The 54,675-nt window shown below is 66.2% G+C and carries 57 protein-coding genes (2 of these 57 only partly in view); 27 read left to right on the top strand and 30 right to left on the bottom strand.

Translation table 11 applies throughout. The annotated features are described in order from the left end of the window. From IB273_RS20095 to IB273_RS20080, 4 genes are all read right to left on the bottom strand, one after another. Positions 1 to 786, bottom strand: partial view of a monovalent cation/H+ antiporter subunit D gene (locus IB273_RS20095; RefSeq protein WP_192224857.1) — the 5' portion only. Its footprint begins 711 nt before the window's first position; 786 of the gene's 1,497 nt are visible here — the first part of the coding sequence; the start codon lies at positions 784 to 786; its stop codon lies beyond the left edge, outside the window. Beyond that, positions 783 to 1,115 carry a Na+/H+ antiporter subunit C gene (locus IB273_RS20090; protein WP_151186199.1) on the bottom strand — a complete coding sequence of 111 codons (333 nt, stop codon included), beginning with the start codon at positions 1,113 to 1,115 and terminating at the stop codon, positions 783 to 785. Before IB273_RS20090 ends, IB273_RS20095 begins: the two co-directional genes overlap by 4 nt. Next, positions 1,115 to 3,913, bottom strand: coding sequence for a monovalent cation/H+ antiporter subunit A (locus IB273_RS20085; protein ID WP_192224856.1), 2,799 nt, complete (start codon positions 3,911 to 3,913; stop codon positions 1,115 to 1,117). The genes IB273_RS20090 and IB273_RS20085 overlap by 1 nt, the downstream gene beginning before the upstream one ends. A 257-nt stretch (positions 3,914 to 4,170) precedes the next feature. Beyond that, positions 4,171 to 4,635: a glycine zipper 2TM domain-containing protein gene (locus IB273_RS20080; RefSeq protein ID WP_045209875.1), complete on the bottom strand. Its 465-nt coding sequence runs from the start codon at positions 4,633 to 4,635 to the stop codon at positions 4,171 to 4,173. A 195-nt stretch (positions 4,636 to 4,830) separates the two neighbouring features. Here IB273_RS20080 and IB273_RS20075 point away from each other — a divergent pair, with 195 nt between their 5' ends. Further along, complete coding sequence (locus tag IB273_RS20075) at positions 4,831 to 5,067, top strand: hypothetical protein (RefSeq protein WP_138212550.1); 237 nt, start codon at positions 4,831 to 4,833, stop codon at positions 5,065 to 5,067. On the opposite strand, the gene IB273_RS20070 is transcribed toward IB273_RS20075, so the two are convergent. From IB273_RS20070 to dinG, 6 genes are all read right to left on the bottom strand, one after another. Continuing rightward, on the bottom strand, positions 5,052 to 6,191 hold the full coding sequence (locus IB273_RS20070) for a glycerate kinase (RefSeq protein ID WP_192224855.1): 1,140 nt from the start codon (positions 6,189 to 6,191) through the stop codon (positions 5,052 to 5,054). The two genes, IB273_RS20075 and IB273_RS20070, sit on opposite strands and share 16 nt — an antisense overlap. Positions 6,192 to 6,364: 173 nt before the next feature. After that, entirely contained in the window at positions 6,365 to 7,012 is a 648-nt protein-coding gene (gene pdxH / locus IB273_RS20065) for a pyridoxamine 5'-phosphate oxidase (RefSeq protein ID WP_081517743.1), read from the bottom strand. Between the two features lie 108 nt (positions 7,013 to 7,120). Further along, the gene (locus tag IB273_RS20060; protein WP_081517742.1) at positions 7,121 to 7,933 is read right to left on the bottom strand and encodes an OmpA family protein; all 813 of its coding nucleotides are present in this window, start codon (positions 7,931 to 7,933) and stop codon (positions 7,121 to 7,123) included. A 244-nt stretch (positions 7,934 to 8,177) separates the two neighbouring features. Then, positions 8,178 to 9,323 carry a serine hydrolase domain-containing protein gene (locus IB273_RS20055; protein WP_192224854.1) on the bottom strand — a complete coding sequence of 382 codons (1,146 nt, stop codon included), beginning with the start codon at positions 9,321 to 9,323 and terminating at the stop codon, positions 8,178 to 8,180. A gap of 118 nt (positions 9,324 to 9,441) precedes the next feature. Beyond that, positions 9,442 to 11,724, bottom strand: coding sequence for a beta-galactosidase (locus tag IB273_RS20050; protein ID WP_192224853.1), 2,283 nt, complete (start codon positions 11,722 to 11,724; stop codon positions 9,442 to 9,444). A gap of 79 nt (positions 11,725 to 11,803) precedes the next feature. Further along, positions 11,804 to 13,948, bottom strand: coding sequence for an ATP-dependent DNA helicase DinG (gene dinG / locus IB273_RS20045; RefSeq protein WP_081517739.1), 2,145 nt, complete (start codon positions 13,946 to 13,948; stop codon positions 11,804 to 11,806). Between the two features lie 122 nt (positions 13,949 to 14,070). On the opposite strand from dinG, the gene IB273_RS20040 reads away from it, so the two are divergent. Continuing rightward, positions 14,071 to 14,535: a CopD family protein gene (locus IB273_RS20040; RefSeq protein ID WP_192210064.1), complete on the top strand. Its 465-nt coding sequence runs from the start codon at positions 14,071 to 14,073 to the stop codon at positions 14,533 to 14,535. A 64-nt stretch (positions 14,536 to 14,599) separates the two neighbouring features. On the opposite strand, the gene IB273_RS20035 is transcribed toward IB273_RS20040, so the two are convergent. The 3 genes from IB273_RS20035 to IB273_RS20025 form a co-directional block, all read right to left on the bottom strand. Further along, positions 14,600 to 15,364: a collagen pro alpha-chain precursor gene (locus tag IB273_RS20035; RefSeq protein WP_081517737.1), complete on the bottom strand. Its 765-nt coding sequence runs from the start codon at positions 15,362 to 15,364 to the stop codon at positions 14,600 to 14,602. Continuing rightward, complete coding sequence (locus IB273_RS20030) at positions 15,357 to 15,644, bottom strand: DUF1145 domain-containing protein (RefSeq protein WP_081517736.1); 288 nt, start codon at positions 15,642 to 15,644, stop codon at positions 15,357 to 15,359. Before IB273_RS20030 ends, IB273_RS20035 begins: the two co-directional genes overlap by 8 nt. Positions 15,645 to 15,764: 120 nt before the next feature. After that, positions 15,765 to 16,397 (bottom strand): OmpA family protein, encoded by a 633-nt coding sequence (locus IB273_RS20025; protein WP_081517735.1) that lies wholly within the window; start codon positions 16,395 to 16,397, stop codon positions 15,765 to 15,767. 140 nt (positions 16,398 to 16,537) lie between these two features. Here IB273_RS20025 and IB273_RS20020 point away from each other — a divergent pair, with 140 nt between their 5' ends. The 3 genes from IB273_RS20020 (at position 16,538) to IB273_RS20010 (ending at position 18,252) form a co-directional block, all read left to right on the top strand. Then, positions 16,538 to 17,026, top strand: a complete 489-nt coding sequence (locus IB273_RS20020; protein WP_081517734.1) for a DUF6231 family protein — start codon at positions 16,538 to 16,540, stop codon at positions 17,024 to 17,026. Between the two features lie 2 nt (positions 17,027 to 17,028). Then, positions 17,029 to 17,502 (top strand): YchJ family protein, encoded by a 474-nt coding sequence (locus tag IB273_RS20015; protein WP_081517733.1) that lies wholly within the window; start codon positions 17,029 to 17,031, stop codon positions 17,500 to 17,502. Positions 17,503 to 17,625: 123 nt separating this feature from the next. Continuing rightward, entirely contained in the window at positions 17,626 to 18,252 is a 627-nt protein-coding gene (locus IB273_RS20010; RefSeq protein ID WP_138212538.1) for a trimeric intracellular cation channel family protein, read from the top strand. Here IB273_RS20010 and IB273_RS20005 read toward each other — a convergent pair whose 3' ends face one another. Then, positions 18,253 to 18,813 (bottom strand): hypothetical protein, encoded by a 561-nt coding sequence (locus IB273_RS20005; RefSeq protein ID WP_192224852.1) that lies wholly within the window; start codon positions 18,811 to 18,813, stop codon positions 18,253 to 18,255. Positions 18,814 to 18,935: 122 nt separating this feature from the next. Here IB273_RS20005 and IB273_RS20000 point away from each other — a divergent pair, with 122 nt between their 5' ends. From IB273_RS20000 to IB273_RS19985, 4 genes are all read left to right on the top strand, one after another. After that, entirely contained in the window at positions 18,936 to 19,421 is a 486-nt protein-coding gene (locus tag IB273_RS20000; protein ID WP_081517731.1) for an LEA type 2 family protein, read from the top strand. Positions 19,422 to 19,429: 8 nt separating this feature from the next. After that, positions 19,430 to 19,630: an SEC-C metal-binding domain-containing protein gene (locus IB273_RS19995; protein WP_045209858.1), complete on the top strand. Its 201-nt coding sequence runs from the start codon at positions 19,430 to 19,432 to the stop codon at positions 19,628 to 19,630. A 183-nt stretch (positions 19,631 to 19,813) separates the two neighbouring features. After that, the gene (locus tag IB273_RS19990; protein WP_192224851.1) at positions 19,814 to 22,354 is read left to right on the top strand and encodes a penicillin acylase family protein; all 2,541 of its coding nucleotides are present in this window, start codon (positions 19,814 to 19,816) and stop codon (positions 22,352 to 22,354) included. Positions 22,355 to 22,552: 198 nt separating this feature from the next. Further along, positions 22,553 to 23,110 (top strand): AAA family ATPase, encoded by a 558-nt coding sequence (locus tag IB273_RS19985; protein WP_192224850.1) that lies wholly within the window; start codon positions 22,553 to 22,555, stop codon positions 23,108 to 23,110. On the opposite strand, the gene IB273_RS19980 is transcribed toward IB273_RS19985, so the two are convergent. Both IB273_RS19980 and dcd read right to left on the bottom strand, forming a co-directional pair. Continuing rightward, on the bottom strand, positions 23,084 to 23,674 hold the full coding sequence (locus tag IB273_RS19980) for a hypothetical protein (RefSeq protein ID WP_081517728.1): 591 nt from the start codon (positions 23,672 to 23,674) through the stop codon (positions 23,084 to 23,086). The genes IB273_RS19985 and IB273_RS19980 overlap by 27 nt on opposite strands. Before the next feature lie 25 nt (positions 23,675 to 23,699). Further along, a complete protein-coding gene (gene dcd, locus IB273_RS19975) occupies positions 23,700 to 24,266 on the bottom strand; it encodes a dCTP deaminase (protein ID WP_017521037.1) in 567 nt (188 codons plus the stop codon). Between the two features lie 145 nt (positions 24,267 to 24,411). On the opposite strand from dcd, the gene IB273_RS19970 reads away from it, so the two are divergent. Next, complete coding sequence (locus tag IB273_RS19970) at positions 24,412 to 24,906, top strand: rod shape-determining protein (protein WP_081517727.1); 495 nt, start codon at positions 24,412 to 24,414, stop codon at positions 24,904 to 24,906. 4 nt (positions 24,907 to 24,910) lie between these two features. Here the strand turns inward: IB273_RS19970 and IB273_RS19965 are convergent, their stop codons facing one another. Together IB273_RS19965 and apbC are read right to left on the bottom strand one after the other, a co-directional pair. Continuing rightward, positions 24,911 to 25,531, bottom strand: coding sequence for a hypothetical protein (locus IB273_RS19965; protein WP_192224849.1), 621 nt, complete (start codon positions 25,529 to 25,531; stop codon positions 24,911 to 24,913). Positions 25,532 to 25,546: 15 nt separating this feature from the next. Next, a complete protein-coding gene (apbC, locus tag IB273_RS19960; RefSeq protein ID WP_192224848.1) occupies positions 25,547 to 26,641 on the bottom strand; it encodes an iron-sulfur cluster carrier protein ApbC in 1,095 nt (364 codons plus the stop codon). A 210-nt stretch (positions 26,642 to 26,851) separates the two neighbouring features. Between apbC and metG the strand changes: the two genes are divergently transcribed. After that, a complete protein-coding gene (gene metG / locus IB273_RS19955; RefSeq protein ID WP_192224847.1) occupies positions 26,852 to 28,885 on the top strand; it encodes a methionine--tRNA ligase in 2,034 nt (677 codons plus the stop codon). A gap of 35 nt (positions 28,886 to 28,920) precedes the next feature. Further along, positions 28,921 to 29,721 carry a DUF4349 domain-containing protein gene (locus IB273_RS19950; protein ID WP_412548089.1) on the top strand — a complete coding sequence of 267 codons (801 nt, stop codon included), beginning with the start codon at positions 28,921 to 28,923 and terminating at the stop codon, positions 29,719 to 29,721. A 39-nt stretch (positions 29,722 to 29,760) separates the two neighbouring features. Here IB273_RS19950 and IB273_RS19945 read toward each other — a convergent pair whose 3' ends face one another. Next, a complete protein-coding gene (locus IB273_RS19945; protein WP_192224845.1) occupies positions 29,761 to 30,291 on the bottom strand; it encodes a hypothetical protein in 531 nt (176 codons plus the stop codon). Between the two features lie 208 nt (positions 30,292 to 30,499). Between IB273_RS19945 and rsxA the strand changes: the two genes are divergently transcribed. From rsxA to IB273_RS19905, 8 genes are all read left to right on the top strand, one after another. After that, entirely contained in the window at positions 30,500 to 31,084 is a 585-nt protein-coding gene (gene rsxA / locus IB273_RS19940; RefSeq protein WP_192224844.1) for an electron transport complex subunit RsxA, read from the top strand. Next, positions 31,081 to 31,635 carry an electron transport complex subunit RsxB gene (rsxB, locus tag IB273_RS19935; protein WP_192224843.1) on the top strand — a complete coding sequence of 185 codons (555 nt, stop codon included), beginning with the start codon at positions 31,081 to 31,083 and terminating at the stop codon, positions 31,633 to 31,635. Before rsxA ends, rsxB begins: the two co-directional genes overlap by 4 nt. Then, positions 31,632 to 33,953 (top strand): electron transport complex subunit RsxC, encoded by a 2,322-nt coding sequence (gene rsxC / locus IB273_RS19930; RefSeq protein ID WP_192224842.1) that lies wholly within the window; start codon positions 31,632 to 31,634, stop codon positions 33,951 to 33,953. Before rsxB ends, rsxC begins: the two co-directional genes overlap by 4 nt. After that, positions 33,953 to 34,993 (top strand): RnfABCDGE type electron transport complex subunit D, encoded by a 1,041-nt coding sequence (locus IB273_RS19925; protein WP_192224841.1) that lies wholly within the window; start codon positions 33,953 to 33,955, stop codon positions 34,991 to 34,993. Before rsxC ends, IB273_RS19925 begins: the two co-directional genes overlap by 1 nt. Beyond that, a complete protein-coding gene (gene rsxG, locus IB273_RS19920) occupies positions 34,990 to 35,625 on the top strand; it encodes an electron transport complex subunit RsxG (RefSeq protein WP_192224840.1) in 636 nt (211 codons plus the stop codon). The genes IB273_RS19925 and rsxG overlap by 4 nt, the downstream gene beginning before the upstream one ends. Continuing rightward, entirely contained in the window at positions 35,618 to 36,331 is a 714-nt protein-coding gene (locus tag IB273_RS19915) for an electron transport complex subunit E (protein WP_192224839.1), read from the top strand. The genes rsxG and IB273_RS19915 overlap by 8 nt, the downstream gene beginning before the upstream one ends. After that, the gene (gene nth / locus IB273_RS19910) at positions 36,328 to 36,966 is read left to right on the top strand and encodes an endonuclease III (RefSeq protein ID WP_081517715.1); all 639 of its coding nucleotides are present in this window, start codon (positions 36,328 to 36,330) and stop codon (positions 36,964 to 36,966) included. Before IB273_RS19915 ends, nth begins: the two co-directional genes overlap by 4 nt. A 107-nt stretch (positions 36,967 to 37,073) precedes the next feature. Beyond that, a complete protein-coding gene (locus IB273_RS19905) occupies positions 37,074 to 37,256 on the top strand; it encodes a PA3496 family putative envelope integrity protein (RefSeq protein ID WP_081517714.1) in 183 nt (60 codons plus the stop codon). 122 nt (positions 37,257 to 37,378) lie between these two features. Here IB273_RS19905 and ppnN read toward each other — a convergent pair whose 3' ends face one another. The 4 genes from ppnN to IB273_RS19885 all read right to left on the bottom strand — a co-directional run bounded on the left by ppnN (position 37,379) and on the right by IB273_RS19885 (position 41,894). Beyond that, the gene (gene ppnN / locus IB273_RS19900) at positions 37,379 to 38,770 is read right to left on the bottom strand and encodes a nucleotide 5'-monophosphate nucleosidase PpnN (protein WP_081517713.1); all 1,392 of its coding nucleotides are present in this window, start codon (positions 38,768 to 38,770) and stop codon (positions 37,379 to 37,381) included. A 287-nt stretch (positions 38,771 to 39,057) separates the two neighbouring features. Further along, a complete protein-coding gene (gloA, locus tag IB273_RS19895) occupies positions 39,058 to 39,450 on the bottom strand; it encodes a lactoylglutathione lyase (protein ID WP_045209838.1) in 393 nt (130 codons plus the stop codon). Between the two features lie 95 nt (positions 39,451 to 39,545). Further along, positions 39,546 to 40,763, bottom strand: a complete 1,218-nt coding sequence (locus IB273_RS19890; protein WP_081517712.1) for an argininosuccinate synthase — start codon at positions 40,761 to 40,763, stop codon at positions 39,546 to 39,548. A gap of 132 nt (positions 40,764 to 40,895) precedes the next feature. After that, positions 40,896 to 41,894 carry a flagellar protein MotY gene (locus IB273_RS19885; RefSeq protein ID WP_318652490.1) on the bottom strand — a complete coding sequence of 333 codons (999 nt, stop codon included), beginning with the start codon at positions 41,892 to 41,894 and terminating at the stop codon, positions 40,896 to 40,898. A 138-nt stretch (positions 41,895 to 42,032) separates the two neighbouring features. On the opposite strand from IB273_RS19885, the gene pyrC reads away from it, so the two are divergent. Continuing rightward, the gene (gene pyrC, locus IB273_RS19880) at positions 42,033 to 43,079 is read left to right on the top strand and encodes a dihydroorotase (protein WP_151186176.1); all 1,047 of its coding nucleotides are present in this window, start codon (positions 42,033 to 42,035) and stop codon (positions 43,077 to 43,079) included. After that, on the top strand, positions 43,076 to 43,756 hold the full coding sequence (rnt, locus tag IB273_RS19875; RefSeq protein ID WP_037011317.1) for a ribonuclease T: 681 nt from the start codon (positions 43,076 to 43,078) through the stop codon (positions 43,754 to 43,756). The genes pyrC and rnt overlap by 4 nt, the downstream gene beginning before the upstream one ends. A 60-nt stretch (positions 43,757 to 43,816) precedes the next feature. Here the strand turns inward: rnt and IB273_RS19870 are convergent, their stop codons facing one another. Then, complete coding sequence (locus tag IB273_RS19870) at positions 43,817 to 44,419, bottom strand: peroxiredoxin (protein ID WP_081517709.1); 603 nt, start codon at positions 44,417 to 44,419, stop codon at positions 43,817 to 43,819. Positions 44,420 to 44,687: 268 nt separating this feature from the next. On the opposite strand from IB273_RS19870, the gene IB273_RS19865 reads away from it, so the two are divergent. Then, positions 44,688 to 44,903: a bacterioferritin-associated ferredoxin gene (locus IB273_RS19865; RefSeq protein ID WP_081517708.1), complete on the top strand. Its 216-nt coding sequence runs from the start codon at positions 44,688 to 44,690 to the stop codon at positions 44,901 to 44,903. 220 nt (positions 44,904 to 45,123) lie between these two features. Then, on the top strand, positions 45,124 to 45,600 hold the full coding sequence (bfrB, locus tag IB273_RS19860; RefSeq protein ID WP_017521012.1) for a bacterioferritin BfrB: 477 nt from the start codon (positions 45,124 to 45,126) through the stop codon (positions 45,598 to 45,600). Between the two features lie 46 nt (positions 45,601 to 45,646). On the opposite strand, the gene IB273_RS19855 is transcribed toward bfrB, so the two are convergent. The 3 genes from IB273_RS19855 to IB273_RS19845 form a co-directional block, all read right to left on the bottom strand. After that, entirely contained in the window at positions 45,647 to 46,810 is a 1,164-nt protein-coding gene (locus tag IB273_RS19855) for an MFS transporter (RefSeq protein ID WP_192224837.1), read from the bottom strand. 64 nt (positions 46,811 to 46,874) lie between these two features. Then, positions 46,875 to 47,201: a Grx4 family monothiol glutaredoxin gene (gene grxD / locus IB273_RS19850; protein WP_017521010.1), complete on the bottom strand. Its 327-nt coding sequence runs from the start codon at positions 47,199 to 47,201 to the stop codon at positions 46,875 to 46,877. A gap of 132 nt (positions 47,202 to 47,333) precedes the next feature. After that, positions 47,334 to 49,427, bottom strand: a complete 2,094-nt coding sequence (locus IB273_RS19845) for a molybdopterin oxidoreductase family protein (protein ID WP_192224836.1) — start codon at positions 49,425 to 49,427, stop codon at positions 47,334 to 47,336. A 314-nt stretch (positions 49,428 to 49,741) separates the two neighbouring features. Here IB273_RS19845 and argF point away from each other — a divergent pair, with 314 nt between their 5' ends. Continuing rightward, positions 49,742 to 50,659: an ornithine carbamoyltransferase gene (gene argF / locus IB273_RS19840; RefSeq protein ID WP_081517705.1), complete on the top strand. Its 918-nt coding sequence runs from the start codon at positions 49,742 to 49,744 to the stop codon at positions 50,657 to 50,659. Between the two features lie 149 nt (positions 50,660 to 50,808). Further along, positions 50,809 to 51,870 (top strand): ABC transporter ATP-binding protein, encoded by a 1,062-nt coding sequence (locus IB273_RS19835; protein WP_192224835.1) that lies wholly within the window; start codon positions 50,809 to 50,811, stop codon positions 51,868 to 51,870. Here the strand turns inward: IB273_RS19835 and IB273_RS19830 are convergent. The 3 genes from IB273_RS19830 to ybaK form a co-directional block, all read right to left on the bottom strand. After that, a complete protein-coding gene (locus IB273_RS19830; RefSeq protein WP_192224834.1) occupies positions 51,867 to 52,823 on the bottom strand; it encodes an FAD-binding protein in 957 nt (318 codons plus the stop codon). The genes IB273_RS19835 and IB273_RS19830 overlap by 4 nt on opposite strands. A 95-nt stretch (positions 52,824 to 52,918) precedes the next feature. Beyond that, the gene (locus IB273_RS19825) at positions 52,919 to 53,704 is read right to left on the bottom strand and encodes a PhzF family phenazine biosynthesis protein (protein WP_151186172.1); all 786 of its coding nucleotides are present in this window, start codon (positions 53,702 to 53,704) and stop codon (positions 52,919 to 52,921) included. 93 nt (positions 53,705 to 53,797) lie between these two features. Next, complete coding sequence (gene ybaK / locus IB273_RS19820; RefSeq protein ID WP_081517701.1) at positions 53,798 to 54,268, bottom strand: Cys-tRNA(Pro) deacylase; 471 nt, start codon at positions 54,266 to 54,268, stop codon at positions 53,798 to 53,800. Positions 54,269 to 54,439: 171 nt separating this feature from the next. Here ybaK and glpK point away from each other — a divergent pair, with 171 nt between their 5' ends. Continuing rightward, on the top strand, positions 54,440 to 54,675 hold the start of the coding sequence (gene glpK, locus IB273_RS19815; RefSeq protein WP_192224833.1) for a glycerol kinase GlpK. It continues 1,279 nt past the right edge of the window; the window shows 236 of its 1,515 coding nt (coding positions 1-236); it begins with the start codon at positions 54,440 to 54,442; its stop codon lies beyond the right edge, outside the window.

Below are 54,675 nucleotides of genomic sequence, written 5' to 3'. Positions count from 1 at the left end.
ACCGAAGATCAGCGTGTAGACCCGCAGGATCGAGTAGATGCCGACCTTGGTCATGATCGAGAACAACGCCGCCACCGGCGCGCTGGCCTCGGCATAGGCTTTGGGCAGCCAGAAGTACAGCGGCAGCAGCGCCGCCTTCAGGCCGAACACCACCAGCAGCAGCAACGCCGCCGCCCGCACCAGCGGCGCCTGCTCGGCGCTCAGCTGGGCCACGCGCTCGGCCATGTGCGCCATGTTCAGGGTGCCGGTGATGCCGTAGAGCGTGCCCACCGCGAGGAGGAAGAACGCCGAGCCGACGAGATTGAGCACCACGTAATGCACACCCGCACGCACCCGCCCTGCCCCGCCGCCATGCAGCAGCAGCGCGTAGGAGGCGATCAGCAGGATCTCGAAGAACACGAACAGGTTGAACAGGTCTCCGGTGAGGAACGCCCCGTTCAGACCGAGCAACTGGAACTGGAACAGCGCATGGAAGCGCTTGCCGCGCCGGTCATCCCCACGCACCGCGTAGATCAGCGACAGGCTGGCGAGCAGTGCGGTGGCAGCGATCATCAGCGCGCTGAGGCGGTCCAGTACCAGGATGATGCCGAACGGAGGCTGCCAGTTGCCCAGCGCGTAGAACTGCACCACGCCGCTGTCGGCCTGTTGCAGCAGCACGGCGGAAAGCGGCAGCAGGGCCAGGGTGGCGAGCAGCGACAGGCCGCGCTGCAGGCGCTCGCCCACGAGCAGCAGTGCGCAACCGGCGAACAGCGGCAGCAGGACCGGCAGGATCAGCCAGTGATTCATCGGCCTTCCTCCCCTTCGCCGCCATCCACATGGTCGCCGCCGGTGTCAGCCAATCCACGCAGGGCCAGCACGATGACGAAGGCGGTCATGGCAAAGCCGATGACGATGGCCGTCAGCACCAGCGCCTGGGGGATCGGGTCGCCGGCGTTGGCGACCTGACCGATCACCGCCGGGTCGCCAGCCAGCCGGCCCATGGCGAAGAGGAACAGGTTGACCGCGTAGGACAGCAGGGTCAGCCCCAGCACCACCGGGAAAGTGCGCGCGCGCAGCAGCAGGTAGACGCCGCTGGCGGTCAGCAGGCCGAGGGCGATGGCGAACAGCGCTTCCATCAGGGCGCCTCCTTGGACAACAGCGGCTCCGGCGGCGCGGTGACCGAACCCAGCCCGGAAAGAATCAGCAGCGTCGCGCCAACCACGGTGAAGTACACGCCCAGGTCGAAGAGCATGGCCGTGGCCAGTTCGATGTCGCCCACCAGCGGAATGTGGAAGTGGCCGAACGCCGAAGTCAGGAACGGGAAGCCGAAGAACCAGGCGCCCAGCCCGGTCAGCCCGGCGATCAGCACCCCGAGGCCGGCGAGACGGCTGTAGTCCAGCGGCAGGCGCGTGCTCACCCAGCGGCTGCCGCAGGCGATGTACTGGAGGATCAGCGCCACCGAAGTGATCAGGCCGGCGATGAAGCCTCCACCCGGCAGGTTGTGGCCGCGCAGGAAGATGAACACCGAGACCAGCAGCGCCAGCGGCAGCAGCAGTCGCGACAGCGTGGCGAGGATCGGCGGGAAGCGGTCTTGCGCCCAGGCGCGGCCTTCGTCGTCACCCTCGCGGCGCAGCAGGCGCAGGCCGTCGAGCAGTGCGAAGATGCCGACGGCGGCAATCGCCAGCACGGTGATCTCGCCGAGGGTATCGAAGCCGCGGAAGTCCACCAGGATCACATTCACCACGTTGTGCCCGCCACCACCGGAGACGCTGTTTTCCAGGTAGTAGCCGGCAATGCTGTCGTAGGGGCGCGTGAGCACGGCATAGGTCAGCAGCGTGACCATCACGCCGGCGCCAATGGCGATCACGAAATCGCGCAGGCGGCGCAGGCTGCTGGAGGTCTTCGGCGTGCGCGCCGGCAGGTAGTACAGCGCCAGCATCAGCAGGACCATGGTCACCACTTCCACCGACAGCTGGGTCAGCGCCAGGTCCGGTGCGGCGAAGCGGGCGAAGGCCAGCGCCACCAGCAACCCGGCGATGCTGAGGATCACCAGCGCGGTCAGGCGCTGGCGATGGAACCAGACGGTGAGCGGCCCGGCGAAGGCCAGCAGGACCAGGCCCAGCGCGGTGATACCATCCAGCGGCGTCTGCGCCCGATCACCGGCAATGCCCGGCAGCGGCGCGAGGCCGGCGAACACCACCACCACGGCGGCCAGCACCAGCAGCATGGCGTAGCGCTGCAGCGAGCCGTTCTCCAGGTAATCGGTCACGCACTTCGCGAAGTGCACCACACGCTGCACCTGCTGCTCGAACACCAGCTTGGCGTCCACCGCCGGCAGCCCGGCGTACCAGTCGAACAGCGGCTTGCGCAGCACGTAGAGCAGCACGCCGCCGGCGGTGGCGACGAAGCTCATCGCCAGCGGCGCGTTGAAGCCGTGCCAGATCGCCAGGCTGTATTCGGGCAGCACGCCGTTCAGGCTCGACGCGGCGGCGCCGGCCAGCAGCGGACCGACGATAACCCCCGGCATGACGCCCACCAGCAGGCAGATCAGCACAAGGATTTCCACCGGCACCTTCATGTAGCGCGGCGGCTCGTGGGGGTGCGGATTGGGCAGGTTGATCGGCTCGCCGTTGAAGAACACGTCGTGGATGAAGCGCACCGAGTAGCTCACCGAGAACAGCGCGCCCACGGTCGCCAGCGCCGGGATCACCCAGTTGAAGCTGCCCATCATGTTCTGCGCCAGGGTCTCGCCGAAGAACATCTCCTTGCTGAGGAAGCCGTTGAGCAACGGCACGCCCGCCATGGACGCCGACGCCACCATCGCCAGCACGGCGGTGTGCGGCATGTATTTCCACATGCCGTTGATACGCCGCATGTCGCGGCTGCCGGTCTCGTGGTCGATGATCCCGGCAGCCATGAACAGCGAGGCCTTGAAGGTGGCGTGGTTGATGATGTGGAAGATCGCCGCGACGTTGGCCATGGGCGAATCCAGGCCGAACAGCAGGGTGATCAGGCCCAGGTGGCTGATGGTCGAGTAGGCCAGCAGGCCTTTGAGGTCGTTCTGGAACAGCGCCATGAAGGCGCCCATCAGCAGGGTCGCAAGACCCGTCAGGCTAACCAGGTAGAACCACAGGTCGTTGCCCGACAGCAGCGGGTACAGGCGCGCCAGCAGGAATACGCCGGCCTTCACCATGGTCGCCGAGTGCAGGTAGGCCGACACCGGCGTCGGCGCCGCCATCGCATGGGGCAGCCAGAAGTGGAACGGGAACTGCGCGGACTTGGTGAACACGCCCAGCAGTACCAGGCACAGCGCCAGCGGGAACAGCGGGCTGGCCTGCAGCACCTCACGGGCACCGAGCACGGTGGAGAGTTCGAAGCTGCCGACCACATGGCCGATCAGCAGGATGCCGGCGAGTAGCGCCAGGCCGCCACCACCGGTGACCGCCAGGGACATGCGCGCGCCCTTGCGCGCATCCGAGCGATGGCCCCAGAAGCCGATCAGCAGGAACGACGACAGGCTGGTCAGCTCCCAGAACACCAACATCAGCAGCAGGTTTTCGCTCAGCACCACGCCGAGCATGGCGCCCATGAACAGCAACAGGAAGGCGAAGAAACGCCCGGCGGGCTCCCTCTCGGACAGGTAATAGCGGGCGTAGAGGATCACCAGCAGACCGATGCCGAGGATCAGCAGGGCGAACAGGAAGCCCAGGCCGTCCAGGCGCAGGCTGAGGTTCAGGCCCAGCTCCGGCAGCCACTCCAGGCGCTGCACCTGCGGATCGGCGCCGAGCACCGAGCGCTGGCCCAGCAGCAGGATCAAGCCCAGCAGCGGCACCAATCCGGTGGCGGCGGCGCAGGCGGTTCGGCCGAAACGCTCGGCCAGCAGCGGCAGCAATACCCCGAAGAAAGGCAGCGCGATGATCAGCGCCAACGTCATGACCCACTCCTTTTCACCGCCGGACGGCGTTCAGACAGGCAACACCGCGCAAAGGCGGCCGGCTTGCAAAGGCGACGATTATCCATATCTATCGATTACGCGTCATGGATTGAATTATTACGAAATTGCAAGCTTGAGCCGCGCCCGCAGTGGGCTGTGACAGATTTTCCTAACCCCCAAACGATAGCGCGCGACAGCCGGGTCGACTGTCGCGCGCTGGGTTTCGCTGGCTGCCCCGGGCGGGCAGCCGTTGCCGGTCAGTGAGCGACGCGGCTGGTACCGTTGACGGTCAGGATGCGCACGCGCTCGCCGACGCGGAACACGGCGCCTTCGTCAACCTGCTGGACGTAGGCGCGGGTGCTGCCGTCGTCTTCGCGGACGGTGATTTCCACACCCTGGGTGCGGGTCAGGCCTTCTTCGGTGGCCGCACCGAGCAGGCCGCCGGCTACGGCACCGATGATGGCAGTGACATAGCTGCCCTTGCCGCCACCGATGGCGCTGCCGCCGATACCGCCAACGGCGGCGCCGGCAACGGAGCCGATGGGAGTCTTGGTGCCTTCGATCTTCACCGGGCGCAGGGCCTGGATGGTACCCATGCGAACGTTCTGCACGGTGCGTGCTTCTTCACGGGTGTAGGTGTCGCCGGTCAGGCTGGACTGGCAACCACCGAGGGTCATGGCCAGGGCCGCGAAAGTCACGGCGATCAGGGCAGTTTTACGCATTAGGGAACCTCCGAGTAGGGCTACGGCTATTAGACTCCGACGGCAGCCCGCCTGTCACGCCAGGTCATGAAACATGCTGATCTCGATTCAGCTTTCGTACAGTTTGTGCCAGATCGTCGGAAAACGCCTGCCCTGGCTCAGTTTTTCGTGCAGCACGATGGGTTAGCCTTGCAGCCGCAGAAGGAGCAGCCGTTCATGGACTATTTCATCATCGTCGTCACCACCGCCGCCGGCCTGTATTTCCACTGGTGGATCTACTGGCGCATCCGCCGCTGGATGGACCGCGACCTGGCGCTGTCGCTGGCGGGCGATGACCCGCAGAAACGTATCTATCTGTTGCAGCGCCTGGCCGACGCCAAGCGCGAGAAAGTGAAGCGGCGCGACCTGCCCGACTGGCTGCAGCGCGCCGCCGACGCCTACCGCGCGGCCTGAGCCAGCGACCAGAAGCGCGCCAGCGCCTCGGCGCGGTTTTCCAGTTCCTGCGCCGCCCGAGCGCAGGCATCGGCCAGGGTGATGGGCCCCGGCGCCAGGCTGAACGCCGCTTCGATCCCCGCTTCACGCAATTCGGCCAGCCCTTCGCCGACGCTGCCCGCCAGCGCGATCACCGGCACACCCGTGCGCCGGGCGACATGAGCCACGCCCACCGGCGTCTTGCCGTGCAGGCTCTGGCCATCCAGCCGCCCTTCCCCGGTGATGACCAGCGACGCGCCGGCCAGCGACGCCTCCAACTCCGATAGCTCGGCAATCAGCTCGATGCCCGGACGGAAGCGCGCCTTGAGGAAAGCCCGGCAGGCGAAGCCCAGGCCACCCGCGGCACCGACGCCGGGGAACAGGCTGTGATCCTGCCCGAGTGCGAGCGCAGCGACTTCAGCGAAGCGTTTGAGTGCGGCATCCAGCTGCTGCACCTGCGCCGGATTCGCACCTTTCTGGGGGCCGAAGACGGCCGAGGCGCCGTGGGGGCCGCAAAGGGGATTGTTCACGTCGGCGGCCACTTCGACCTCGACTGAGGCCAGTCGCGGATCGAGGCTCGACAGCTCGATGCGCTCCAGTTCCGCGAGCCGCGCGCCGCCGGCGCCCAGCTCCTGGCCCTGGCCATCGAGGAAACTCACGCCCAGCGCCTGCAGCAGGCCCAGGCCGCCGTCGTTGGTAGCACTGCCGCCCAGGCCGATGATGATCTTCTTCGCACCTGCATCCAGCGCTTCACGGATCAGCTCGCCGGTGCCACGACTGGTGGTGCGGGTGGCGTCGCGCTGCCCTTCCGGGACCCAGTGCAGGCCACTGGCGGCGGCCATCTCGATCACAGCGGTGGCGTCCTCCAGCCAACCCCAGTGGGCTTTCACCGGCTGCTCCAGCGGGCCGCAGACATCCAGCTCGCGGCGCTCGCCCGGCCGCGCCGCCAGCACCGCGTCCACCGTGCCTTCGCCGCCGTCGGCCATGGGCCGCAGCAGGGTTTCGTCGCCAGGCCGCGCGCGCAGCCAGCCACGGGAAATGGCCTCGGCGACCTCGGGGGCGGAGAGGCTTTCCTTGAAGGAGTCGGGAGCGATGACGACTTTCATGGGGGACAGGTCCGTTGTGCGGGAGGATGAAGGGCATCCTACACCGCGCGACAGACAGACATGGTTCGGTAGGAGCGAGCTTGCTCGCGAACCGCCTCAGCGAGACCTGGTTCGCGAGCAAGGACTGGGCAGCCCCTCGGTCCTACAAAAAGCGCATCGGCACAACCAGCGAATCAGGGCGCCAGGCGCTCGCGCACCCAGGCTCCATTTTCGTGGCGGTAGTTGAGGCGATCGTGCAGGCGGCTCGGGCGGCCCTGCCAGAACTCGATGCGGCTCGGCAGCAGGCGGAAGCCACCCCAGAAGTCCGGGCAGGACGGTGCCGTGTCGGCAAAGCGTTGCTCGGTCTCGGCCAGCAGTTGCTCCAGCTCGCCACGGCCGTCGATCACCCGGCTCTGCGGCGAAGCCCAGGCACCCAGGCGACTGCCCAGCGGGCGCACACGGTAGTAGGCAGCGGATTCTTCGCTGGAGACCTTCTCGACCCGTCCCTCGATGCGCACCTGGCGTTCCAGGGCCGGCCAGAAGAAGGTCATGGCCGCGCGCGGGTTTTCCCCGAGCTGCTGGCCCTTGGCGCTTTCGTAGTTGCTGAAGAAGGTGAAGCCGCGCTCGTCCAGGCCCTTGAGCAGGAGCACGCGGCAGTGCGGCTGGCCGTCGGCGTCCGCGGTGGCGAGCATCATCGCGTTGGGCTCGACCGGCAGTTGCTCGGTCTTCACCGCGTCCTCGAACCACTGGTTGAACAGGCTGAACGGTTCGGCGGGCGCCTGGGTCTCGGTCAGTCCGTCACGGGTGTATTCGCGGCGCATATCGGCCAGGGTCTGGGCCATCGGAAATCTCCTGCAGAAGAAGTCCCTAAGCTTATCCAGAGTTGCGCCTTCGCGCTTGATCCACGACAAGCGTCATTCCAGCGGGAATGACGCTTGTCGCACAAGGGATCAGTTGGCCTGGGCGAGTGCCAGCAGGCTGGTGCGCTGGGTCACCAGCACTTCGACGCGGCGGTTCAACGCGCGGCCTTCGGCGCTGGCATTGTCGGCGCGCGGCAGGCTGGAGCCGACGCCCTTCAGACGCAGGCGATCGGCGCCCAGGCCGCTCAGGCGGAAGATCGAGGACACCGCCTGGGCACGCTGCAGGCTGACCTTGTCGTTGAGCGCCTTGTCGCCCGAGCTGTCGCTGTGGCCGAGCACCAGCACGCCGCTTTCCGGATCGTTCTGCAGCATCTTCGCCACGTTGCCCAGCGGCGCCAGGGTGATCGGCAGCAGCAGTTCAGGACGCTTGGGGTTGAAGGAGCCTTCCACCGGCGCGATCAGCACCAGGGCGTTCTCGCGGCGCTCGACGGTGAACTTGCTGCCTGCAACGGCGGCACGCAGGGACTGCTCATGCTGGTCCAGCCATTCCTTGCTGACCTTGGTGTCCTGCGGCTTGGCCGCCTTCTCGGCGCCCGGCTTGCTGTCGCTCACGCCGAACGGCCACCACCAGTGGCCACCGGGCTGCTGGCTGCCAGCGGCGGCGATCTTGGTCGCTTCGACGGGCTTTTTCTCCGGCGCGGGGGCCGCAGCGCTCACTTCCTCGTCGCCACCGAAGGGCCACCACCAGTGGCCGGTGCCGGGCTTGGCGGCAGCTGCAGCGCTTTCCGTGGTTTTCGCCGGGTCCTTGGCCTGATCCTGAGACTGGAACTGGCTGCAGGCGGAAAGACCGACGCACAGCGCAAGGGTGGAGACTTTCAGCGAATTCGAGAACAGCAGGTTCATGGGAGCGATTCCATAAAGTCGGAACATGAAGAGAGGCCGGGTGCAGCTGGCAGGCAGCGGCACCCTGACTTCAGCAATCAGCTTAAGAGTTGTACATAACTTACTCAGTTGGAACGAGATTTTAATCCCGAACTGACGAGCGGCGCATAGCTGTGCGCAGGGGAAGACCGTCGCGACCAGCGCGACGGCAATTGCGGACGACCTTAAGAAGGCGCAGCGGGAGGAAGGTTCCTCCCGCTCGTCGTTACAGGCAGTCGCCGGCGAGGCGGGCCAGGCGCTGGGCGCGCGGGTCCATCAGCACATAGGGGCCGAGGGTGTTGACGACGAAACCCAGCGCCAGCTCGCGCTCGGGATCGGCGAAACCGATGGAGCCACCGGCCCCCGGATGCCCGAAGGCCTGCGGGCCAAGGCCGTAGGTGGCGTTCGCCACGCTCGGTTGGTCAAGCATGCAACCCAGCCCGAAACGCGTACAGGTCAATAGAGTTCGATCCTCGCCAACGGCATGCTCGCGGGTGAGTTCGGCCAGCAGCGCTTCGTCCAGCAATTTGCCCTGCAGCAGGCCCGTGTAGAAACCGGCCAGCGAGCGCGCATTGCCATGGCCGTTGGCCGCCGGCTGCGACATGCGCCGCCATTCGGGCTTGTTGGTGCTGGTGAGCACCGAAGGCGGATTGGTGAAGGCGCGGGTGGAGAGCGCGGCGGCGTCGGTCATCATGGTCCGCAACAGGCGTTGCGCGGCAGCGTCCCCCAGGTTGCCCTTGCCCCGCGCGATGTGCGCGACGCGGTGGAATTCGCTGTCATCCAGGCCGATATGGAAATCCAGCCCCAGCGGCTCGGCGGTGCGCGCGATGATGGCGGAGCCCGGCTCGCGACCGTCGACACGACGGATCACTTCGCCGATCAGCCAGCCGTAGGTAATGGGGGCGTAGCCGTGTTCGGCGCCCGGCGTCCACCAGGGCGTCTCGGCAGCCAGTGCGGCGGTCATGCTCGACCAGTCATACAGCGCCTCGGGCGCCAGCGGCTCGCGGATCGCCGGCAGGCCCGCGCGATGGCAGAGGAGCTGACGCACGGTGATTCCCTGCTTGCCGGCCTGCTCGAACTCCGGCCAGTAGCGCGCCACCGGGGCGTCCAGTTCCAGCCGGCCCTCGCCCACCAGTTGCAGCGCGGCAACGGCGGCGAAGGTCTTGGTGCAGGAGAACAGGTTGAGAAGCGTGTCGGCCTGCCAGTCCTGGCCCGGCTCCTTGCCCGCGCTGCCGGCCCAGAGATCGACCACGGTTTCGCCGCCGACCTGGATGCACAGCGCTGCGCCGCGCTCCTGTGGGTCTTCGAACAGCGCACTGAAGGCGTCGGCAACGGGGGTGAAGCGCGGATCACAGTGGCCGTTCAGGGTCATTTCAGGCTCCGGAAATGCACATACTCAGGGACGGAAAGTGCGGAAGACGCCATTCTTTCAGCGCGTTCCGCCCCTGGGAACCCTGCCGAAGGCGGGGTGTGGCTTCACGAATGATGGATCATTGCTCCGAGGCCTGTTCCTCGTCGTCGCTGTCGTCCCCGGCGGGCGCGGCTTTGGGCTGCGGTTCCGGCGCCACCTTGGCGGCGGCGCGGGCCTGTTCGTCGATGCCTTTGAGCGTCTGCTGGTTGGCCTTGCGCACGGCGTCGACGAAGCCGGTGAACGGCAGGTCGGTGATGCCGACCAGGCCGATGTGACCATTCTCGCCGTCGAGCAGGCGGCCGGTCACCGGCTGGTCGAGGTACTGGAACCAGTGCGCGCCGACGATGTTCGGCTCCTTCGCGGCCTCGGCGAGGAAGCGCTGGTACGCCTCGCCACGCTGCTGCTCGTTGTACACCTCGGCGACACCGCCCCAGAACGGCCCGCGATCGCGGGAGCCGAAGTGGAATTCGGTGATCAGCACCGGCTTGTCCAGGCTGCGCACGTAGTTGGCGTCGAACCCCTGCTGCGGCAGCGGCACGTAGAGGTTGAAGCTGAGGATGTCGCAATACTGCGCACAGGAGGCCAGTGCTTCCGGCGTGCTGACGGCGAAACGCGGGCCGAGCAGCAGGTGGTTCGGCGCGTGCCACTTCAGCGAGTCCTTCAGGGTCTTGAAGTACTGGTCGGCGTACAGCCGCAGGAAGGCGCTGTAGTCCTGGGCGATGGCCGGGTGCGCCTCGCTCGGCACCGGTGCCTGGTAGCCCGGCGCGTCCAGGTCCTCCCAGGAGCCCAGCTGCACGCCCCAGGCCTCGGCGAGCTGCTCGTGATCCTCGTACTTGTCCTTGAGCTGCTTGATGAAGGCACGCTTGGCCGGGCTGTCGGTGGACAGCTTGAGCGTGCCGAAAGCCAGGGCGAAGTGCGCCTGGTCATCGTCGCCACGGCCGGCCCAGGCCAGTTCGTTGTCGGCGTAGTAACCCAGCAGCCAGGCATCCTCGCGGTGATCGCGGGCGGCGATGGCGATGGCGCGCTCGGCGGCCATGGCGAAGCGCGGGTCGAACGGATCGGGCATGGCGCCCCACCAGTCGTAGCCGGTGCTGACAGTGGCGTAGTCGCCGCTGATGGACAGCGGCACGCTGTACGGCATGCGCGGATCGTCGGCGAAGGCCGGATCGCTCCAGTCGCCCAGGGTGTTGAAGCCCCAGGAACCGAGGCGCTGCACGGTGCGTTCGCGCCAGGCGACCGCGGCGGCGTCAGCGCTCAGGCCACCGTCGGCACGGAAGCGGTTGGCGGCGTAGAAGTCGAACCAGCGGCCGTTGCCGAACGCGCGGCCCTGCTGGGCGCCGACGCCACTGCGGTCATCGCGCTGGCCATAGAAGGCGGCCAATGGCTCGTCCTCCTTGGGCAGGCTGGCGAACATGTACTCGCGGCCTTCCACGTAGGTCTGGCTGCTGTCGGCGTTCACCGCGTTGACGCCCATGGACCAGAACGAATGCCCTTCCGGCGTCACCAGCCACCAGCGGCCGTTGCGCTTTTCGGTGCGGAAGAAGCCGGTGCCTTCGAAGGCCGGGCCGTCCAGCAGGCCACCAAAGGCGTCGCGACCGGGCGCCGGCTGCCACTTCTTCAGTTGCTCGCCTTCGGCTTTCCAGGCGCTGGCCAGTTGCTCGGGGCTCTTCACCTTCTCCTGCCAGTCGCTGCGGGTGGACTGGCCGAAAGCGTCGACAATGCCGGAGTAGGCCTTGTGGTACTCGTCATTGCCGGCGCGGGTGCCGAAGCGGCCGACGAGGATGTCCTGCGCCGCCTTGGGCGCGGTGAGGAACAGCTTCACCGCGCCGACCTGGCTGCGGTTCAGCTCGCCGGTAACCTTGCTCGCCAGCAGCAGGCGCTGGCCGTCCTGGGTGACGGGCATGGGCACGCCGGCACGCATGCCGAAGTCTTCCGGGGCGATGGCGTGCAGCGGGATCACCAGCGTCTGCGCCGGGCCCGGCGGCAGGGCGATGCTTGCGCGCAGGCCGGGAGCGCCGGCGACGCCTTCGATTTCCACTTCCAGGGTGATGGCCCAGTCCATGGCGTTCTGCAGGCGCAGGCTGACACTGTCGGCCTGGGACCAGTCCCAGCTGCCGCTGGAAGGCGCGAGACGCAGGGTCGGTTGCGGCGCGGGGTTGAAGTTCACCCGACGCAGGATTTCGCCCTCAGGCGTGGCCTCGGCGGTGGAGCTGGGCAGGTCGGCGTTCTGCGTGGTGACGCTGACCACGGCCATCGGCTTGACGAAGTTGAAGAGGGTTTCATTGCCGCCAGCCGACCAGGCCGGGGCGCTGGCGATGGCCAGGCTGAGCAGCAGAGGCAGATGCCAACGCATCGATGTCATGGATTCGAGTCCTTGCAACACGCCCGCCGGGCGGCGGGCGTTCGTTTGACAGCAAGCGCGGGAGCTCGCTCCCGCACACTCAAGCGATTTCTCGGCGGAATGGGGGTAACGCGTTCAGGATGGCCTTGCCGTAGCGCTGCGTCACCACGCGGCGGTCCAGCAGGGTGATGGTGCCGCGGTCCTGCTCGGTCCGCAGCAGGCGGCCGCAGGCCTGCACCAGGCGCAGCGAGGCGTCGGGCACGGCGATCTCCATGAAGGGATTGCCGCCGCGCGCCTCGATCCATTCCGACAGCGCCGCTTCCACCGGGTCATCCGGCACGGCGAAGGGAATTTTGGCGATCACCACGTGCTCGCAATAGGCACCAGGCAGGTCCACGCCTTCGGAGAAGCTGGCCAGGCCGAACAGCACGCTCGGTTCGCCATCGTCGACCCGCGAACGGTGCTTGTTCAGGGTTTCCTGCTTGGACAGGTTGCCCTGGATCAGCACGCGCTTGCGCCAGTCGCGGTCCAGGCCGTCGAAGACTTCCTGCATCTGCTTGCGCGAGGAGAACAGGATCAGCGAGCCGCGCGAGCCTTCGACGATCTCCGGTAGCTCGCGGATGATCGCCGCGGTATGGGCGGCCGCATCGCGCGGGTCGGCCTTGAGGTCGGGCACGCGCAGCACGCCGGCGTCGGCATGGTGGAACGGGCTCGGCACCACGGCGGTAACGGCGGCGCGCGGCAGGCCGGCGCGCATGCGGTAGCGGTCGAAGGTGCCCAGCGCCGTGAGGGTTGCGGAGGTCACCAGCACGCCGTAGGCCACGTTCCACAGGTTGCGGCGCAAGGTCTCGGCGGCGAGGATCGGGCTGGCGTTGGCCTCGATGTCATAGAAGGTGCCGCTCTCGGCGAGGGTCAGCCAGCGCGCCATGGGCGGGCTGTCTTCCGGGTCCTCGCAGGTGAAGGCGGTCCACAGCTCCCAGTTGCCCTGGGCGCGGGACAGCAGGCTGCCGAACAGCGGGTACCACTCCTCGGCCTGGTGGCTGGCGATACCGACGCTGCCCTCCCCGTCCATGGCTTCCTTGAGCAGTTCGGTGAGGCGGGTGAAGAGGTCGGTGAGCTTGGAGAAGCCCTTCTTCAGCTCGATGCCCATCTCGCGGATGTGCTCGGGAATCACCCCGCCCTCGAAGCGATGGCGCGGCCGCTCGCGGCCTTCCATGTCCTCGCCGGCGCGGAAATCGCCGACCTCCTCGCAGGCGGTGAACATGAATTGCTGGTGCGTGCGCAGCTCGCGGGCCAGCTCCGGCACCTGCTCGATCAGGCGGCCGAGGTCACCCGGCAGCGGGTTCTGCGCCAGCAGCTTGGTCAGGTTCTTCTCCACCTGACCCAGCCAGTCGGCGGTGGCGCGCAGGCGGGTGAAGTGGGCGAAATGGCCGATGGCCTTGTCCGGCAGGTGGTGGCCTTCGTCGAACACGTAGAGGGTGTCGCGCGGGTCCGGCAGGATCGCGCCGCCACCCAGGGCGAGGTCGGCCAGCACCAGGTCATGGTTGGTGACGATCACGTCGACCTTGGTCATGCCTTCGCGCGCCTTGTAGAAGGCGCACTGCTGGAAGTTCGGGCAATGGCGGTTGGTGCACTGGCTGTGGTCGGTGGTGACCTGCGCCCACTGCGCGTCCTCGATGGCCTCGGGCCAGGAGTCGCGGTCGCCGTCCCAGCGGTTGCCCGCCAGGCGCTCGATCATCTGGTTGAACAGCTTGGTGGAAGTCTCGTCCACGTCGATGCGGAAACCTTCCTCCTCGAACAGCTGGGCGGTGGCGCTCTGCGCCTGGCCTTCCTGCAGCAGGTGGTCGAGCTTGGACAGGCACATGTAGCGCCCGCGCCCCTTGGCCAGGGCGAAGCTGAACGACAGGCCGGAGTTGCGCAGCAGGTCGGGCAGGTCCTTGTGGACGATCTGCTCCTGCAGGGCGACGGTGGCGGTGGCGACGACCAGGCGCTTGCCGGCGGCCTTGGCGCAGGCGATGGCGGCGAGGCTGTAGGCGACGGTCTTGCCGGTGCCGGTGCCGGCTTCCACGGCGACCACGGCGGCATCGCCCAGGCGATGGCCTTCCTCGTCGCTGGCGATGGTCCCCAGGACCTTGGCGACTTCGGCGATCATCAGGCGCTGGCCGTAGCGCGGCTTGAGTTCCTTGGCCTCGAGGAAACGCGAGTAGGCGCCCTGGATCGTGGCCTTGAGTTCGGTGCTGAGCATGGACTTCCCGGGCCCCGGAGCGTGCCTTGAGGACACATCCGGATGCTGGATAAATTTTCAGTGGTTCGAATCGGCGGCTATGATAGCGCGCTTGACTTCAATCGCCAGCGGAGATCGTCCGAATGACACCCTTTGCCTTCATCTACGCCCTGCACGTCCTGGCCGCCCTGGTCTGGGTGGGCGGCATGTTCTTCGCCTGGATGATCCTGCGCCCGGCCGCCGTCGCCGCGCTGGAGGCGCCGCCCCGGCTGAAGCTGTGGCTGGAGGTGTTCCCGCGCTTCTTCCGCTGGGTGTGGGCCGCGGTGATCCTGCTGCCGGTGACCGGCGTGGGCATGCTGCACCTGAGCTTCAACGGCATGGCCGGCGCGCCGCGTTATGTGCAGGTGATGATGGGCCTCTACGTGGCGATGCTCGCGCTGTTCCTGCGCATCCAGGCGCTGCAACTGCCGGAGCTGCGCCGCGCGGTGGGCGCCGAGGACTGGCCGGCCGGCGGCGCCGCGCTGGGCAAGATCCGCAAGACCGTGGGCCTGAACCTGCTGATCGGCATGGCGCTGGTGGCTTTCGTCGCCGCGCGTCCGCACTGGTAAGACCCGCACGGCCAAGAAAAAAGCCCGCTGGTTGCCGGCGGGCTTTTTTTTCAGGCACGTCGTTTCAGAAGCGTTTTACGTCCAGGCGGCCTTCGCTACCTTTCGCCCCTTCCGCACCGCCGCTGCCTTCCGCGCCGGGCTTCTCACCCGCCACCGAATAGAACCAGCAGCCCTTCTCGCTGCTGCGCGGGCCGGCCTTGCCGGGCTTGCCGCCAGCTCCGCCTGCGCCGCCTTCCAGGCGAACCCTGACCTTCGCGACATCGAACTGCTCGGGTACTTCCAGACGCACCACGCCGCCGGACGCGCCGGTCTGGCCGTCGGCGCCGTTCTGGCCATTGCCGGCGGACTTCCCGCTGCCCCACAGGCAACCGGACGTCTGCGCGCTGCCGCCATCCAGGCCGTCATAGCCCGGCGCGCCGACACCACCACGGACGTCGATCAGCAGGTTTTCCACCGCCACATCCTGTAGCCGCAGTACCAGGTTGCGGCCGCCGCTGGCAGGCTTCTCGAAGCTGCCGGAACTGCCTTGCGCGGCGATCACGCTGCCGTCGGCGAGGCTGCCGTGCTGCACTTCGATCTGCAGCGCATCGTTGCCGGGGAACACGCCGATCCGCGCATTCTTCGCCAGATCCAGCTCGCCGATCTTCAGCTCCTTGACCCGCGAAGGGATCAGCAGCGCGCCTTCCGGGCCGACGCTGATACGGTCCAGGCTCAGGCTCTCGCCCTTCACCGGCAGGCGCAGCACGGTATTGGCCTCCACCGAGACAGTGCCGGCGGCCGAACACGCCAGCGGGGCGAACAGCGCCAGGCCCAGCAACGACTTACGCATGGGTATCTCCTTCTACTTTTGCGGATGCCGGCTGCGGCAGGGTAGCGAAATGGAAGACGCCGAACAGCAGGATCTGCAGGCGGTCCATGCCCGGATGCGGGCGGCCCTGCAAACGCTTGCGCAGCGCCACGACTTCGAGAATGTGGATCAGCAGGATCAGCGCGCCCGCCGCATTGAGCAGCAGCGCGAAGGGATGTGCGAAGGGTTGGATCAGGTTGGCCAGCACCGCCAGCCAGAACAACAGGGCAATCAGTTTGCCCAGCCCCAACAACGCTTTCATGAAGTGCCCCCGTGTTTTTCTTTGCCGGGGAACATACGCCTCTGCTCCGCCCTGTGCCAGTGGCAACCGGGAATGACAAAGGGGGCCACAAGGGCCCCCTTTGCACAGATCACGCCGGACTTACTGACGGGTGATCTTGATTTCCACGCGACGGTTCTCGGCGCGGCCTTCCTTGGTCTTGTTGTCCGCAACCGGCTGGCTCTCGCCATAGCCGACGACCGACTTGATGCTGCTGGCAGGTACGCCAGAGTCGACCAGGTAGTTGGACACGGCGTTGGCGCGGCGCTCGGACAGTTTCTGGTTGTAGGCGTCGGTACCGATGCTGTCGGTGTGACCGCCGATGTTCAGCTCGGTGCTCGCAGCCTCACCCTTCAGGCGGGTAGCGATGGTGTCGAGCTTGTCCTTGTCCTGCGCATCGATCTTCGACGAGTCGAAGGCGAAGTGCAGGTCACGCACCACGATGGTCTCTTCCTTGGGCAGCGGAGCCGGAGCAGGCTCAGGAGCCGGTGCAGGCGGCGGAACTTCGGCCACTTGCTCTTCGGCGCCATGCACCCAGCAATAGGACGCACCCAGCACGCCACCAATCAGGGCCCCCCAACCGGCCCAGGCGCTGCTTTCGATGGAACCCAGACCGGCGCCGCCGACACCGCCAACCACGGCGCAGGTTGGCCAATCGGACTTCTGCAACCCTGCGCAGCCGGTGAGCAACGTGCTTACCAGCAGCAGGGGTAAAGCGGTCCTTGTGATGCTCATAAAGTTATGTCTCCTCTAATGATCGGGTCTTGACCGACAATTACCGAGTAAAGACGTGACTGACAGAATGCGCCAGCACTAGGCCATATGGGTGTCACACGCTAGTCTTCGTTCATTATTTTTCGCCTTCGACGAGCCTCATGATTTCGACACGCACGCCGCAACAAGCCCTGGCCGCCCTGCTCGATCGCTATGCTCCGCAGCGCCTCCTGCTGGTGGGTGCCAGCCAGATTCCGGCAGTGGACGCCTTCCTCGCGGCGCATCCGGATTGCGAACTGTTTCACGCTGACGCTGGCGCCCTGCCGGCGGAGCTGGCTGGCCAGCGCTATGACCTTGCGCTGCTGGCCGATTGCCTGGAACACCTGCCGCGCCGCGAAGCGCAACAGCTGGTGGGCGGCATCCGCAACCTCAACAGCAGCCGCGTGGCCGTGCTGGTCGACCTCGACGCCGCCCAGGCGCAGGACGCCGACTTCTACGCCCTGGCCATGCAGGCCAGCGAGCGCTTCCAGCGCGACGAGCAGGTGATCACGCTGTTCACCTACGATCTGCACGAATACAAACAGGTCCCGGACTGGCTCAATGCGAAGTTCTGGGCCAACCCGGAAAACTTCGGCAAGTACTGGTGGTGACCATGATCGAACCGACCTGCCCCTGCGGCAGTGGCCGCCCATTGCCCGACTGCTGCGGGCGCTTCCATGCCGGCGTCGCGGCGCCCACTGCCGAGGCGCTGATGCGCTCGCGCTACAGCGCCTACGCGCTGGGCCTGGTGGATTACCTGCGTGACACGACGCTGCCCGCCCAGCAACAGGGTCTGGACCTCGACGCCATCCGCACCTGGAGCCTGGGCAGCACCTGGCTGGGCCTGGAGGTGGTGAGCCACGAAGTGCTCGGCGGCCAGCCGGAACATGCACGGGTGACTTTCATTGCGCGCTGGCACGATGCTGGCGGCGAACACAGTCACCGCGAGTGCTCGGGATTCGTCCAGCGCGACGGACGCTGGTACTTCCTCGACCCTACCGTGCCGATGAAGCTGGGACGCAACGACCCGTGCCCCTGCGGCGCCGGCGGCAAGCTGAAGAAATGCTGCGGGCCCTGGATTGAGTAGGACAGGATCGAGTGAGGCGCGAACTCGCCCCACTTGGGGGCGTCCGGTGTCTGGGCTAGAATCCGCGCTTTTTTCCGGGGCGGCGGTGTTTCGCCGCACCGGCTACTCCTGCCGGACCTCGCCATGCTGCTGACCGTTCTCTACATCATCGCCATCACCGCCGAAGCCATGACCGGCGCGCTGTCCGCCGGCCGGCGGAGCATGGACCTGTTCGGCGTGGTGCTGGTGGCCTGTGTCACCGCCCTGGGTGGCGGTTCGGTGCGCGACATGCTGCTGGGCCACTACCCGCTGACCTGGGTGCGTCACCCGGAGTACCTGGCACTGACGGCCGGCGCCGCGCTGTTCACGGTGTTCATCGCCCCACTGATGCGCCACCTGCGCTCGATGTTCCTCGCGCTGGACGCCGTGGGCCTGGTGGCCTTTACCCTGATCGGTTGCCAGGTCAGCCTGGAGATGGGCCACAGCCTGCTGATCGCTGCCGTGAGCGGCGTGATCACCGGGGTGTTCGGCGGCATCCTGCGGGACATTTTCTGCAACGACGTGCCGCTGATCTTCCGCCGCGAGCTGTACGCCAGCGTGTCCTTCGCCAGCGCCTGGTGCTACCTGATCTGCCTGCAGATCGACCTGCCCAAGGAGCAGGCCATGCTGATCACCCTGTTCTCGGGCTTCCTGTTCCGCATGCTGGCGATCCGCTTCCGCTGGGAAATGCCCAAGTTCGTCTACAAGGACGACCCGCACCAGGGCGACTGATCAGTCCTGCAGCTTGAGGTGGCTGGTGTCCGGCGCAGGCCCGGCAGGCTCGGGCTTGGCCTGGCCCATGTCGCTGCCCACCGGGGCGACGCTGAACTGGCTGAGGTCCACGCGCGGTGCCTGGGCGTCGGGCTTCTCGTCCTGCAGGTCGGTGCCCACCGGAGCCAGGCCGAAGTCCGGCGCATCCACATCGGCGAAAGCGGCCATGTACTCGTCACGCGGCGCCACCTTCAGGCGCCCCTGCGGTGCAGCGGCAGAAGCAGCTGACTGTACCGGTGCGCTGTCAGGCTCGGCGGGCGGCGGCGGGGCCAGTTCGATCTCCTCGATCTGCGCATCCATGTCGACCACTTCGACGACAGCGCCGGCGCGCTCGATCACACTGCGGTACTTTTCCGCGGCCTCGGCATCGAGGTTGTTCTTGATCACCATGCGGCGACCGGAGAACAGCAGTTCGATGCGCGGCGCGTCGGCCTGGAACAGCCTGGCCAGGTTGGCTTTCACCGTCTCGAGCTGAGCACCCGGCACGGTCTGTCCCGAGAAGGCAATCTCATAGCGGCTCATCTTCACTCTCCTGTGTTAACCCGCCGGTTACATTCGGCCAGTATGGTGCAGCTTCTTTTAACGTAACAACAACTTGCGGCCGAGCAGGTGCTTGGTACACTGGGGCGTCTTGAGGGGTAGACATGAATTATCAGGCGCAAATGATAAGAATTTTCAGCCTGTTCTGGCTGTTCAGCCTCGTTTCGGGCTGCGGCTGGATGTCAGGCAATTTCGAGCAACCCGACGTGAAGCTGCAGAAGGTAGACGTCGTGAAAGCTCGTTTGCTGGAGCAGGAATTCGTCCTGCATTTCCGCATCGACAACCCGAACGACTTCAGCCTTCCGGTTCGTGGCCTGGCCTACAAGGTCAAGCTGAACGATATCGACCTCGCCGAAGGCGAGTCGAATAACTGGTTCACAGTGCCGGCCAACGGCCACGAAACCTTCGAAGTACCGGTGACCACCAACCTGTGGCGGCACATGAAGTACATCGTCAAATTGCTGGAAGACCCGGACAAGCCGATCCGCTATCGCCTCGACGGTGAAGTGAAGACAGGCCTGCTCTTCGGACAGAGCGTGCACATAGCCCGCAATGGCGAGATAATTCCCGGTGATTTCATCCCCGAGTGAGCGTCACCATGAGCCAGGAACCCCACGTACACGGTCCGAACTGCAACCACGACCACGATCATGACCACCACCATGATCACGGCCACGTGCACGGCCCGCACTGCAACCACAGCCAGGAGCCTGCGCGTAACCCGCTCAAGGATGTGGGCCGCAACGATCCTTGCCCCTGCGGCAGCGGCAGCAAGTACAAGAAGTGCCACGGCGCCTGACCCAGGCCCCGAGCACTGCGAAGAAGGCCCGCCCAGCGCGGGCCTTCTGCTGTCCGGCCCAACTATTCGTCGGCTGCTGAAAATCCCGCCGCGCGCGGCTTGCGCAGCTATCCTCGGCTCACTAACGTAGCGCGCTTCAAGCAACCTCCTTCAAGCGACCTTTTTGTGCAGGAGCACATCCCCATGGCCCCGCGAGCCTTCCGCCGGCTTCCCAGCTTCGGCCTTGCCGCCACCCTCAGCGCCGCTGTCAGCCTCACCGGTTGCCAGGGCTGGCTCAACGACCGCTATGCAGGCAGCCTGCCGCCGAGCTACGGCGTGCAGCCGATCAAGGGCCTGGCGGACAACGTGTCGATCCGCCGCAACAGCCTGGGGATGCCGCTGATCGAGACCAGCACCTTCCACGATGCGCTGTTCACCCTGGGCTACGTGCATGCCAGCGACCGCATCAGCCAGATGGTCGGCCTGCGCCTGATGGCCCAGGGACGCCTGTCGGAAATGGTCGGCCCCGGCGCCCTGGAGACCGACCGCTTCATGCGCACGGTGAACCTGAAGAAGGCCGCCGATGCGCTTTACGCCGGCTCCTCGCCACGCCTGAAGCGCTTCTTCGAAACCTACGCACGCGGCGTCAACGCCTACCTGTACCGCTACCGCGACAAGCTGCCGATGGACCTCGCCGAGTCCGGCTACCGTCCCGAGTACTGGAAGGCCGAAGACTCCGCGCTGGTCTTCAGCCTGCTGAACTTCGGCCTGGCGGTGAACCTGCAGGAGGAGATCGCCTCCCTGGTGCTCGCGCAGAAGGTCGGCGCCGACAAGCTGCCCTGGCTGACGCCGATCTACCCGGACGAAGCGCTGCCCTTCGAGGAAGCCGAGAAGCTCAAGGGTCTGCGCCTGGACGGCAGGATCGCCGGCCTCGACGCCCTGGACCGCGCCGCCGGGCAAGTCGCCTCGCTGCAGATGATGGGCGTCGCCGCCTCCAACAACTGGGCCATCGCCCCGCAGCGCACACGCAGCGGCAAGAGCATCCTGGCCAACGACACCCACCTGCCGCTGTCCATGCCTTCGGTGTGGAACTACGTGCAGATCCGCTCGCCCAAGTACAACGCCGCGGGCGTCTCCATCGCCGGCGTGCCGGGCGTGGTTGCCGGCTTCAACGGCAAGCTGGCCTGGGGCATGACCATGGTCATGGGCGACAACCAGGACCTGTTCCTCGAACAGGTGAAGCGCCAGGGCAGCAAGCTCTACTACCTCGCCGATGGCCAGTGGAAACCCGCCATCGAGCGCAACGAGACCTTCTTCATCAAGGGCCAGAGCCCGGTCCGCGAAGTCATCTACGAGACCCGCCACGGCCCGCTGCTCAACAGCGCGCTGGGCGAGCGCAAGCACGACCTGCAGCCGCTGCCGCTGTCCAGCGGCTACGGCATCGCTTACCAGAGCATCCAGGGCGAGACCGACCGCACGCTCGACGCCTTCTTCGATCTTTCCCGCGCGAAGAACGTCGAACAGGCCTTCGACGCCACCCGTGACGTGCGCGCGATGGCGCTGAACATCGTGTTCGCCGACGAGAAGCACATCGGCTGGCAGGTCACCGGGCGCTTCCCCAACCGCAAGGAAGGCCGCGGCCTGCTGCCCTCCCCCGGCTGGGATGGCCGCTACGACTGGGACGGCTATGCCGACCCGATCCTGCACCCGTCCGACCAGGACCCGGCGCAGGGCTGGCTGGGTACCGCCAACCACCGCAGCGTGCAGCCGGGCTACGGCGCGCAGCTGTCCAGTTCCTGGTACTACCCGGAGCGCTACGAGCGCATCGCCCAACTCGCCAGCGGCAGCAAGAGCCACGACTACCGCAGCATGATCGCCATGCAGTACGACCAGACCACGCCGTTCGCCGGCAAGCTGCAGTCGATGCTGGATGCACCGGGCATGGCGCAGCCGCTGAAGAAAGCCATCGACGCCCTGCCCGCCGACCAGCGCGCCCGCGCCCGCGAAGCGCTGGACCGGATCATGGCCTTCGACGGCAAGCTCTCGGCCACCTCCGGTGACGCCGCGCTCTACGAAGCCTTCCTGCAGGAAAGCACCAAACAGATCTTCCTCGACGAACTGGGCCCGGAAGACAGCTCGTCCTGGAAGGCCTTCGTCGAGACTGCCAATCTCTCCTACTCGGCCCAGGCCGACCACCTGCTGGGCCGCGACGACAGCCCGTTCTGGGATGACACCCGCACCCCGCAGAAGGAAGACAAGCCGGCGATCCTCGCCCGCAGCCTGGCCGCCGCCACCGCCTTCTGCGAGCAGAAGCTGGGCAGCGACCGCCACGCCTGGCAGTGGGGCAAACTGCACACCTACGAGTGGGTCAGCGACAGCACCAAGATGGCGCCCAACCTCAGCGCCGGCGACCGAGCCAGCCTGGGTGCGATCAAGGGCTACCTGGACCGCGGCCCCTACCCGGCCGGCGGCGATCACAGCACGCTGAACGTCTCGGCCTACCACTGGGGCCAGGACTTCAACACCTGGCTGATCCCGGCCATGCGCCTCGTCGTCGACTTCGGCCAGAGCGAGCCGATGATCGGCCTCAACAGCAGCGGCCAGTCCGGCAACCCGGCCAGCCCGCACTACGCCGATGGCATCGACGCCTGGCTGAAGGGCAACTACATGAGCTTCCCCTTCCAGTCGCAGAATCTGGAGAAGGTCTACGGCGTGAAACGCCTGACGCTGGTGCCGGAGAAGTGATGATCTGAAAAATATTTCCGGGGACCGGGAACTTGGCCCCCGCCCCGGAATCAGATTTGTCGACTTACTCCATGATCATATTCAGGCACCCTCTGGGTGCCTTTCTTTTTTCCCCGCTCCGTTTCCGCTGCACCTCCCTTCGCAACACCCTTCCCCGGCCGGAACTCCCTCGTATCCTTTCCCACAGGAGTCATCGCCATGTCCGAATCGCTCATCGTCATCACCGGCGGCCCCGGCGCCGGCAAGAGCACGCTGCTCGACCATCTGCACCAGCATCACGGCCTGAACGTCGTCGAGGAAGGCGGCCGGGCGATCATCCGCGAACAACTGGCCCGTGGCGGCGATGCACTGCCATGGGCAAACCGGGAGGCCTTCTGCCGGGAAATGTTCGAACACGCGCTGACGACCCGCGAGCGAGCGCTCGATACGGGTGGACTGTGGCTGTTCGATCGCGGCCTGCCGGACGTGCTGGGGTACGCGCGGCTCTGCGGCCTGCCGATTTCCGAAGCGCTGGAAACCGCCGCACGGGAACAGCGCTACGGGCAAACCATGTTCCTGGCGCCCGCGTGGGAAGCCATCTACCGCAACGACGCCGAACGCCGGCAGGACTTCATCGAAGCGCAGCGAACGGCGGCGATGATGGCCCAGGTGTACGAAGCGCTGGGGTATCGCGTTGTGCAGTTGCCGCTCGCGAGCCTGGAGGAACGAGCGGCCTTCGTGCTGGAAGTCCTAGGGACGGCTCATCACGCCCATTGAGGCAGCGGCAGCAGGCGGTTCGGGGATACTTACACTGAGGGAAACCACAACCTGACGGCTCTCGCCCTGGATGCCGTAGTCGTCGGAGTTGCCATAGCCCAGCCAGACTTCGCTGTTGCCACTCATGCGGACATCGGACAGCTCGTCACCGTCACCTTCGTGGCCATTGAGCCAGCCGGAAGCAGCACCGCGCTCCTGTCCCAGATGCAGCGTGCCATCCACGGCGAAGGTCAGCGGGTCCTTGCCCGGCTCGACCTGATCCAGCCAACCGAGGAACAGCGAAGGAGTGAATCGGCTGTGCAGCCAGCAGCGAACCTGCGTGAGGCGCTGGTTCTTGAACACCAGCAGCGTGGCGTTGCCGTAGAGCAGGCCCTGCTCGCCGCCGCGCATGGGCAGGCGCGCCGTGGGCTCGCCCAGGCGTTCGACGAACTGGTTCAGGGGAGCGCTGGACGGCAGGCCGAGCACTTCGCCACCGGGAGTGACGTTGAGTTCGGCTGCCGCCAGATGGCCGCTGGCGCCCAGCAACAGGGCGCAAAGCAGGCCCCGCAATCCTTGCGAGGTCATGTCCGTTTCTCTCTGTGCGGCGCGATCAGGCCTTGGGCAGGGTGACGCCGGTCTGGCCCTGGTACTTGCCGCCGCGATCGCGGTAGGACACTTCGCAGGCTTCGTCCGACTGCAGGAACAGCATCTGCGCCACGCCTTCGTGGGCGTAGATCTTCGCCGGCAGGTTGGTGGTGTTGGAGAACTCCAGGGTCACGTGGCCTTCCCACTCGGGTTCCAGCGGGGTCACGTTGACGATGATGCCGCAGCGCGCGTAGGTGCTCTTGCCCAGGCAGATGGTCAGTACATCGCGCGGGATGCGGAAGTACTCGACGGTGCGGGCCAGGGCGAAGGAGTTCGGCGGGATGATGCAGACGTCGCTGTTGATGTCGACGAAGCTCTTCTCGTCGAAGTTCTTCGGATCGACCACGGCCGAGTGGATGTTGGTGAACACCTTGAATTCGGCGGCGCAGCGTACGTCGTAGCCGTAACTGGAAACGCCGTAGGAAATCACCCGGCTGTCATCGGCACCGCGAATCTGGCGCTCGACGAACGGCTCGATCATGCCGTGTTCCTGAGCCATGCGGCGAATCCACTTGTCCGATTTGATGCTCATGGCGGGTGTCCTGTGCGGCGGTTGAAAAAAGAAGGCGAATCTTACCGGGCGTCACAATTTCCGGCAAAGGGTGCGGCCGGATGGTCGACGCTCAAGTGTGGATTTGCGTAACCTGCTGCGTATCGACTCATGGAAGAGGCCGCCGATGTTTGATCATTTCTCGTCCACCCTGTACCTGAAACTCTCCCGACAGTGGATCAGCGGCGTGGCGCTCCCTTCCGGCGAGGCATTCGGCGAACCGCCCCTGCTGGCCCTGCGCTACGAGGATGGCAAGCCCAGGGTTCTTGCGGCCGGCGAGGCCGCTCGGCAACTGCAGGGCCAGGAGGGCGTCGAGATCGTCAACGGCTTCGACCATCCCCGCTCCTTGCTGGCCAATTTCTCCTTCGCCGAGATGACCCTGAAGCTGCTGGTGGGCCGCCTCGTACCCAGGTCTCTGCTCAAGGCCGCGCCGGTGCTGATCCTGCACCCGCAGGAACTCCTCGAAGGCGGCCTGACGCAGGTGGAAGTCCGCGGGCTGTACGAGCTCTGCCGCGGGGCCGGAGCGCGCAAGGTGCGTCTCTGGACCGGGCGCGAGCTCACCCAGGACGAATTGCGCAGCGGTCAGTTTCCCGCCGGCGCCGGGGCGGAATGGTTTCCGTAAGCCCTCAGGGCAGCCAGCTGGTGCGCAATTTGCGCTGGTCCACCGAGAAACGCAGCCAGTCTTCGGCATAGCCGTCGGCGCAATCGCACTCGGCGCCGGGCACAGCCTCGCGCACCAGGCGCAGGTCGACGCTCTGCGGCGACTGGCGCAGCACCAGGCTGGCGGTTTTCAGCAGGCCTTCCACCGCACCGGGGTCGCCCAGGCGCTTGTCCACCACCTGCAGGGTGGCGAGGTCCAGCAGCAGCGCATCCACCACCGGCAGGCCGGGACGGTTGTCGCGCACCACGAGCAGCAGACCGAGGCCATTGCCCATGTCCAGCAGCGGCACTGGGTCGCAGGCACTCGTCGGGCTGCCGAGCAGGCCGGTGGCATGGTAGAGGGCTGGCGGCAGTGGCAGGGTCAGGGTCAGGCTGGTACCGTCGGCCCGGCGCGCCTGCACCACCATGTCGTCCTCGAAGGCATCGCCCGAGGCGGAACGGAAGTCCAGGGTCACCGGCATTGCGCCGATCACGCACTGGGCCTGCCAGTTGGCGGAGCCCTCGTCGGCGCCCCAGGCCACTGAGCCGATGAGGCCCAGGCACGCCGCCAGCAGCCAGCCGGCGGCGCGTTTCGCATCCTTGCGCATGGCAGTCCCCGGGTATCAGTCGTCGCTGATGGAGATGTTCGGCATGTCCGGCGCAGCCTTCTCGCTCAGGGCGATGCGGGCACCGACGCAGCGGGCCATTTCCTGGTAGATCATCGCCAGCTGGCTTTCCGGGTCGGCGATCACGGTGGGCTTGCCGCCGTCGGCCTGCATGCGGATGGCCATGGACAGCGGCAGCGACGCCAGCAGCTCCACGCCGTACTGCGCGGCCAGCTTCTCCCCGCCGCCTTCACCGAACAGGTGCTCGGCGTGGCCGCAGTTGGAGCAGATGTGCACGGCCATGTTCTCGACCACGCCCAGCACCGGGATGTTGACCTTGCGGAACATCTCCACGCCTTTCCTGGCGTCGAGCAGGGCCAGGTCCTGCGGGGTGGTGACGATCACCGAGCCGGCCACCGGGACTTTCTGCGCCAGGGTCAGCTGGATGTCGCCGGTACCCGGTGGCATGTCGATGACCAGGTAATCCAGGTCGTTCCAGGCGGTCTGGGTGATCAGCTGCAGCAGCGCGCCGGAAACCATCGGGCCGCGCCACACCACCGGGGTGTTGTCGTCGGTGAGGAAGGCCATGGACATGACTTCCACGCCGTGGGCTTCCAGGGGGATGAACCACTTCTGGTCGCGGATCTTCGGCCGGGTGCCTTCGGGGATGCCGAACATGATGCCCTGGCTCGGGCCATAGATGTCGGCGTCGAGGATGCCGACCTTGGCGCCTTCGCGGGCCAGCGCCAGCGCGAGGTTCGCCGCGGTAGTGGACTTGCCCACGCCGCCCTTGCCGGAGGCCACGGCAATGATGTTCTTCACGTTGCTCATGCCCGGCACTTGCGCCTGAGCCTTGTGCGCGGCGATGTGGGTCTCCACCTTGACCTGGGCCGAGTCGACGCCGTCCAGCGCTTCCAGGGCCATCTGCACGGTCTGCGCCAGGCCGTTCTTGAACAGCCCGGCGGCGTAGCCCAGCTCAAGGGTCAGCGAGATACGCCCGCCCTGGATGTCCAGCTCGCGCAGGTAGCCGGCGTCCAGCAGGTTCTGGCCGATATGAGGGTCGTTGATCTGGCGGAGAAGGTTTTCCACCGTGGCTCGGTTGGCGGCGCCCATGGGTACTCCCGATGAAAGACTGAGCAGAATAGGCGGGCATTCTAACAGCAGCGGCCCGCTTCAGGCTGCAGGCTTCAGGTGCGGCGCATCGCATCACCTCGCTCGTGCCTGCAGCCTGTGACTTGCCGCCTGTAGCCCGTTCTGGCCTGCCACAGGTCGCTTCCTATATAGTTGCCGATTCCCTCGTTTTAACCGGAACGGCCGATCATCATGTCCGAAGCCCGCAAGATCCTCGTCACCAGCGCCCTGCCCTACGCCAATGGTTCGATCCACCTGGGTCACATGCTGGAGTACATCCAGACCGACATCTGGGTGCGCTTCCAGAAGATGCGTGGCAACCAGGCGGTGTACGTGTGCGCGGACGATGCCCACGGCTCGGCCATCATGCTGCGCGCCGAGCGCGAAGGCATCACCTCCGAGCAGCTGATCGACGGCGTGCGCGCCGAGCACATGGCCGACTTCGCCGACTTCCAGGTGAACTTCGACAACTACCACTCGACCCACTCGGAAGAGAACCGCGAGCTGTCCTCGGCCATCTACCTGAAGCTGCGCGACGCCGGCCATATTGCCACCCGTCCGGTGACCCAGTACTTCGACCCGGAAAAGCAGATGTTCCTGGCCGACCGCTTCATCAAGGGCACCTGCCCGAAGTGCGGCACCGCCGACCAGTACGGCGACAACTGCGAAGCCTGCGGCGCGACCTACGCCCCGACCGAGCTGAAGGACCCGAAATCGGCGATCTCCGGCGCCACCCCGGTGCTCAAGGAATCGCTGCACTACTTCTTCAAGCTGCCTGACTTCCAGGACATGCTGCAGCAGTGGACCCGCAGCGGCACCCTGCAGGACTCGGTGGCCAACAAGCTCGCCGAGTGGCTGGATTCCGGCCTGCAGGAGTGGGACATCTCCCGCGACGCACCCTACTTCGGCTTCGAGATTCCCGACGCGCCGGGCAAGTACTTCTATGTCTGGCTGGACGCGCCGATCGGCTACATGGCCAGCTTCAAGAACCTCTGCGCACGCCGCCCGGAACTGGACTTCGACGCCTACTGGAAAGAAGGCTCCGAAGCCGAGCTGTACCACTTCATCGGCAAGGACATCGTCAATTTCCACGCGCTGTTCTGGCCGGCCATGCTCCAGGGCGCCGGCTACCGCAAGCCGACCGCGGTCAATGTGCATGGCTACCTGACCGTCAACGGCCAGAAGATGTCCAAGTCGCGTGGCACCTTCGTCAAGGCGCGCACCTACCTGGACCACCTGGACCCGGAATACCTGCGCTACTACTACGCCTCCAAGCTGGGCCGCGGCGTCGACGATCTCGACCTGAACCTCGAAGACTTCGTGCAGAAGGTCAACTCCGACCTGGTCGGCAAGGTGGTCAACATTGCCAGCCGCTGCGCCGGCTTCATCCACAAGGGCAACAACGGCATGCTGGTGGACGCCAACCCGGCGCCGGAGCTGGCCGAAGCCTTCCGCAACGCTGCGCCGAGCATCGCCGCGGCCTATGAAGCCCGTGACTTCGGTCGCGCCATGCGCGAGATCATGGCCCTGGCCGACCAGGCCAACGCCTGGATCGCCGACAAGGCCCCGTGGTCGCTGAACAAGCAGGAAGGCAAGCAGGACGAAGTCCAGGCCATCTGCGCCCTGGGCGTGAACCTGTTCCGTCAGCTGGTGATCTTCCTCAAGCCAGTGCTGCCGAAGCTGGCCGAAGCCGCCGAAGCCTTCCTCAACGTCGCCCCGCTGAAGTGGGCCGACCACGAGCAACTGCTGGCCAACCATCAACTGAACCCGTTCAACCCGCTGATGACCCGTATCGAGCCTGCGAAGATCGAAGCCATGATCGAAGCCTCCAAGGAAGACCTCGCCGCCGCCAACAAGCCCACTGGTAATGGCGAACTGACCAAGGACCCGCTGGCCGCGGAGATCAACTTCGACGCCTTCGCCGCCGTCGACCTGCGCATCGCGCTGATCGAGAAGTGCGAGTTCGTCGAGGGCGCCGACAAGCTGCTGCGCCTGTCCCTGGACATCGGCGACGAGAAGCGCAACGTGTTCTCCGGCATCAAGAGCGCCTACCCGGACCCGAGCAAGCTCGAAGGCCGCCTGACCCTGTACGTGGCCAACCTGGCCCCGCGCAAGATGAAGTTCGGCATCTCCGAAGGCATGGTCCTGGCTGCCGGCCCCGGCGGTGAGGAGATCTACCTGCTGAGCCCGGACAGCGGCGCCAAACCCGGCCAGCGCGTCAAGTAAGACGACTCATCACGGCAAGGAGGCCATCGATGAAACTGCACCACTGGGCAGCACTCGTCCTGAGCGCCGCCCTCGCCGGCTGCGGTGCTCCGTCGGAGCACGGCGCCGGTTCCGGCGCCGCTTTCCAGGGGGAAGCGGCGAAGGCCGGTACCTTCCTCGCCTATGAACACCAGGTCGGCATCCGCCTGGCCAGCGAGCGCATCGACGCGCAACTGGCCGCCGCCCGCGATGCCTGCACCCAGGACCGCTTCGGCCAGTGCGAGCTGATCGCCATCGAGCAGAGCGGCGACAGCCAGATGCGCAACGCACACCTGGTCGTGCGCATCGTCCCCGAAGGCGTAGAGAAACTTGTCGCCCTGGCAGCCGAAGGCGGGCAATTGCAGAGCCGCAGCACCCGCGCCGAAGACCTCGCCCAGGCCGTCAGCGACAACCAGCAACTGCGTGGCCGTCTGGAGCGCGAGTACCAGACCCTGCAGGGCTTCCAGGGCCGCAAGGACATGAGCGTCAGCGACCTGCTGGCCCTGGCCAAGGCCACCGCCGAGGTCGAGCAGCAACTGCAGGCCGCCAGCCAGGAAGCCGCCCAGCAGCAACGGCGCATCTCCACCAACCTGCTCACCCTGGACTTCTCCAGCGAATACCAGCCCAGCGGCCGCTGGTCGCGCATCGGCAAGGCCTTCGGCAACTCGCTGGACGAACTCACCGACGGCACCGTCAACGCCATCCAGGTGGCCGCGTTCGGCCTGCCGCTGCTGGTCGTACTGCTGATCGCCGGCCTGATCCTGCGCGGGCTGTGGCGCAAGCTCGGACCACGCCGCAGCGCAAAGCGATCCGCCTGACCCAGACCAGCCTGCCCGGCGGCGGCTGGCCCAGGGGCTCTACTGAGCGTCTTCGCAGTCCACGTCGCCGCCACCCAGGTGCTCGAAGCCTTCCAGGTAGAGGCACGATGCATCCGACGCACAGTCCTGCAGCGAGGCGTTGCTCAGGTTGTCCCGTGAAGTGGGGTCTTCCAGGTTCACCAGCGGGAAGATGTCGGCCACCTCCTCCGCCGTCATGATCCTGTCGAAGGTGACGTTGACCGATTGCAGGCGGCCGTACTCCCAGTCCAGGTCCACCGCCGCGATGCGCGGGTCGAGCGCCCGCACCTGCGCCTCGGCCAACTGCGGGCCGGCGTAGCTGAGATCGGTGTCGTGGCAGGCGTCGCCCCAGTTGCTCAGCTTCTTGCTGGCGGCGCAGCTGAACTGCGCGTCGACATGACCAGTGCGCTGCTCCAGCAGGCAAGCGAAGTCGGCCACGCTCATGCGCGGCCAGCCGACCAGATCGGCCGTGGTGAAGGGCGCGGCCGAAGCCAGGGCACTGGAGAACAGCAGGCAAAGGGCGGTGAAGCGTCCAGACAGGGGTTTGCGCATCGCGACTTCCGTGAGGGGAACCGATCGGGTTCGGCAGCCGCCGATATTCCTCCCGCCGCCCCTGGCACCGCAACTGATTTCGGGGAGGTACAATTGCCTACTTCGCACCTTGTATTCGAGCCATGTCCTCTCGCCGCCATCAACCCGCTGACCATCGGTCTCCGAGCATGATCCGCCTTTCCTTGCGCCCGGCTGCGAGTGCCCGGCCGTGACCGAACTCGCCCTGATCCTGGTCAGCGCCATCCTGGTCAACAACTTCGTGCTGGTGCAGTTCCTCGGCATCTGCCCGTTCATGGGCGTGTCGCGCAAGATCGAGACGGCGCTCGCGCTGGCCCTGGCGACCACCTTTGTCCTCACCCTCGCCTCGGCATTGAGCTACATCCTGCAGCGCTACGTGCTGCAACCGCTGGACCTGGAATTCCTGCGCACCATCGGCTTCATCCTGGTGATCGCCGTGGTGGTGCAGTTCACCGAGCTACTGGTGAACAGAGCCAGCCCGCTGCTGGGTCGAACCCTGGGCATCTTCCTGCCGCTGATTACCACCAACTGCATCGTGCTGGGCGTAGCGCTGCTGAATGCGCGCAAGGCCGAGTTCGGCTTCCTGCAATCCACCCTCCAGGGCTTCGGTGCCGGGCTGGGCTTCACCCTGGTGCTGGTGCTGTTCGCCGCCCTGCGCGAGCGCATCGCCATCGCCGACGTGCCCAAGCCGTTCAAGGGCGCGGCCATCGGCATGATCACCGCCGGGCTGATGTCCCTGGCGTTCATGGGCTTCAGCGGGTTGCTCAAGCCATGATCGCGGCGCTGCTGATCATCGTGGTTTGCCTCGGCGGCGCCGTGGCGCTGCGCCTGGCCTCAGCGCGGGCGAAGGTCGCAGGCGAGCCCATCGCCGGGCAGATCAATGACCTGCTGCCGCAGACCCAGTGCGGCCAGTGCGGCTACGCCGGCTGCAAGCCCTACGCCCAGGCCATCGCCGAGGGTGACGCGATCAACAAGTGCCCGCCCGGCGGCGCCGCGACCATCGCCGCCCTCGCCGAGTTGCTGGACGTCGCCCCCCTGCCGCTGGACGCCGCCGAAGAGACGCCGCTGCGTGTGGCCTACATCCGCGAGGCCGAGTGCATCGGCTGTACCAAGTGCATCCGCGCCTGCCCGATGGACGCCATCGTCGGCGCGGCCAAGCTGATGCACACGGTGATAATCGACGAATGCACCGGCTGCGACCTGTGCCTGGAACCCTGCCCGGTGGACTGCATCGAGATGCGCGACCTGCCGCTGCGCGTCGTCGACTGGAGATGGCCGCTGCCGCAGGGCCGGCTGATCCAGAGCGACCGGGAGCAGGCAGCATGAACGCGCAGGTCTGGAGCTTCCCCGGTGGCCTGCAGTTGCCGGCCAACAAGCAGCAATCCATCGCCACGCCGATCCAGCAGCCACCGCTGCCGCGTCGTCTGGTGCTGCCGCTGCAGCAGCATATCGGCGAACCCGCCGTGCCCTGCGTCGAAGTCGGCCAGCAGGTGCTCAAGGGCCAACTGATCGCCGAGGCTGGCAGCGCCATCAGCGCCGCGCTGCATGCGCCGACTTCCGGCACGGTGGTCGAGATCAGCGAGCAACCCTATCCGCACAGCTCCGGCCTTTCAGTGCGCGCCATCGTCATCGAGAGCGACGGCGCGGATGAATGGATCGAGCTGAACCCCGTGTCCCAGTATGCGTCCCTCTCCGGGGTCGAACTGCTGCAACGCATCCGCCAGGCCGGCATCGCCGGCCTCGGTGGCGCCGGCTTCCCCACCGCCGCCAAGCTGGCCTCGCGCGCCCAGGACGACCTGCATACGCTGATCATCAACGGCGCCGAGTGCGAGCCCTACATCAGCGCCGACGCCCTGCTGATGCGCGAGCGCGCTGTCGAACTGGTCGAAGGCATCGAGGTGCTGATGCACATCCTCCAGCCACAGCAGGTGCTGCTCGGCATCGAGGATGACAAGCCCGAGGCCATCGCCATTTTGCAGGCCACCATTGGTGAGCGGCCGATCCGCCTGCAACCGGTCCCGACCCGCTACCCCTCCGGCGGCGAGCGCCAGTTGATCCAGGTGCTGACCGGCCGCGAGGTGCCGTCCGGCGGGCTGCCGGCGGATATCGGCATGCTCTGCGTGAACGTCGGCACCGCCGTCGCCGTGGCCGACGCCGTGCTGCGCGGGCGGCCGCTGATCTCGCGCATCACCACCCTGACCGGCGCCGCACTCGCGCGCCCGTGCAACGTTGAAGCGCTGCTCGGCACGCCCGTGGGCGAGCTGCTGGCGTTCGCCGGCCTCGACAGCGCGAAGCTCGACCGCCTGCTACTCGGCGGCCCGCTGATGGGCGACAGCCTGCCGTCGCTGGACGTGCCGCTGATCAAGACCGCCAACTGCCTGCTGGCCGCCACCCGCGAAGAGCTGCCGGCCCCGGCACAGGCCATGCCCTGTATCCGCTGCGGCGACTGCGCGCAGGTCTGCCCCGCCAGCCTGCTGCCGCAGCAGCTGTACTTCTTTGCCGAAGACCATGACCAGTTGATGGAGCACAACCTGTTCGACTGCATCGAGTGCGGCGCCTGCGCCTACGTCTGCCCGTCGAGCATTCCGCTGGTGCAGTACTACCGCGCCGCCAAGGGCGAGATCCGCGAACTGGAACAGCGCCAGCTGAAGGCCGAGCAGTCGCGCCTGCGCTTCGAGCAGCGCCAGGAGCGCCTGCGCCGTGAGGAAGAACAGCGCGCTGCCGACCGCCTGGCCCGCCAGGAGCGTGCGTCACGCGCGCAGGAAGACCCAGCCGAAATCGAGACGCCCAGCGCACCGGCCGCGCAATCGGTGATCGAGCGGGTGAAGGCCGAAAAGGCCGTGGGCAATGCGCCTGACCAGCTCAAGCGCCTGAAGATCGACGCCAGCATGGCCCAGGTCGCGCTGAACAAGGCCGAGAAGCAACTGGCCAGCCATGACACCGAGCAGTTGCGCACCCAGGTTGCCGAGCTGCGCATCGCCGCCGCCGAGGCGAAAGCCGCACTGGCAGCTGCCGAAGTGCAAGGCGCCAGCGCGGAGCCGACGCCCGCTGCCGCCCCCGTCGCGGGCGAAGCGGCACTGAAGAAAGCGAAGATCGACGCCGCCATGGCCCGCGCCCAGCTGAAGAAGTCCGAGAAGGCCTTCGGCGAATCGCCCAGCGACGAGCAGCGCGCCACCCTCGCCTCCTTGCGCGGGGACGTCGAACGTATCGAGCGCCAACTCAACGAACTGCAGGGGACCGCCATGCCAACCGAACCGAAAACCGAGCAGCCCGTCGACGGCGTACTCGCCCTGCGCCAGGCCAAGCTGGTCTATATCGCCCAGCGCGACGCCCTGCGCGCGGCTGAACGCGAAGGCGTGTCCGCCGAGGCGCTGGACGCGATCCGCCAGACGCTCGCCGCCGCGGAAGCTGCCCTGCACGCCGCCGAAGACGCCAGCGGCAAGGCGCCGCCGGACCTGGTGCGCACCGACAAGCGTCCGATCACCGACGCCCTGCGCGCCGCCAAAACCGAACTGGCCTACGCCCGCGCCGACCTGAAGAAGCTCGAACGCGAAGGTGCTGGCGACTCGGCACTGGCCACTGCCCGTGAGCGCCTGCTAGCGGCGGAACGCGCAGTCGCCGATGCCAGCGGTGAGGCGCCTTGATGAAGCTGCCACGCATCAGCTCGCCCCACGCCACAGGCGCCAACCGCACGCAGCGAGTCATGCTGACGCTGCTGGCCGCCTGCGCGCCGGGTGCGCTGGTGCTGATCGGCCTGTACGGCGTCGGCACCCTGTTCAATCTGCTCTGGTGCAGCCTGCTCGCCCTCTCCACCGAGGCGCTGATGCTCAAGTTGCGCAACCGCCCGGTGACCTTCTTCCTCAAGGACGGCAGCGCGCTGGTCACCGCGGTGCTGCTCGCCCTCGCCCTGCCGCCCTACTCGCCCTGGTGGCTGAGCGCGGTCGCCACGGTGTTCGCGCTGATCTTCGGCAAGCACCTGTACGGAGGCCTCGGGCAGAACCCCTTCAACCCGGCGATGGTCGGCTACGCGGTGGTGCTGGTGTCCTTTCCGCAGCAGATGAGCCAGTGGCCGGCGCCGGACAGCGCGCTCGGTTTCGGCGAGGGCCTGCGGCAGATCTTCGGCTTCGCAAGCCTTGGGCCGGACGCCTGGGTCGGCGCCACCGCGCTGGACGTGGTGCGCAACAACCACAGCCTGACCATGGAAGAACTGCTGGCGCAGTCCCCCGCTTTCGGCAGTGTCGGCGGGCGCGGCGTGGAACTGGTCAACCTGGCCTTCCTGGCCGGCGGGTTGTTCCTGCTCTGGCGCAAGCTGTTCACCTGGCACGCGCCGGTGGGCATGCTCGGCGGCCTGTTCGTCATGAGCCTGCTGTTCTGGAACGGCTCCGGCTCCGACTCCCACGGTTCGCCGCTGCTGCACCTGTTCAGCGGCGCGACCATGCTCGGCGCCTTCTTCATCGTCACCGACCCGGTCTCCGGCGCCACCAGCAACCGCGGCCGGCTGCTGTTCGGCATCGGTGTCGGCGTGTTCACCTACGTGATCCGTGCCTGGGGCGGCTACCCCGACGGCCTGGCCTTCGCCGTGCTGCTGATGAACCTCGCCGCGCCGACCCTCGACTACTTCACCCGCCCACGCACTTACGGACACAAGAAGCCCGAACGCGGCTTCAAGGCGGGTGAGCGATGAACCGCACCCTGCTGAAGAACGTCCTGGCGCTGGGCCTGCTCGCGGTGCTTGCCGCCAGCGTGGTAGCGACCGTCCACCAGCTCACCGCCCAGCGCATCGACACCGCCCAGCGCGAGGCGCGTGGCCGCACCCTGCTGGAGCTGCTGCCCAGGGGCAGCTACGACAACCATCCACTGGAGACCGAAGTCAGCGCCTTCGATCCCAAGCTGCTGGGCCGCGACGAGGCGGCGCCCGCCTACCTCGCCCGCCTCCATGGGCAGACCACGGCGGTCGTGCTCCAGCCCGTGGCGCGAGATGGCTACGGCGGCTCGATCCAGCTGCTGGTGGGGGTGACCGCACAAGGCCGTCTGCTCGGCGTGCGGGTCGTGGCGCATCACGAGACGCCCGGCCAGGGCGACCGCATCGAACTGGGCAAGAGCGACTGGCTGCACGGCTTCGACGGCCGCTCCCTGAGCGACCCGGCCGAGGCCGGCTGGAAAGTGAAGAAGGACGGAGGCCAGTTCGACCAGTTCGCCGGCGCCACCGTCACCCCTCGCGCGGTGGTCAAGGCCACGCACCTGGCGCTGCAGTACTTCGACGCGCACAAGTCCGAGCTGCTGGCCCCTGCGACCTCGGGAGGCAAGCATGAGTAATCCCGGCTACCGCGAAATCGCCCTGCAGGGCCTGTGGAAGAACAACCCCGGCCTTGTGCAGTTGCTCGGCCTGTGCCCGCTGCTGGGCACCAGCAGCTCCATGGTCAATGCCCTCGGCCTGGGGCTGGCTACGATCTTTGTGCTGGTCTGCTCCAGCGTCGCCGTAGCGCTGATCCGTGGCACGCTGAGCGAGGCCGTGCGCCTGCCGGCCTTCCTGCTGGTCATCGCCACCCTAACCACCTGCGTCGAACTGCTGATGCAGGCGTGGCGGTACGAGCTGTATGAAGTGCTGGGCATCTTCGTGCCGCTGATCACCACCAACTGCGTGATCCTCGGCCGCGCGCAATCCTTCGCCGCGAACAACAACGTGGCGCGCTCGGCCTTCGACGCACTGATGATGGGGCTGGGCTTCGCCCTGGTCCTGCTGACCATCGGCACGCTGCGCGAACTGCTCGGCCATGGCACGCTGCTGGCCGGCATGGACCTGCTGTTCGGCCCCGGCGCCGCCAGCTGGAAACTGCAGATTCCCGGCTACCAGGGCCTGTTGCTGGCCGTGCTGCCGCCCGGAGCCTTCCTGGTGCTGGGCCTGCTGATTGCCCTGAAGAACCGTATTGATGAAAGCCTGGCGGACCGCGCCAAGGCGCAGGCGGGCGACGTACCCGCGACCGAGCGCCAACGCGTCCGCGTGACCGGAGTGATCGAATGAATGCCGCCAAACGCGCGGAGATTTTCCGCCGACTCAAGGAAGACAATCCCAACCCCGAAACCGAGCTGGCCTACAGCACGCCGTTCGAGCTGCTGATCGCGGTGCTGCTCTCCGCCCAGGCCACCGACGTCGGGGTGAACAAGGCCACCGCCAAGCTCTACCCGGTGGCCAACACCCCGGAGGCGATCTACGCCCTGGGCGTGGAAGGCCTGTCGGAGTACATCAAGACCATCGGCCTGTACAACAGCAAGGCGAAGAACACCATCGAGACCTGCCGCATCCTCATCGAGAAGCACGGCGGCCAGGTTCCGGAGAACCGCGAAGACCTGGAAGCCCTGCCGGGCGTGGGCCGCAAGACCGCCAACGTGGTGCTCAACACGGCTTTCCGACAGCCGGCGATGGCAGTGGACACCCATATCTTCCGCGTCTCCAACCGCACCAACATCGCGCCGGGGCGCAATGTGCTGGAAGTGGAGCGCAAGCTGCTCAAGTTCGTACCCAAGGAATACCTGCTGGATGCGCACCACTGGCTGATCCTGCACGGGCGCTACGTCTGCAAGGCGCGCAAGCCGCAGTGCGGCAGCTGCCGAATCGAGGACCTGTGCGAGTTCAAGCACAAGACGTCGGACGATTGAGCGTTATGGGAAAATTCCTTCAGGCTGATTGAAAAAATCTTTTTTACCGCTTACGCCTTTGTCGATATAAGGGGCGCCAACACACCCCGTGTTGTGGAGTGCACCGAATGGCAAACGACAAAGAAGACCTCGAACTCGAGGACGATGTCAGCACAGACGACAGCGATGACGGCGCCGAAGCATCGGCAGAGGTCGCCAAGACCAACCTGACCAAGCGCCGCATCATCGACAACTACCTGGAAGAGCGTCGCCTGCAGCGCCAACTGTCCGACTACGATTTCGATCTGTAAGCCTTCTCCTAAGCGAAGTACCTGCATGAAAAAGCCCCGCATCCTGGCGGGGCTTTTTGTTTTCTGCTCCTTGTGGGAGCGCGCCATGCGCGCGATCGCGGGCATGGCGCGCTCCTACAGGCTCACACCGCTACACCAGCGCGCTGCACCACCCGGTAGCACGGCTCGTACGCCGCGCCGCCCGGCAACTTCATGCGGTGCTGTTCGACGAAGGCCTGCAGCAGAGCATCCAGCGGTTCCATGATGGCCGCGTCGCCGTGGATTTCGTACGGGCCGAACTCTTCGATCATGCGGATGCCGCGGTCCTTCACGTTGCCCGCGACGATGCCGGAGAACGCCCGGCGCAGGTTCGCCGCCAGTTCGTGTGGCGGCACGTCGCGACCCAGATCCAGGCCGGCCATGTTCTCGTGGGTCGGCTCGAACGGGCGCTGGAACCCCTCGTCGATCTTCAGCAGCCAGTTGAAGTGGTAGGCGTCGTTGCGCTCGCGGCGGAACTGCTTGACCCGCTTCAGGCCGGTGCTCATTTCCCGCGCCACTTCCGCCGGGTCGTCGATGATGATGCGGTAGCGCTTCTGCGCCGCCTCGCCCAGCGTCGCACCGACGAAGGCATGCAGCTGTTCGATGTAGGCCGCCGCGCTGCGCGGGCCGGTGAGCACCAGGGGGAACGGCATGTCCTGGTTTTCCGGGTGCATGAGGATGCCCAGCAGGTAGAGGAACTCCTCCGCCGTACCGACGCCGCCGGGGAACACGATGATGCCGTGACCGACACGGACGAAGGCTTCGAGGCGCTTCTCGATGTCCGGCAGGATCACCAGTTCGTTGACGATCGGGTTCGGCGCCTCGGCAGCGATGATTCCCGGCTCGGTCAGGCCCAGGTAGCGGCCATCGGTGATGCGCTGCTTGGCGTGACCGATGGTGGCGCCCTTCATCGGGCCCTTCATCACGCCCGGGCCGCAACCGGTGCAGACGTCGAGGCTGCGCAGGCCCAGTTCGTGGCCGACCTTCTTGGTGTACTTGTACTCGTTGGTGCTGATGGAGTGGCCGCCCCAGCACACGACGATCTTCGGCTCCACGCCGGCGTGCAGGGCACGGGCGTTGCGCAGAAGGTGGAAGACGTAATCGGTGATGCCGGCCGAGCTGTCCAGGCCGAAGCGCCGGCTGTTCAGGGCGTTCTGGGTGTAGACGATGTCGCGCAGGGCGCTGAAGAGCATCTCGCGGGTGCTGGCGATCATCTCGCCGTCGACGAAGGCGTCGGCCGGCGCGTTGAACAGCTCCAGGCGCACGCCGCGGTCCTGCTGGTGGATTTCCAGTTCGAAGTCACGGTAGGCGTCGAGGATGTGCTTGGCGTTGTCGATCTGTGTGCCGGTGTTGAGGATGGCCAGGGCACACTGGCGGAAGAGCTTGTAGGTACTGCCCGAGCCCGCTTCGCTGAGCTGGTGGACTTCACGTTGGGAAAGGGTTTCGAGGCTGCCCTTGGGGCTGACCGAGGCATTGTTTACCGGTCTTGGGGACATGCTGTATTCCTTGACGATGGAAGCCGGGCGCCTGAGCCCGCGGCTTTCCGATAAATCGATGCGGCCGTCCATTCGGCCGTCATTGCCGGGGGCGTCGCGGCGGGGATTCTCCGGCCCGCAGCGCGCTCCTTCTGACTGTGACAAGCGAATGGCGGAAACTGCTTCCGCAATCGACGCGTCCGACGTCGATGCCCCTTGAGTATGAACGCTGCGATGACTTTCTGATGACGCACCGCAAAAGAAAAACCCCGCCGGATTGGCGGGGTTTCTTCAAGGACGCTTCACGATCAGTCCTTGCGCTGCGGGCTCAGCAGCTCGATCTTGTAGCCGTCCGGGTCTTCGACGAAGGCCAGGATGCTGGTGCCGTGCTTCATCGGGCCCGGCTCGCGGGTGATCTTGCCGCCACGGGAGCGGATGTCCTCGCAGGCCTTGTAGACGTCCGCCACTTCCAGGGCGATGTGGCCGTAGCCGGTGCCCAGCTCGTACTGGTCCACGCCCCAGTTGTAGGTCAGCTCGATGACGCTGTTGTCGTCTTCGTTGCCGTAGCCCACGAATGCCAGGGTGAACTGGCCGTCCGGATAATCCTTGCGACGCAGCAGGGTCATGCCCAGGACTTCGGTGTAGAAGGCGATGGATTTGTCCATGTCGCCGACGCGCAGCATGGTGTGCAGCAGTCTCATCGGTTCTTTCCTCATCAGGTGCCCGGAGTGCGGGCTTATAAACACAAACCCCGGCTCGTGGCCGGGGTCTGCTTGTCACGGGAGACGCAAGCTTATCAGAACAGCTTGCGGCCCTTGTTCGCGGCGATACGCATGCGCAGCGCGTTGAGCTTGATGAAGCCAGCGGCATCGGCCTGGTTGTAGGCGCCGCCGTCTTCCTCGAAGGTCGCGATGTTGGCATCGAACAGCGAGTCGTCGGACTTGCGGCCGGTGACGATGACGTTGCCCTTGTACAGCTTCAGGCGCACGACGCCGTTCACGTGTTCCTGGGAGGCATCGATCATCTGCTGGAGCATTTCGCGCTCCGGGCTCCACCAGTAGCCGGTGTAGATCAGCTTGGCGTAGCGTGGCATCAGCTCGTCTTTGAGGTGAGCGACTTCGCGGTCCAGGGTGATCGACTCGATGGCACGGTGCGCCTTGAGCATGATGGTGCCGCCGGGGGTCTCGTAGCAGCCACGGGACTTCATGCCGACGTAACGGTTCTCGACGATGTCCAGACGGCCGATGCCGTTGGCGCCGCCGATGCGGTTCAGCTCGGTCAGTACCTGGGCGGGAGTCATGTCCTTGCCGTCGATGGCGACGATGTCGCCCTTGCGGTAGGTCAGCTCGATGTAGGTGGCGGAGTCAGGGGCCTTCTCCGGGGAGACGGTCCACTTCCACATGTCCTCTTCGTGCTCGGTCCAGGTGTCTTCCAGCACGCCGCCTTCATAGGAGATGTGCAGCAGGTTGGCATCCATGGAGTACGGCGATTTCTTCTTGCCGTGGCGCTCGATCGGGATGTTGTGGGCTTCGGCGTAGTCCATCAGCTTCTCGCGGGACAGCAGGTCCCACTCGCGCCAGGGAGCGATTACCTTCACGCCCGGCTTGAGCGCGTAGGCGCCCAGCTCGAAACGCACCTGGTCGTTGCCCTTGCCGGTGGCGCCGTGGGAGATGGCGTCAGCGCCGGTGGCGTTGGCGATCTCGATCAGGCGCTTGGCGATCAGCGGGCGGGCGATGGAGGTACCCAGCAGGTACTCGCCTTCGTAGACAGTGTTGGCACGGAACATCGGGAAGACGAAGTCGCGGACGAATTCTTCTCGCAGGTCCTCGATGAAGACCTCTTTCACGCCCATCTGCTTGGCCTTGGCGCGGGCCGGTTCGACCTCCTCGCCCTGACCCAGGTCGGCGGTGAAGGTCACCACTTCGCAGTTATAGGTATCCTGCAGCCACTTCAGAATTACCGAGGTGTCCAGGCCACCGGAATACGCCAGGACTACCTTCTTCACGTCCGCCATGCCACTCAACTCCACGGGGGTTGTCACGAAAGGGGCCGATTCTACTGTCCGCTCGGAATAATTTACAGAGGGGCGACAGCTTTTGACGACAAAGCGACAAATACTATCGTCGGTGCGACCCGACGCCGCGGGTCAGCCCTTGGGTGTCGCGGGCGGCGTGGCGGGTGGGTTGGCCGCGTTGGCGGCAGGCGCTGCCGGCGCGCCCTGAGCCGGCGCGCTGGCGGTGCTGGGAGCCGGTGCGGCAGGGGCTGGCGGGGCTTCGGCGGGTGCCTGCTCGACGACCGCCTCGCGGGACAGGTTCACCGTTACCCGGCGATTCTTCGCGCGGTTGGCAGCGGAGTTGTTCTTCACCAGCGGGTAACGCTCGCCGTAGAAGCGCACGGTGATCTGCGATTCCGCCACACCATTGGCCTTCAGGTACTCCATCACCGCAATGGCGCGACGGCGCGAAGCCTCGCGGTTGGCCAGGCGGTTGCCGCTGTTGTCGGAATGGCCGTCCAGCTCGATGCGATTCACCGTCGGATCGGCCTTCATGTACTGCAGGATGATGTCCAGCTTGGCGCGGCCCAGCGGATCGACCTCGGTGCCGCCGTCCGGGAAGCCGACCTGGCTCTGGCGCACCTGGTCGAAGTTGACCGGGAGCATCTTCGTCGAACAGTCCTGGAACTTCACGTATCCGTCGGCGAAACGCGTGGGCATCAGCCGTACCAGCAGGTTCTCGCCGGTGCGCGTGCGGTGGCGCACTTCCGGCGCACGGCCTTCCAGCAAACCGCCGAGCAGCCGCCCGGCCTGCTGCTGGGTGCTGTTGAAGGGCACCTCGCCCGAACCCACCTGCACTGCCCCCAGGTTCAGGTCGCCCTGCCCCGGACGCCACGGCGGCGCGGCCGCCAGCAGGGTTGCCGAGCCGCTGCCCAGCCAGCCCGTCTGCGGCTTGAGCCGGAAGGTCGGCTGCTCGCCGGCGCGCCAGACGAATTCGCCCAGGCCGAAACCGGCCACGCTCTGCGACAGCCGGCACTCGAACTGGTCGCCCTCCACCGTCCATTGCGCGCTTTCCATGCGCGTCTGGAAGGTCAGCCCCCAGGCCGGGAGGCTGGCACAGAGAGCGAGCAGGAGAAGGGAGGGCTGGCGCACGATGGCTTCCATACAGATAAAGAGGCGTCCCAGATTCTATCGGTCGGCCTCGGCAAAACTTGATAGCGAGTGCCGGCGGCGGCCTTTTCCGGTAGCATTTCACCCTCTTCCCGCTGCAACCGCACCCCTGGAATCCGCATGTCCGACCGCCTGACACTCCTGCGCCCCGACGACTGGCACATCCACCTGCGCGACGGCGCCGCACTCGCGCAAACCGTCGGCGACGCCGCCCGCACCTTCGGCCGCGCCATCATCATGCCGAACCTGGTCCCGCCGGTACGCAACGCCGCCGAAGCCGACGCCTACCGCCAGCGCATCCTGGCCGCCCGTCCCGCCGGCAGCCGCTTCGAGCCGCTGATGGTGCTGTACCTCACCGACCGCACCAGCGTCGAGGAAGTCCGTGCCGCCAAGGCCTCCGGCTTCGTGCACGCCGCCAAGCTGTACCCGGCCGGCGCCACCACCAACTCCGATTCCGGCGTCACCAGCGTCGACAACATCTTCCACGTGCTCGAAGCCATGGCCGAAGTCGGCCTGCCGCTGCTGGTACACGGCGAAGTGACCCGCGCCGAGGTCGACGTGTTCGACCGTGAGAAGCGCTTCATCGACGAACACCTGACCCGCGTGGTCGAGCGTTTCCCGACCCTCAAGGTGGTCTTCGAGCACATCACCACCGGCGATGCCGCCGCCTTCGTCAAGGCCGCCCCGGCCAACGTCGGCGCCACCATCACCGCACACCACCTGCTGTACAACCGCAACCACATGCTGGTTGGCGGCATTCGCCCGCACTTCTATTGCCTGCCGATCCTCAAGCGCAACACCCACCAGGAAGCCCTGCTGGATGCCGCCACCAGCGGCAGCCCGAAGTTCTTCCTCGGCACCGACTCGGCCCCCCACGCGCGCCACGCCAAGGAAGCCGCCTGCGGTTGCGCCGGCTGCTACACCGCCTACGCCGCCATCGAGCTGTACGCCGAAGCCTTCGAGCAGCGCAATGCGCTGGACAAGCTGGAAGGTTTCGCCAGCTTCCACGGCCCGGATTTCTACGGCCTGCCGCGCAACAGCGACCGCATCACCCTGGTCCGCGAAGAGTGGGAAGCCCCGGCGGCCCTGCCGTTCGGCGATTTCGACGTCGTCCCGCTGCGCGCGGGTGAAAAACTGCGCTGGCGCCTGCTGGAGACCGAGGCATGAGTGACGAGAACGAAATCTTCGAAGAAGAACTCGACGGTTCCTTCCCGCCCGGCCCACGCCACCCGATGGCGCGCCGCTTCCGTGGCTACCTGCCGGTCGTGGTGGACGTCGAGACCGGTGGATTCAACGCCGGCACCGACGCCCTGCTGGAAATCGCTGCCGTCACCATCGGCATGGACGAAAGCGGCTACCTGTTCCCCGAACACACCTACTTCTTCCGCGTGGAGCCGTTCGAAGGCGCCAACATCGAGCAGGCGGCGCTGGAGTTCACCGGCATCAAGCTGGACCACCCGCTGCGCATGGCCGTGCCGGAAGAACAGGCGCTGACCGAAATCTTCCGCGGCATCCGCAAGTCGCTGAAGTCCAACGGCTGCAAGCGGGCGATTCTGGTCGGCCACAACAGCAGCTTCGACCTGGGCTTCCTCAATGCGGCGGTGAACCGCAGCGGCGTGAAACGCAATCCGTTCCACCCGTTCTCCAGCTTCGACACCGCTACCCTCGCCGGCCTCGCCTACGGCCAGACCGTCCTGGCCAAGGCCTGCCAGACCGCCGGCATCGAGTTCGACAACCGCGAGGCTCACTCGGCGCGCTACGACACCGAGAAGACTGCCGAGCTGTTCTGCGGCATCGTCAACCGCTGGAAGGAATTCGGCGGCTGGATGGAAGACGATCACTGATCGCGCCGTCCTGAATAAAAAAGCCCCGCAATCGCGGGGCTTTTTTATTCACCAGCAGCCTTACAGCTTGCCGGCGTTCTCGGCCAGGTAGGCAGCAACGCCTTCGGGCGAGGCGGTCATGCCCTTGTCGCCCTTCTTCCAGTTGGCCGGGCAGACTTCGCCGTGTTCCTCGGTGAACTGCAGGGCGTCGACCAGACGCAGCAACTCGTCCATGTTACGGCCCAGCGGCAGGTCGTTGACGATCTGCGAACGCACCACGCCGTTCTGGTCGATCAGGAAGGCGCCACGGAAAGCCACGCCGCCTTCGGATTCGACGTCATAGGCCTTGGCGATCTCGTGGGTGATGTCGGCGGCCAGGGTGTACTTGACCGGGCCGATGCCGCCCTTGTCCACCGGAGTGTTGCGCCAGGCGTTGTGGGTGAAGTGGGAATCGATGGAAACGCCGATCACTTCGACGTTGCGCGCCTGGAAGTCGGGGATGCGGTGGTCCAGGGCGATCAGCTCGGACGGGCACACGAAGGTGAAGTCCAGCGGATAGAAGAATACCAGGCCGTACTTGCCCTTGATGGCTTCGGACAGCACGAAGCTGTCGACGATCTCGCCGGTGCCCAGCACGGCGGCCACGTTGAAATCGGGAGCTTTCTTACCTACGAGTACGCTCATTCCTTGTCTCCGGAAATGGTGAGGCGCTTGGGAGCGAAACGCCCGCTGCCCGGTCGAAACTGCCGGGCTTGAGGGGTTGCCGCTCCAGTGGGGCAGCCATCATACACCGGGCAGGCAAGGCCTTCATCCATGCGGCTTTCGCGGCAGATTCACTGACCTCACGACCATTTATCGGAGACCACGAAAGGGGTTCCTGGTAAATTTTGACAATCATTCTCATTATTATTAGTATCGCTTCCAACAACCCCACAGCGACTGTAGTGCAACCATGTACGTCTGCCTCTGCAACGGTGTTACCGATACCCAGATCCGCGATGCGATCTACGACGGCGCCTGCAACTATCGCGAAGTGCGCGAATGCACCGGCGTCGGCACTCAATGTGGCAAGTGCGCCTGCCTGGCCAAACAGGTGGTTCGCGATACCCTCGGCGAGCTGCAAAGCGCCCAGGCGATGAACTACAACCTGGCCTACGCGGCGGGTTGAGAAAAAAGACCGCTGATCGATTCAGCCAAAATTCCAAGGAAACCGGGCTCTGGCCCGGTTTTTTTATGCCCGTAATTCAGTGGTTTAGCGCCAAGTTGCGGAATGAAAACATTCGCATTCATATTCCTTTTTATAACAAATTCAAGGACTTATGTTTGACAGATGGTTATAAGGGCGCGAGAATTTCAATCTCTCCCACTCCACACGGCAGGACCCCGGCATGAAAGGCGACAAGAAAGTCATCCAGCATCTGAACAAGATCCTCGGCAACGAGCTGATCGCCATCAACCAGTACTTCCTGCACTCGCGCATGTGGAACGACTGGGGCCTGAAGCGCCTCGGCGCGCATGAGTACCACGAGTCCATCGATGAGATGAAGCACGCCGACAAGCTCATCGAACGCATCCTGTTCCTCGAAGGCCTGCCCAACCTGCAGGACCTGGGCAAGCTGCTGATCGGCGAGAACACCCAGGAAATGCTGCAGTGCGACCTGAACCTGGAACTCAAGGCCTGCAAGGACCTGCGCGACGCCATCGTGCATTGCGAAAGCGTGCATGACTACGTCAGCCGCGACCTGCTCAAGGACATCCTCGAGTCCGAGGAAGAGCACATCGACTACCTGGAAACCCAGCTGGGCCTGATCCAGAAAGTCGGTCTGGAAAACTACCTGCAGTCGCACATGCACGAAGACGACTGATAGAAAAAGGCACCGGCGCTGTTGTGGACGCCGGTGCCCTTCTCTTCTAGACGTTCGCCTTTGGCGGACGGCGCACCAGTGACGCCTTCAGCACCAGCCCCGCGCACAACCCCACCACCACCAGCAACGACAGGCGCAAGCCCACGTGCTCGGCGAGGAAGCCGATCAGCGGCGGGCCCATCAGCAAGCCGCCATAGCCGAACGACGCTACCGCCGCCACGCCGCGCGAAGGCTCGACGCCCGGCCGGTTGCCCGCGGCGCCGATCAGGATCGGCACCACCACCGACAGTCCCGCGCCCACCAGGGCGAATCCGGCAATCGCGCCGGCAACCCACGGACTGAACAGCGCCAGGAACATGCCCGCAATCGCCAGCAGCGCGAGGTTGCGCACCAGCGCCTCGTCGGCGAAGCGCACGCGCAAACGATCACCGAACAGCCGCCCCAACACCATGGTTGCGGAGAATGCCGCGAAGCCCAGTGCTGCCAGGCGTTCGGACGCACCCAGCACCTGATGCAGCAGCAAGGCCCCCCAGTCGGCAACCGCCCCTTCGGAAACGAACGCGCAGAGCGTCAGCAGACCCAGGCCGATCAGTGCCGGTGGCGGCAGGCGCCAGCCACGTTGGGCTGGCGCCTCCTCCTCCATGGGTTGCGGGCGGCCCTCGAACAGATGACGGGCGAAGAACGGCAGGATCGCCACGGCGATCAGCGCCAGCAGGCTGAAGTGCCAGATCGGCGCGAGGTCGGCAAACGCTGCCGCGCCGACTGCACCGACCAGACCGCCCAGGCTGTACATGCCATGCAAACTGGAGATGCACGGGCGGCCGAGGCGCCGCTCGACTTCCACCGCCTGGGTGTTCATCGCCACGTCCATGGTCGCAAAGGTCAGGCCGACGGCGAGGAAGCCCGCCGCCAGTACCCAGACATCCTGCGCCAGCCCGAGCAAGGGGAAGGTCGCCATCAGCGCCAACCCGGAAATCACGGTGATCGCCCGGCTGCCATAGCGCCGCACCAGCGCGCCGGCGAAGGCGAACGCCAGCAGCGCGCCGAAGCCAGCGCCCAGAAGCGCCTGGCCCAGTTGCTGCTCGTCGACCCCGGTCATGCTCTTGAGGGCCGGCACCCGCCCCATCACGCTGCCATGGACCATCCCGCCCATGGCGAAGCAGTATCCGCACGCCCAGCGCGCGGCGTTGGCCCGCGTCTGTTCAGTCATCTTTTATTTCTTCCCAAAAACAAAGCCCCGCCAAGGCGGGGCTTTGTGCGACAGCACGAAAGACTCAGGCGTTGGCCTTGCTCACGGCGTCCTTGATCAGCGGTTGCAGCTCACCCTTCTCGAACATCTCGGCCAGGATGTCGCTGCCGCCGACCAGTTCACCACCGACCCACAGTTGCGGGAAGGTCGGCCAGTTGGCGTACTTGGGCAGGTTGGCGCGGATTTCCGGGTTCTGCAGGATGTCGACATAGGCGAATTTCTCGCCGCAAGCCATCAGCACCTGCGCGGCGCGGGACGAGAAACCGCACTGGGGAGCGTTCGGCGAACCCTTCATGTACAGCAGAACAGGGTTGCTGGAGATCTGCTCTTTGATGGTATCGATGATATCCATGAACTTCCTCGGCTTAACTATCAGACACTGACCCGGCAGTCGCCTCTGGGGGCACAGGCCGGCACGGTACCGCGCATTGTACTGCAAAGCCGAGTGCAACGCTCGGCTTTGCAGGTGACGTGCGTCAGCTTGTCAGGCCGCCTCGACCTCCACCGGCACGCCGTTGAGCGCAGTGTTGCCGGAGAGTGCATCCAGGTGGCGCTCGTCGGTCAGATCGTTGGCGCTGGCACCGCCCTGCTCGCGCGCGATGGCCAGTTGCACGCCCGGTCGCCCGTGGCCCCAGCCGTGGGGCAGGCTGACCACGCCGGCCATGACTTCATCGCTGGAAGCCACTTCGATCTCGATGCTGCCGACCCGCGAGCGCACCCGTACCTTCTGCCCGTCCACCAGCCCGCGCGACGCCAGGTCCTGCGGGTGCATCAGCAACTGGTGGCGCGGCTTGCCCTTCACCAGGCGGTGATAGTTGTGCATCCACGAGTTGTTGCTGCGCACGTGGCGGCGGCCGATCAGCAGCAATTGGTCGATGGCCGGCGACTGGCTGTCGGCAAAACGGCGCAGGTCGTTGAGGAAAATCTCCGGTGCCGCCTCGATGCTGCGGCTGGCGGTTTTCAGGCGCGGCGCCAGGTTCGGCTGCAGCGGCCCCAGGTCCAGCCCGTGCGGGTGCTCGCGCAGCCGCGCCAGGTTGAGCTTGTGCTCGCTGGCGTCGCCGTAGGGGCCGAAGCGCAGGCCCATCTCGATCATCTGCTCCGGCGCCATGGTCGGCTTGAGCTCGCTGCCCTGACGCGCGGCATAGGCCTTGGCCAGGCCGACGAAGATTTCCCAGTCGTGCAGCGCACCGTCGGGCTTGGGCAGGACCGCCTCGTTGAAGCGGGTGACGTTGCGCACTGCGAAGACGTTGAAGGTGGTGTCGTAGTGATCGTGCTCCAGCGGCGCGGTGGGCGGCAGGATCAGGTCGGCGTAGCGGGTCGTCTCGTTGATGTACAGATCGACGCTGAGCATGAACTCCAGGCCATCCAGCGCCTGCTCCAGGCGACGGCCATTGGGCGTGGACAGCACCGGGTTGCCGGCCACCGTCACCAGCGCGCGCACCTGCCCCTCCCCTTCGGTGAGCATCTCCTCGGCCAGCGCCGCCACCGGCAGTTCACCGCCGTATTCCGGCAGGCCGGACACGCGGCTTTGCCAGCGATTGAAAGCGCCGCCCGCAGTGGTCGCCACCAGGTCCACCGCCGGCGTGGTGCACAGGGTGCCGCCGACGCGGTCGAGGTTGCCGGTGACCAGGTTGATCAGTTGCACCAGCCACTGGCACAGGCTGCCGAAGACTTGCGTCGAAACGCCCATGCGCCCGTAGCAGACCGCCTTGTCGGCGGCGGCGAAAGCACGCGCCAGTTGGCGGATATCCTCGGCCGGCACACCGCAGCGCGCGGCCATGGCTTCGACCTTGAACGGCGCCAGGGCTTCGCGTACCGCCTCCAGGCCATTCACCGGCAGGGCGGTTGCGCGGGTCAGCCCTTCGCTGAGCAGCGTGTCGAGGATGCCCAGCAACAAGGCTGCATCCTCGCCGGGACGGACGAACAGATGCTGGTCCGCCAGCGCCGCCGTCTCGGTGCGACGCGGATCGACCACCACCAGCTTGCCACCGCGCGCCTTCAGCGCCTTCAGGCGTTTCTCCACGTCCGGCACGGTCATGATGCTGCCGTTGGAGGCCAGCGGGTTGCCGCCCAGGATCAGCATGAAGTCGGTGTGGTCGATGTCGGGAATCGGGATCAGCAGGCCATGGCCGAACATCTGCTGGCTGACCAGATGATGCGGCAACTGGTCCACCGAGGTCGCCGAGTAACGGTTGCGGGTCTTCAGCTGGCCGAGGAAGTAGTTGCTGTGGGTCATCAGCCCGTAGTTGTGCACGCTGGGATTGCCCTGGTACACGGCCACGGCGTCGTTGCCATGGCGTAAACGAATCTCGGCAAGACGCGTGGCGACCAGCTCGAAAGCCTCGTCCCAGCCGATCGGCTGCCACTCGTTGCCGACGCGGCGCACCGGCTGGCGCAGGCGGTCCGGGTCGTTCTGGATGTCCTGCAGGGCCACCGCCTTGGGGCAGACGTGGCCGCGGCTGAAGCTGTCCTGGGCGTCGCCCTTGATCGAGAGGATGCGCTCATCCTCGGTCTCGATGGTCAGGCCGCAGATGGCTTCGCACAGGTGGCACGCACGGTGGTGGAGGGTCTTGCTCATGGCTCGCCTCGTTATTGTTGTCGCCGGCGCCTCATGGGGCCGGTCGCGGAGTCGAAAGCACTATGAATCCTGGCCTGGCGAAGCACCACCAGCTTCCGTCGGGTGAATCGCGGGGCATCAGGAACGACCATGTTGAAGCCCCGCCCGACGGGCCTTCCGGGGGAAACTTGCGTAGATCCGTCATTTCCTTATAGGATCGCGCCTTCCCCCATTTTCCGCTCCATGCGGTCCCGCCGCAGGTTCAGCCCGTTTTTTCTCACGAAAGCCGGTCGGTACCTCGGCCTGATTCTGAGAATAAGTAGTAGGTACGAACCATGAGCGCACGTCACTTCCTCTCGATGCTGGATTACACGACCGAAGAACTGCTCGGTCTGATCCGCCGCGCCACCGAGCTGAAGGACCTGCGAGACCGAGGCGTGCTCTACGAACCACTGAAGAACCGCGTGCTGGGCATGATCTTCGAGAAAGCCTCGACCCGTACGCGGATCTCCTTCGAAGCCGGCATGATCCAGCTCGGCGGCCAGGCCATCTTCCTCTCCCCGCGCGATACCCAGCTGGGCCGTGGCGAGCCGATCGCCGACGCCGCACGGGTGATGTCGCGGATGGTCGATGCGGTGATGATCCGCACCTTCGCCCACAGCAACCTGATCGAGTTCGCCGAAAACTCCCGCGTGCCGGTGATCAACGGCCTGTCGGACGACCTGCATCCCTGCCAGTTGCTGGCCGACATGCAGACCTTCTTCGAGCACCGCGGCAGCATCGCCGGCAAGACGGCGGCCTGGATCGGCGACGGCAACAACATGTGCAACAGCTACATCGAGGCGGCGATCCGCTTCGACTTCCAGCTGAACGTGGCCTGCCCGGAAGGTTACGAGCCGAATGCCGCCCTGATGGAACTGGCTGGCGATCGCGTGAAGATCTTCCGCGACCCGCGCGAGGCGGTGGCCGGCGCGCACCTGGTAAGCACCGACGTCTGGGCCTCCATGGGCCAGGAAGACGAAGCGGCCGCGCGCCTGCGCCTGTTCCAGCCATATCAGGTAACACGTGCGCTGCTCGACGGCGCTGCGGCGGATGTACTATTCATGCACTGCCTGCCGGCCCACCGTGGCGAAGAGATCAGCGAAGACCTGCTGGACGACGCGCGCTCCGTGGCCTGGGACCAGGCGGAAAACCGTCTCCACGCCCAGAAGGCGCTGCTCGAACTGTTGGTCGAGCACGCCCACTACGCCTGAGAACCTGCCCATAATCTGCCTGCGCTGGCCCGGGCGGCGTTGGAATCAGGTAAAAAATGCTCATTCAGCAGGCGTAAACTGCGCTTTTTTACCTGATTCCGCCTAGCCCGGACTGCGCTCGGCGAGATTCTGAACAGGTTCTACGTTCAATGACCCAAACGCTGCTGCTCAACCTCGAAGATCTTTCCTGTGGCTATGAACAGCAGCGTGTGGTGCAAGGCGTCAGCCTGCACCTGAACGTCGGCGACATCGGCTGCCTGCTCGGCCCCTCGGGCTGCGGCAAGACCACCACCCTGCGCGCCATCGCCGGTTTCGAGCCGGTGCAGGCCGGCTGCATCGAACTGGCCGGCGAAGTGATTTCCCGCCCCGGCTTCACCCTGTCGCCGGAGAAGCGCCGGATCGGCATGGTGTTCCAGGACTACGCGCTGTTCCCGCACCTGTCGGTGGCGGACAACATCGCCTTCGGCATTCGCAAGCACCCCGAGCGCGAGCGCATCGTCGGCGAATTGCTGGAGCTGGTGAAGCTCGATGGCCTCGGCCAGCGCTTCCCCCACGAGCTCTCCGGCGGCCAGCAGCAACGCGTGGCCCTGGCCCGCGCGCTGGCGCCGCAACCGCAATTGCTGCTGCTCGACGAACCCTTCTCCAACCTCGACGTGGAACTGCGCCGCCAGCTCAGCCACGAGGTGCGCGACATCCTCAAGGCTCGCGGCACCAGTGCGGTCCTGGTCACCCACGACCAGGAAGAGGCCTTCGCCGTCAGCGACCACGTCGGCGTATTCCGCCATGGCGTGCTGGAGCAGTGGGACACCCCGTTCAACCTCTACCACGAACCGCAGACACCCTTCGTCGCCAGCTTCGTCGGCCAGGGTTATTTCATTCGCGGACAGATGTGCGGACGCGATGCGGTGCAGACCGAACTGGGCCTGCTGCGCGGCAACCGCGCCTACAGCCTGCCGGACGGCAGTGCGGTGGATGTGCTGCTGCGCCCGGACGACCTGGTGCCGGCCGCCGATGGCGCGCTGAAGGCGCGGATTGTCGGCAAGTCGTTCCTCGGCGCGGCGACGCTCTATCGTCTGCAATTGCCCACCGGCACCCAGCTGGAATCGCTATTCCCCAGCCACTCCGACCATCAACCGGGCGACGAAGTGGCCATCGGCGTCGCCGCCGAGCACCTGGTGCTGTTCCCGGCACAGGGCAGCGTGGCGCTCTAGCCGAGCGCGCTGTCCAACTCGAGCATCAACGCCGGCAGCAACTCGAACAGGTCGCCCTGCAGGCCGTAGTCGGCGATCTCGAAGATCGGCGCGTCCGGATCGAGGTTGATCGCGGCGATGACCTTGGCGTCCTTCATCCCCGCCACGTGCTGCACCGCACCGGATACCCCTACCGCCAGGTAAAGCTCCGGCGCGACGATGCGCCCGGACTGGCCGATCTGCAGCTCCGCCGGTGCGAAACCTGCGTCCACCGCCGCCAGCGAAGCGCCCACGGCGCCGTGCAGGCGATCCGCCAGGGGATAGAGCGCCGCGAAGCCTTCCTCGGTCTGCAGCCCGCGCCCGCCAGCGACTATTACCCGCGCCGCTTCCAGTGCCGGGCGTTCGAAGTCCGGATGCTCCTCACCCTGCCAGGACGAAAGCGCGAGATCGCCCGCCCCATTGCGTCTTTCCAGCTCGGCGCTGCCGCCTTCAGCGGAAACCGGGTCGAAGGCCGTTGGCCGGATACCCAGCACTTTCAGCGGCCCTGCGCAGCGCACCGTGGCAATCGCATTGCCGGCGTAGATCGGGCGCTGGAAGGTCTCGTCATCGATCACCGCGATGACGTCGGAAACCGCATCGACGTCCAGCAGCGCGGCAATACGCGGCAGGCAATCACGGCCCATGGCGCTGGCAGGCGCGAGAATATGGCTGTAGCCAGGAGCGAGCTGCACGACCAGTGCGGAGAGGTTTTCCGCCAGCAGGTGGTCGTAGGCGGAATCGTCCACCAGCACGACGCGCGCGATGCACTCGATGCCGCGAGCGTGCTCCACCAGTTGGGTCAGGCCGCTGCCGGCCAGCAGCAGATGCACGTCACCGCCGATCTGCCGGGCAGCCGCCAGGGCGTTCAGGGTCGCCGGGGCAAGAACGGGGGAGCCGGTGTGGGTGTGATAGTCAGCGATGACCAGGGTTGCCATGGGCCTTCCTCCGAAGCTGCGAACCGCGCCAGAGGGGCGCGGTTTTCAGGGAAGGCCAGCCTACGCCGGGAAGACGAAATCTCCCCGGTCACAGATCAAACAACCAGCAGACGACCGCTGGCCACCAGGCGCGCATAACCGGCGATGCTCACGCGGTCGTCCTCCAGGCGGCACCACAGCTCGCCGCCGCGCTCGGAGCACTGGAAGGCGCGCATCTGCAGCTTGTTCAGGCGGCCCGACCAGTAGGGGATCAGGCTGCAGTGGGCGGCGCCGGTCACCGGGTCTTCGTTGAGGCCGATGGCCGGGGCGAAGAAGCGCGAGACGAAGTCATAGTCATCGCTGCGCGCAGTGACGATCACCCCCAGGTACGGCAGACGCGCCAGGGCGGCGAAATCCGGCTTGCAGTCGCGCACGGCCTGCTCGGATTCCAGCAGCGCCAGCAGGTGCGAGGCGTTGCTCAGTGCGTCCACCACGTCCACGCCCAATGCGCTGGCCAGTTCCACGGTGGCGCCGGTTTCGCTCGGCGGCTGCGCCGGGAAGTTCAGCGCCAGACGGCCCTCCTCGCGGGTCACGCGCAGCGGGCCGGACAGCGAATTGAGCTCCAGCACCTCGCCCGGCTCATCGAACACCTCGAACAGCACGTGGGCGCTGGCCAGGGTGGCGTGGCCGCACAGCGGCACCTCGGCGGTCGGGGTGAACCAGCGGATGCGCCAGCCCTCGGGTTCCTTCACCAGGAAGGCGGTCTCCGAGAGGTTGTGCTCGGCGGCGATCTTCTGCATCAGCTCGTCGTTCAGCCAAGCATCGAGGCGATAGACCATGGCCGGGTTGCCGGCGAAAGGACGGTCGGTGAAGGCGTCCACCTGATGGAAGTCGAGCAGCATGGCGATCTCCTTGTAAGTGATGGCCGAGCATGACAGAAGCCGGCGGGCGGCGAACCGTACAGTGGGGACCACACAGTCCCCGGGGTTGAGCGATCAGGGGCGGCCGATGGGCGCGAACTTCGCCGAGGTCAGGCCGGCCAGCGTCTCGGCGCTCAGCTCCACTTCCAGACCGCGTCGGCCAGCGCTGACATGGATAGTCGGGAAGCCCTGGGCGGATTCGTCGATGAAGGTGCGCAGGCGCTTCTTCTGTCCCAGCGGGCTGATGCCGCCAACCAGGTAGCCAGTGGCGCGCTGCGCAGCGTTGGGGTCGGCCATGTCGGCCTTCTTCACGCCCGCCGCGTGGGCCAGCGCCTTGAGGTCCAGGCTGCCCACCACCGGCACCACCGCCACCAGCAGTTCGCCCTTCTCGCTTGCCGCCAGCAGCGTCTTGAACACCCGCGCCGGGTCGAGGTTGAGCTTCTCGGCGGCCTCCAGGCCGTAGGACGGCGCCTTGGGGTCGTGCTCGTAGCTCAGTACGTGGTGTTCGGCGCGGTTCTTTTTCAGCAGGTCGATGGCGGGGGTCATGATCGGCGGGCTTCTCGCAGGCGGCTTTCCAGCGCATAACAGTAAGCCAAGGTGTGGCGTACTGCACGGTGTTCGCTTCACCGACGGGGATGAATCCCGTATGTTCACCGCCAATCCCTACCCGGCCCTGCCGCCGGGGTTGCCGAACGGAATCCGCACAAGGCCGCTGCCATGACCGACCTTACGAACAAGAAATACGTCGTCGCCCTCGACCAGGGCACCACCAGCTCGCGCGCCATCATCTTCGACCACGACGCCAACGTGGTCAGCACGGCCCAGCGCGAGTTCGCGCAGATCTACCCGCAACCGGGCTGGGTCGAACACGACCCGATGGAAATCTGGGCGACCCAGAGTTCGACCCTGGTGGAAGCCCTCGCCCAGGCCAGCATCAGCGTCGCCGAAGTGGC

The organism is Pseudomonas sp. PDM19 (assembly GCF_014852215.1).
Lineage (GTDB): Bacteria > Pseudomonadota > Gammaproteobacteria > Pseudomonadales > Pseudomonadaceae > Pseudomonas.
Note: the sequence above shows the minus strand (reverse complement) of the source record. Positions and strands in the feature narration are given on the sequence as shown.

Coding starts and splice junctions, on each gene's coding strand:
- IB273_RS20090 (WP_151186199.1), bottom strand. CDS start 1,115: ATGGAAGCGCTGTTCGCCATCGCCCTCGGCCTGCTGACCGCCAGCGGC.
- IB273_RS20085 (WP_192224856.1), bottom strand. CDS start 3,913: ATGACGTTGGCGCTGATCATCGCGCTGCCTTTCTTCGGGGTATTGCTG.
- IB273_RS20080 (WP_045209875.1), bottom strand. CDS start 4,635: ATGCGTAAAACTGCCCTGATCGCCGTGACTTTCGCGGCCCTGGCCATG.
- IB273_RS20075 (WP_138212550.1), top strand. CDS start 4,831: ATGGACTATTTCATCATCGTCGTCACCACCGCCGCCGGCCTGTATTTC.
- IB273_RS20070 (WP_192224855.1), bottom strand. CDS start 6,191: ATGAAAGTCGTCATCGCTCCCGACTCCTTCAAGGAAAGCCTCTCCGCC.
- pdxH (WP_081517743.1), bottom strand. CDS start 7,012: ATGGCCCAGACCCTGGCCGATATGCGCCGCGAATACACCCGTGACGGA.
- IB273_RS20060 (WP_081517742.1), bottom strand. CDS start 7,933: ATGAACCTGCTGTTCTCGAATTCGCTGAAAGTCTCCACCCTTGCGCTG.
- IB273_RS20055 (WP_192224854.1), bottom strand. CDS start 9,323: ATGACCCTGAACGGCCACTGTGATCCGCGCTTCACCCCCGTTGCCGAC.
- IB273_RS20050 (WP_192224853.1), bottom strand. CDS start 11,724: ATGACATCGATGCGTTGGCATCTGCCTCTGCTGCTCAGCCTGGCCATC.
- dinG (WP_081517739.1), bottom strand. CDS start 13,948: ATGCTCAGCACCGAACTCAAGGCCACGATCCAGGGCGCCTACTCGCGT.
- IB273_RS20040 (WP_192210064.1), top strand. CDS start 14,071: ATGACACCCTTTGCCTTCATCTACGCCCTGCACGTCCTGGCCGCCCTG.
- IB273_RS20035 (WP_081517737.1), bottom strand. CDS start 15,364: ATGCGTAAGTCGTTGCTGGGCCTGGCGCTGTTCGCCCCGCTGGCGTGT.
- IB273_RS20030 (WP_081517736.1), bottom strand. CDS start 15,644: ATGAAAGCGTTGTTGGGGCTGGGCAAACTGATTGCCCTGTTGTTCTGG.
- IB273_RS20025 (WP_081517735.1), bottom strand. CDS start 16,397: ATGAGCATCACAAGGACCGCTTTACCCCTGCTGCTGGTAAGCACGTTG.
- IB273_RS20020 (WP_081517734.1), top strand. CDS start 16,538: ATGATTTCGACACGCACGCCGCAACAAGCCCTGGCCGCCCTGCTCGAT.
- IB273_RS20015 (WP_081517733.1), top strand. CDS start 17,029: ATGATCGAACCGACCTGCCCCTGCGGCAGTGGCCGCCCATTGCCCGAC.
- IB273_RS20010 (WP_138212538.1), top strand. CDS start 17,626: ATGCTGCTGACCGTTCTCTACATCATCGCCATCACCGCCGAAGCCATG.
- IB273_RS20005 (WP_192224852.1), bottom strand. CDS start 18,813: ATGAGCCGCTATGAGATTGCCTTCTCGGGACAGACCGTGCCGGGTGCT.
- IB273_RS20000 (WP_081517731.1), top strand. CDS start 18,936: ATGAATTATCAGGCGCAAATGATAAGAATTTTCAGCCTGTTCTGGCTG.
- IB273_RS19995 (WP_045209858.1), top strand. CDS start 19,430: ATGAGCCAGGAACCCCACGTACACGGTCCGAACTGCAACCACGACCAC.
- IB273_RS19990 (WP_192224851.1), top strand. CDS start 19,814: ATGGCCCCGCGAGCCTTCCGCCGGCTTCCCAGCTTCGGCCTTGCCGCC.
- IB273_RS19985 (WP_192224850.1), top strand. CDS start 22,553: ATGTCCGAATCGCTCATCGTCATCACCGGCGGCCCCGGCGCCGGCAAG.
- IB273_RS19980 (WP_081517728.1), bottom strand. CDS start 23,674: ATGACCTCGCAAGGATTGCGGGGCCTGCTTTGCGCCCTGTTGCTGGGC.
- dcd (WP_017521037.1), bottom strand. CDS start 24,266: ATGAGCATCAAATCGGACAAGTGGATTCGCCGCATGGCTCAGGAACAC.
- IB273_RS19970 (WP_081517727.1), top strand. CDS start 24,412: ATGTTTGATCATTTCTCGTCCACCCTGTACCTGAAACTCTCCCGACAG.
- IB273_RS19965 (WP_192224849.1), bottom strand. CDS start 25,531: ATGCGCAAGGATGCGAAACGCGCCGCCGGCTGGCTGCTGGCGGCGTGC.
- apbC (WP_192224848.1), bottom strand. CDS start 26,641: ATGGGCGCCGCCAACCGAGCCACGGTGGAAAACCTTCTCCGCCAGATC.
- metG (WP_192224847.1), top strand. CDS start 26,852: ATGTCCGAAGCCCGCAAGATCCTCGTCACCAGCGCCCTGCCCTACGCC.
- IB273_RS19945 (WP_192224845.1), bottom strand. CDS start 30,291: ATGCGCAAACCCCTGTCTGGACGCTTCACCGCCCTTTGCCTGCTGTTC.
- rsxB (WP_192224843.1), top strand. CDS start 31,081: ATGATCGCGGCGCTGCTGATCATCGTGGTTTGCCTCGGCGGCGCCGTG.
- rsxC (WP_192224842.1), top strand. CDS start 31,632: ATGAACGCGCAGGTCTGGAGCTTCCCCGGTGGCCTGCAGTTGCCGGCC.
- IB273_RS19925 (WP_192224841.1), top strand. CDS start 33,953: ATGAAGCTGCCACGCATCAGCTCGCCCCACGCCACAGGCGCCAACCGC.
- rsxG (WP_192224840.1), top strand. CDS start 34,990: ATGAACCGCACCCTGCTGAAGAACGTCCTGGCGCTGGGCCTGCTCGCG.
- IB273_RS19915 (WP_192224839.1), top strand. CDS start 35,618: ATGAGTAATCCCGGCTACCGCGAAATCGCCCTGCAGGGCCTGTGGAAG.
- nth (WP_081517715.1), top strand. CDS start 36,328: ATGAATGCCGCCAAACGCGCGGAGATTTTCCGCCGACTCAAGGAAGAC.
- IB273_RS19905 (WP_081517714.1), top strand. CDS start 37,074: ATGGCAAACGACAAAGAAGACCTCGAACTCGAGGACGATGTCAGCACA.
- ppnN (WP_081517713.1), bottom strand. CDS start 38,770: ATGTCCCCAAGACCGGTAAACAATGCCTCGGTCAGCCCCAAGGGCAGC.
- gloA (WP_045209838.1), bottom strand. CDS start 39,450: ATGAGACTGCTGCACACCATGCTGCGCGTCGGCGACATGGACAAATCC.
- IB273_RS19890 (WP_081517712.1), bottom strand. CDS start 40,763: ATGGCGGACGTGAAGAAGGTAGTCCTGGCGTATTCCGGTGGCCTGGAC.
- pyrC (WP_151186176.1), top strand. CDS start 42,033: ATGTCCGACCGCCTGACACTCCTGCGCCCCGACGACTGGCACATCCAC.
- rnt (WP_037011317.1), top strand. CDS start 43,076: ATGAGTGACGAGAACGAAATCTTCGAAGAAGAACTCGACGGTTCCTTC.
- IB273_RS19870 (WP_081517709.1), bottom strand. CDS start 44,419: ATGAGCGTACTCGTAGGTAAGAAAGCTCCCGATTTCAACGTGGCCGCC.
- IB273_RS19865 (WP_081517708.1), top strand. CDS start 44,688: ATGTACGTCTGCCTCTGCAACGGTGTTACCGATACCCAGATCCGCGAT.
- bfrB (WP_017521012.1), top strand. CDS start 45,124: ATGAAAGGCGACAAGAAAGTCATCCAGCATCTGAACAAGATCCTCGGC.
- IB273_RS19855 (WP_192224837.1), bottom strand. CDS start 46,810: ATGACTGAACAGACGCGGGCCAACGCCGCGCGCTGGGCGTGCGGATAC.
- grxD (WP_017521010.1), bottom strand. CDS start 47,201: ATGGATATCATCGATACCATCAAAGAGCAGATCTCCAGCAACCCTGTT.
- IB273_RS19845 (WP_192224836.1), bottom strand. CDS start 49,427: ATGAGCAAGACCCTCCACCACCGTGCGTGCCACCTGTGCGAAGCCATC.
- argF (WP_081517705.1), top strand. CDS start 49,742: ATGAGCGCACGTCACTTCCTCTCGATGCTGGATTACACGACCGAAGAA.
- IB273_RS19835 (WP_192224835.1), top strand. CDS start 50,809: ATGACCCAAACGCTGCTGCTCAACCTCGAAGATCTTTCCTGTGGCTAT.
- IB273_RS19830 (WP_192224834.1), bottom strand. CDS start 52,823: ATGGCAACCCTGGTCATCGCTGACTATCACACCCACACCGGCTCCCCC.
- IB273_RS19825 (WP_151186172.1), bottom strand. CDS start 53,704: ATGCTGCTCGACTTCCATCAGGTGGACGCCTTCACCGACCGTCCTTTC.
- ybaK (WP_081517701.1), bottom strand. CDS start 54,268: ATGACCCCCGCCATCGACCTGCTGAAAAAGAACCGCGCCGAACACCAC.